The organism is Sporolactobacillus mangiferae (assembly GCF_023336505.1).
Classification (GTDB): domain Bacteria; phylum Bacillota; class Bacilli; order Bacillales; family Sporolactobacillaceae; genus Sporolactobacillus; species Sporolactobacillus mangiferae.
In genome coordinates this window covers 1-57,671 of sequence record NZ_JAMAST010000009.1, presented here as the reverse complement: position 1 = coordinate 57,671, position 57,671 = coordinate 1, and the positions used below count along the sequence as shown (strand labels likewise).

Here is a 57,671-nt window from a genome sequence, read left to right as displayed (position 1 = left end):
GAAGGAGCGAAGAGGTGCTCGGCGCCAGAATCGACCATATTCTGCCTGAACTGGGGCGTCCGTTCTTCCACAGTGCGATCAGAGGACTTTCTGCCGGCGGCAATCCGGTCTTCTTTTCGGCTGCGATGCATCGAAATATGGTCAGTCCGGAACACCGGGTCAATCTGAAGATTAATCGCATTGCGACTAATGGACAAAACATTTTACTCCTCGAATTCATGGATGTCACGAATCAGTTTCAACGAATCAAGCAGCTTCAGACCTATGTCGGACAGCTGTCTCATCTGAATACTCAGTTGAAGCAGAAAGAAAAAGTGATCGAAAAACTTGCTTATTATGACAAACTGACCGGTGTGGCTAATCGTGCACTGTTTGATAAATTTGCCGATAAATACCTGAATGAGGCAAAGAAAACGGGTACGATGCTTGGACTGATGTTTATCGATGTCAACGAATTTAAACAGATTAATGATACATATGGCCATAATACAGGAGACAAAGTGATGACGCGTGTCGCCAGTCTGCTTACAGAATCAACACGCAAAAACGATATCGTCTGCAGATATGGTGGCGATGAATTTCTTGTCCTGCTTCCCGGAATTCATTCTCTTGATGATTATCAGCATATTGCTGAGCGCATTGAGGACAACAAGAAAAGGCATATTGTTCAGGATGGCTATGATCTTTGGCTGTCGCTGAGTATCGGTATCAGTTTTTACCCGGATGACGGTAATACGATCAGTGAGCTGATCGAAAAGGCTGATGAATATATGTATTATAATAAGCAGCAGTCACGCGAACAGCAAAATCAATTATAATACGAACGGGCGCTGGGGCGAATGCTTTCTATTCCGCCCTTTTTGTGTGGATGATGCCCGATCTCGCTGAACATCAGTGAGAGAGAACCGTGCATTCCGACGAACCGGTGAATGCCCCTGTAATCCTGGTTTTGCTGTGATTTAAATTGCTGTTAATTATGAAGGTTGACATACCCGCCCGGCAATGGCATAAATAATAAGGCAGGAATTTGGCGATAAAGCCGAGAGGGAATGGTTAGCACTATGGATAAAAAAGCAGTGTGCTCTGATTTGCTGGACATTGTTGCGAAAGAAGACCAGATCAAAATAGATGAGCCGTTGAGTGCCTACACGTTCACACATACGGGCGGGAAAGCGGATTTCTTTGTCACTCCTCGAACCTATGAGGAGGTGGGAGCAATTGTTGCTTATTCTCGGCAAAATGAGCTGCCTCTGACGATTCTCGGCCGAGGGTCAAATCTGATTGTCAGAGACGGGGGAATCCGCGGTATTGTGATTCACTGCGGCTGTTTGGATCAGATCAGATGCGAAGGAAACCGGATCATTGCGCAAAGCGGCGCGTCCATTATTGATGTTTCATATTTTGCATTAAAGCACGGCCTGACTGGTCTGGAATTTGCGTGTGGCATTCCAGGTTCTGTCGGCGGCGCTTTATATATGAACGCCGGTGCTTACGGAGGAGAGACCGCCGATGTGCTGTGCAGCGCAGTCGTTGTTAATACGGAAGGCACTATTATCAAATTGAGCGAAGATGATTTGAATATGGGTTATCGCCGCAGCGCGATTTCTCAAAAAGGCTATCTGGCATTGGAAGGGACATTTGCTCTTAAGAAGGGCGATTGCAGGGAAATAAAAAGTGAAATGGAACGGTTGACGAAACTGCGTGAATTAAAACAGCCCCTTGAGTATCCATCGTGCGGAAGTGTGTTTAAACGTCCGCCTGGTTATTTTGCCGGCAAGCTGATTCAGGACAGTGGACTCCAGGGGACGAGAGTCGGCGGCGTTGAAGTATCTACCAAGCACGCCGGTTTTATGGTCAACGTTGATCATGGTACTGCCTCGGATTATCTGAAACTGATCAGGCGGGTACAGGAAACAGTTAAGAAAAAGTTCAATGTTGATTTGGAGACCGAAGTGAAAATTATCGGTGAGGAACCAAAATAAGAAACAGCAGCAGGCGGTGGATCCTGCTGCTGTTTTTCTGATTGAAAACGGTTGCTGGAAAAATATTTTCTGAATGGTCATGACCGTCCCGTGATATGCTTGCCCATAATGACAAGATCACATGCGACGCCGTCAAGTTCGGCAACTTTCGGACAAATGCCCCATCTTTGGAATCCAAAGTGCTTGAACAGTCGCAGACTTGGCTGATTTTGCCCGAAAATAAATGCCATAATTGTTTTGATTCCCAAATCCGGGCAGCGGCTCAAGGCATATTGGATGAGAAAAGAACCGATTCCTTTTCTTTGATAGCGGGCATCGAGGTAAATACTGACCTCGACCGTTGTCTGGTAAGCAGGGCGGCCGTAAAAACTGCTTATACTCAGCCATCCGCAAACTTCTCCGTTGTATTCGGCAACCCAAAGCGGCCGACTTGGATCTGCCTGATGTGCGTGAAACCACGGCAGGCGGTCCTGAATGCTGACCGGCTCAGTGTCTGCTGTTACCATGCGTCCCGGTATTGTTGCATTGTAAATAGCGATGATTGTCTCAAGGTCTGCCGGATCAGCTTCCCGGACATGTATTGAATGATCCATAAACAACGCCTCCTTTTATATCTCATTGAGCATAATTATCAATTATTAATCGGATAGCAGATTCACCATGGCATGTGCATCTGCAGACAGGCTGCTGCGCACTTTCTCCGGAGCGATCGCTTTATAAATAAATGAATTAATGAGCTGAACATAGGATTGCATGTAATATATGGAAGTCGAGAGGTTTCCATCCATATAGGCAGTCTGCGCCTGCGTCAGCGCATGAGACAGCGATGCAGTCTCAGATTCGGTCAGATTCTTCAGTTCAAACTGATGAATGATTTCGCTACGGATCGCATTAAATCCAGATTCAATGCCCGAATACCCGAGCAGCTGCATTTCGCCGAGGGCAAGCGGATGGTCGCTGCTCGACTTCGTTACTTCCAGCTTGTAATAAGCATAAGCTTTTGGATTCTTAATGGAAAAGCCCCGCGTCATGCCTCGCCATTTAAAACTCTGATTGACTCGCGTATCAAGCAAGTCCCAGTTTGTGCCATCATTAGATCCCCAGACTGACCAGTTTTTCGGATCGCTTGTGTCTCTTCCTTCAGATGAAGTCAATGTATACAATTTGATCCGCCTTTTTTCCGCTTTGAAATGATAAATGATCGATGGGCGCTTTTGGTCAAATACGGTAGCGGTCTGTGCCTGATCATCAATCAGACGCTTTTGTGCCTGATCGCTGCTCGATTTCCTGATGGCTGCGTGCGTTGTCTGGTCATCCAGCGGTTTCGGGAACAGAGACGAACCGCTTGTCGACTGAGCGGTCATTGAATCGGGAAGCCCGGCGGATGATGTGCCCCAGCTGGAGGGTGCAGTGCCCATGTCAAAGACGAGCGTTCCTCCATTCTTCAGCATATCTGCCGAAAGTGTTACAGATCGAAGCGGTTGTCCGTTTAAAATCACGCCCTGAACGTATTTGTTCTGATCGCTGGCCTCAGGTGCACTGATCACGAGCTCTTTTCCGTTATCCAGTCGGATAATCATTCTTTTGAAATAAGGGGCGCTGATGACATAATCTGAACTGCCTTTCTGCAGCGGATAGATCCCGGCAGCGCCAAATAAATAATAACCGGAAAGCATAGATCCGGTATCGCTTCCTAAATAGCCCTGCCCGATCGCTCCTCCGGTGTAGAAACGATTAAGTAGCGTGCGTGTGATGCTTTGCGTCATCCAGGGAGCGGCCGCTGTCAGATACATGTATGGAAGCGACGGCGACGCCGGGCGGTCAAGTGCGAACTGTCCCAGCTTCCCGCTTAAGGCAAGCCGTGTATCAGCATCATCATCCGGTTTTGAATCCGGCTGCGCGTTCAAGTATGTATCAAGCTGGCGAATCAGCTGATCTTTGCCGCCAAACAGATTGATCAAGGCTTGTCCGTCTTGCGGTACATAGAAAGCGTAGGCCGAATCATCGGTCTGGTTAGTGCCTGATTTGCTGCCCGCCCATTTTCCGCTCGCCTGCCGCGCAGCGAAACGTCCCAGCGAGCGATTGAACAAGTGCAGATAATTCTGTGCGCGGCTTAAATAATAGCTGCTGTCATCGGCATATGTGGTATTTTCCGGATGCTTGTGTGCGAGATAGCCAGCGAATTTTCCAAGGGCGTAATCATTTGCCGCTTGCGTCAATGTCTGCCGGACGCTGTTTTTTACAGATGACGGTACATAGCTGTTCAAAGAATGGTCCTGCCCGTCTTCAGACGTTGAAGCGGCATGAAGCATTGCCTGATAAAGCGATGTTTCATGGACGCCGGGTACGCCTTTGATCACCGCATCCGCGAAGGCCGTACCGGCATCGCGGTCAAAGCCGCCGCCATTTTTGAAAGCAGTCAGAAATCCGTTAATCAGCTGTCCGGTTAAATGCGGCTCAAGCAGCGCATAAGCCGGCCAGACAGTCTGCATGCTGTATGCGAAGCGGCTGTTGACATAGACTTGTCCTTTTTTCACAGGTGCCCCCGTTTTTGTTGTCGTATTTGAGGTGGCGCCTGGCACACTTAAATCGGCATAACGATAGTCCGGATGTTTCCTGCTGCCGGTATTTTCCGAACCATCATTTGGCGATAAATACAGACGATAGAGATTTGAGTAAAGCGTTATCTGCTGACTGGCCTGTGCGCCCTCAATTGAAATTCGTTTCAGGCGCTGATTCCATGCCTTTTTTGCCTGTTTTTCAACATCTTTGATCGATGTTTTGTCGTCAATTTCCTGATCGAGGTTTTTCTCTGCCTGCTTGGTTCCGATCAGTGAAATACCCATACGTAATGTCACACTGCGGTGTTTCGAAGTGTCAAATCGAAAAAACGAAGTGACATGGTCACGGTCCTCTCCGGACAGTTGTTCAGCATCTGATACTGGTCGATCCACCTTTGCATAAAAGAACAGACGATTTACGGCACCGGTTGTTGTGTTTTTTATGTCAGAATAGCCTTCGAGTGACCGGTTTTCTGGATGGAGCGTCACATTGCCACGGTCATCCAGGTTGTCAAAAAGGATACTGCCCTGATTACCAGTAAAAGTAAAATGCATGATCGACGCATGACTGGTTGCCGAGAGCTCGGCGCGCATGCCATCGGTAAACTTCACTGCATAACGGTAAGGACTTGCGGACTCATCCGCACGTTTGAAAGCCTTGCTGCGCCCGACACGGCTTGCGCTCGGCGTTCCGCTGAATCCTGAGGGCATGATCTGAAGCGACTGTCTGCTGCCGTTCTGATCGTTTGCCGATTGGCTGAGTGAAAAGGATTGAATCTCAGGCAAATTATTCGGATCGTTGTTCTTACTGTATGGATAAATCTGTTCCTTCGCGCTGCTGTTCAGCGCCGGTGCCCAGTAACTGAATCCATTGGGTACACCAATTGCGGGTGTTGTATTCCCGCGGGCGAACGCTGTTCCCGATTGAGTGCCTCTGAGTATATTTACCTGATCGACCGCGGATTCTTTTGAAAGGTCTCCAGTGCTGGAAGCACCGATACGGATGTCATCAATGGCACCTTTAAAGGTAACGCCCGTTTTCGGCGCATGGTAGGCCAGGAGTATACGAACAATGGTTTTTCCTTTTGCCGCATTGCCAAGTTCAACTTTTTTTTGATTCCACTGATTCATCAGCAATGTCCCGGATTTCCCCTGTGCCTTCGGGTTTACCGTAATCCCATCCTGGTCTTTGGCATTCATCTGGCTGAGGTAGGTCCCGTCTGAGAAAGCCAGGTCAATGGATACATAGCTCGCGGCCTGGGCTTCAGAATCTTTCTTTGTCGGTTGCGGGGCAATCATATACGAAAGTTCAGTATTTTCGGCAACCGGAATATGTACGCGGAAGAGTTTGTTATAGGCATAGCCTTTTTTAGACCGGGCACTCGCTCCTGAGTATGTAAGCACGCGAGTACCGGACCATCCGGCATTTTTGGCAGCGTTGTACAGGCCATCCGGGCCATTAGACGTTAATGTTGTCATTGTGTGCCCGTTGCCGTTCAATGCTGTGATGCCGCTTGTCAGTGTTTTTTCGTTCTTTGTGCGTTCCGGAGTGCTTGTCCATGTCGGCTGCTGCTCACCTTTTTCAAAAGATGTAGTAAACAGGCTGCTGCTCTCTGCGGCCTTCACCGTGCCGGAAGCCTGACCGGGAAGATTGAAAATGATCATGCTCAGACAGACACAGAAAATAATGAGTTTAGTGGAAAATCTTGAAGCCATTGTGCTGCCCCTTTTCGTTGTACGCGTAAGAAAATATAAAGATTCAGCGGAATTCAGTGTCAGAAAAACGATCGACTGTCTCCCATCCAAGAGCCCCGGTTTCGCCAGAGGCTTGGCAAAGCCAAGTTTTCTAACAAGATAAGAAAGTATATCATGTTGACCCATATAAAAACCAATAAACCAGTGTCTTACCGATAATCAAAGCAAAGGTGCGCTGGCGCCTGCGGGATCAGCGAGCCAGGGAAAACCCCGCAGGAATTGGCCTGCCTGAGGAGGCTTCCGGATCGCCTGCGGCAAGCGAGCAGCTGAAGCGCCGATGCCAACAAAACAAACAGATCAAAGACTCCGGTAGAAAACTGTGAAAACACGCGATGACCGGTAAATGATGATTAGTGACCGGTAAATCATGCTGAATGGTCGGTAAATCGCAGTCAAACGGCATCCCGTGAAAGTACGTCCTGTGCACAACGTGGAAGCCACCGCATCCTGCGGAAGTAAGGAATGGACGCAGTCAGGTTTTTCCAAAATGTGAGGCGTTCCTGATCATTGTTTTCGCAGCTTATTCATTCGTCATGCCGGTCTCTTTGTTATTCTTAAATTTGGAAGATTCTCCAAAGGGAGCGGTCATTCTGTTTTCGATGACTCAGTTAATTATATCGGAACATGCATTAACGATAAAGGATGTCTTAATTTATACAATAAATATAAAATTTTTTTGCCAATCACGTCCGCAAAAGTGCGTCTGCATGCAACAGCGAAAGTTATCGTGTCCTGCGGAAGTAAAGGCCAGACTGTTAATATGTCCGTTTTTTCTGAAGAAAGTATAAGATTTTTTCCATATCAAATCAACAAAACAATGTCTAAGCGTCAAAGCGGAGACGCGCTGTCGCTTGCGGAGCGTTCCTGTTGATCGCGTGTCAGCGAGACCCAGCAGTTCCCAATGGCATGCAAAAAAATATGCGACGGAATGCCGGTCAGCATCTCATCGCACAACGAGTAAATGATGGTTTCCTAAATCAAGATCAACATCTTAACTTAAGGTTAACTGCAACAGAAGGTGTGTTAAAACTTACTCCATTATCATAGCACCGTTCGGCTGACGTTCAATAATTCTTGTCATATAATCTTACATAGTTTTTGTCTTTGGTGTACTCCATGTTGCAAACCATCACATATCAGTTTTTGAAAGGTGCGCTCATTTCCCTGGCCCGAACGATTGCATGATGCACACAATCAATTGCGGCCTGTCGCACAGAGCGTTGATCAAGTACATCGATGCCTGCCTGAGTGGTTCCCCCCGGCGTCGCGACCGCCTTGAGTAAATCGGCAGCCGCTTTTTCAGATTGATTTAAAAGAGAGGCGGCGCCAAGTATGGTCTGTTTGACAAGCTGTGCTGAATCCTCTGCTGAAATGCCTTCACGAATGCCGGCCTCCTGCATGGCCTCCGCCAGATAATAAAGATAAGCAGGTCCGCTTCCCGCAAGCCCGGCAATGATGTCGATGTCGCTTTCTTTTGCGACATTGACGGTTCCGACGGTTTGAAATAATTGTTCCGCCAGACGAAGCTGTGCCTCGGAAACAAATGAGCCGGCAGCAATTCCTGTCGCTGACATCCCTATTGATGCGGAAGTATTCGGCATGGCACGTACAACAGGAAGTGCTATGCCGGAAGCAGATTGGATAAATGCGGTTGGAACACCAACCATCAATGAAATAACCAGTTGATGTGAATTCAGATAGGGTTTCATTTCCTCTATCGCGGTCAGCGTGTCTGCCGGGCGAAAAGCGAGAATAATCAGATCCGCATGCTTCAGCGCGAGGCTTTTATTTTGTGTCGTATGCACATGAAATTTTTTCTCGAGTTCTGAAAGCCGCTCTTTATTTGAGTGATTGTTCATCCAAATATGATCAGACTGAATAAATTGTTTGTCAAGGAAGCCCTGTACTAACGATTCTGCAAGTTCGCCTGAACCGATGAACGCTAATTTTTCAACCAATATATGTCGCATCCTTTCAAATAAAAGGCTCCTTTTTCAAGGCGCCTTTTTGAAGATCATCGTTATCTTATCACTTTTTTCATACAATAAGAAAGAAAAAACCGCATGAGAATTTGTGTGGATAACACAAACCTGCCTGTCCTGAAAGATGTGACATGGCGAATTTTTCTTTACCTGCCGGGGAAATTCTTGGATTGCTGCAGAATGACAGGCTCATTCCGCTGTTTCTGATGAAATCGTGACTTCTGTTCAAGGAGCTGCCGCATTGACCGATGCAAATGGGTGAAATGATTCATACGCACCGTATAGCGGGTCCAATATGAAAGCAGCACGAGCACCATGATCATCACTTGCGGTGAGGATAACGTAAAATCCATAATTCCGTAAAGAATGATCGTCGGCAATGAAAAAAGGAAGAGGTTCGACAGGTAATTTGTCCGTGCACTGATTCGCTGCGCTTTAAAAAGATGAACCGTGCTGACAGCAATGACTGCGATGAAGAACCCCCCGCAAAAAATGCCTGATGATGAAAGGATCGAAAGAAACAGGTCATGAGCATGCGGGATCGCTTCACCGTTCATTGCCAGATAATCTCTGCCAAAGCCGAACGTTGTCGTTCCGAAGAAAGGATTTTCCTGAAAGATCTTTAAGCTGTTTCCCCAGATCTCAAGGCGTTTTGCCATTGATGCTTCCGTATCGCTTGAGCGCGGCATCCATTGATACAGAATCGGTGCGCTGGCCATGGTAAACAGGGCAACCGGAATAAACAGCTTGATACTCAATTTGTAAAAGAACAGAAGATGAATCAGAATCAAAATCGCAAATCCCGCTCTGGATCCGGTTTGATAAATACCAAAGTCAAGAACAGGGAAAATAAGCAGTGACAGCACAATCAGCTGCTTATTTTTCTTTTGTATTGCCTGAAGCAGTTCCACAGACAGGAAAGCTGCTGCAAGAATAAGCAGGTAGCATGCATAATTTGGATTAAATGCTGATCCGAACAGGCGCGGCATACCGCGATAACCAAAAAGAAAATGACCGGTCATAAAAGAAACCGCTTTTCCAAAAAGATTGTCATACGGAATAAAATTCAATACTCTTTCTGAAAGGACAATGTAGACACCGCCGAAAATTGAAATCCATGCAAATTGTCTGATCTGAAGATACTCAGGATGTCGCAGCCAAAAAAGATAAATTCCCAGATAGCCCGCCAGAATCAGTGTGGAGAACAAGTCTGTTATTTGCCAGGTAACCAGAACAGATCCGATTGAAGCCATAGCCATTAAAGCAAGCAGAATACTGATCAGATCAGTAGGCAGGCTATTTCTTTTCGCATACTGATTGCGTAATTCCTGGGCGGCAAAATAAACAAACCATGCCATTCCGACGGGAGGAAGCACATAGAGCAAAACAAATCCCGCAAGAAATGGATTTTGTTTAACTTTATTAAGTGCGTACATCATAAATTTCGTCCTCCGAAATGTGTTTTCGTTTTCTCTGCAACATTACTTATACTTTATTACGGACTGCTGCATTAAGTTTGTGGGGAAATTTATATACTTGTGGGATTGGAAATGTAAGGGCTATCAATTAATGGATGAATTGATATAATTAAGTTAAAAAACTGGAGGCATACGATGAAACTTGCAACCATCGGTACAAGCAGCATTACTCAGCAGTTTGTAAAGGCGATTAAGAAAACAGGGCGCTTTGATTATATCGGCGCTTATTCACGTTCAGAAGAGAAGGCAAAACAATTTTCGCAGCAGTACGGCGGTTCACTATGGTTTTCTTCGCTGGACGAGCTGGCAACGAGCAAAGAGGTTGACGTTGTTTACTGTGCATCGCCGAACAGCCTGCATTTTCAGCAGGTGGTCCGCTTACTCCGCGGCGGCAAGCATGTGATCTGTGAAAAACCGATTTTCGCTAATCTGAAAGAATTTGATGAAGCAGTATCGATCGCGGATGAGTATCATGTCTATTTATTTGAAGCGATCCGAAATATTCAGACACCGGTTTTTAAAAAACTGCAGCAGGCGCTCCCAAAAGCGGGGCAGATTCGTTCGGCTGTTCTGCAGCTCATCCAATACTCGTCACGTTATGATAAGTTTCTAAGCGGTGAGTTCACGAATATTTTTTCGCTCCAGTTTGCAGCAGGCGCATTGCAGGATATTGGCGTTTACCCCGCGTATGTCGCCGTTGCTTTATTCGGAGAACCGGAGCAGGCGGTTTATTATCCGGTTAAATTAGCGAATGGTATTGACGGAAGTGGCACACTCGTCTTAACTTATCCCGCGTTTGTCTGCACGGTGCTCTGCTCAAAAATTGCACATTCCGACGCGCCGTCTGAGATTCACGGAGAAAAAGGAACGTTCCGAATCAATAATGCATCGGATATAAAGCGTCTTGAATGGATTGACGCTCATGAAAAAGAAGTGCATCTGCTAGCCGAACAGGAAGTAGCAGACGACAAAGTTTATGAAATCGCTCATTTTGCTGATATTATTGAGCAGGAGAACCAAAAAGAATACCTGCGTCTTCGCGCGCTGAGCCGCAGTGTCGTGAAAACCATGAGTTCAGCAAGAGTAGAGAGTGGTATCCTTTTTCCAAATGATAAATTCTGAATGTCTGATGCCGGACTCAAGATCAGCACAGTTCAGGATTAAATGATCCAGTAACAGAAAATGTGAAAACAGGTCCGTCTTGCTTATGCCAGGCTCGGATCTTTTTTTCATATTATATAGCTTTTTAAGTGCGCTTGCGGCAAACGGGCAAAGAACAAAGCGAATAAGCGACATCCAGAATTGACTGCTGCTGAAGGCATCCGTATCCTGTGGAGGCATGAAACAGGGCTGTTCCATGAAGCATAATTATCTGTTGTACCGGGCACACTGTATTTTAATGAAAGAGGATCACGTTCATCAATGCGAAGGGAAAGAGCACCTCATGAGTCAACAGAAGCATGTCACTTCTGAAAATACGACCTCGTTATGGCGAAATACGCTTCATCTGCCAACATTCAGCCCGCTGAATGAAAATCAGACAACCGATACACTCGTGGTTGGCGCGGGCATAACCGGAATTACGGCGGCCTATCTGCTGGCAAAGAACGGTGTACCCGTAACACTGATCGATGCGGCTTCAATTGCAAGCGGGACCACCGGTGATACAACAGCAAAAATAACCGCTCAGCACGGACTGATCTATGATCATTTAATCCACACGGTTGGCGTGGAAAGGGCGGCTCTCTATTATCAGGCCAATAAAGAGGCTGTTCACTGGATCGGCGATCATGTGAAGAAACACGATCTGCACTGTGATTATGAGATTCGTCCCGCGATTGTCTATGCAACGACGGACCAAGAGGCAAAAGAGATCGAAAAGGAGAAAGCAGCCTACGACCGGTTAGGCATACTTGGCACGCTCTCCGATGATCCGGGTATGCCGTTTGCGGTTAAAAGTGCACTTGTTATGCCCGGTCAGGCACAATTTCATCCTTTGATGTATCTTCATGAGCTCATTGCTGATCTGGTGAAAATGAATGTGCCAATCTATGAACAGACGCTGGCGGAAACCATTCGGGATCCAGCGTCCGCGCCGCTCGTCATGACCAGACAAGGGTTCAGCATTCGTTGCCGGCATGTGCTGATCTGCTCTCATTTTCCGTTTCACGACAATCGTTTTTACTTCTCAAGAATGTTTCCGGAACGTTCTTATTTAATCGCCTATGCATTTAACGGAACTGCTCCGGAGGGCATGTATATCAGCGCGGGCGATCCGAAACGTTCTGTTCGCAGCCTGAAACTCAATCATGAACAGTATTTACTGATCGGCGGAGAAAATCATAAAACCGGCCGTGGTGAATCGATGGAGCGGCATTACCAGCGGCTGGCGGAATTTGCGCGTGAACAGTTCGGAACAAGTAAAATCATTGCGCGCTGGTCGGCGCAGGACTATACAACACTTGATAAGATTCCCTATATCGGAAGACTGGCGAAGAACAACTCGAACATTCTCGTTGCAGTGGGATTTCGCAAGTGGGGCATGAGCACTGGAACACTTGCTGCTCACTTACTTGCTGATACAGTGCTTGAGCATGAAAATCCGTATACCGATCTTTTCAGCCCGTCCCGTTTTGAACCGTCCCCCATGCTGGCAAGCTTTCTGATGGAAAATATGAAAACAGCAGGGCATCTGGTCCAAGGCAAATTAAGCAAACCACAGCCGCTTGAAGACCAAATGCTGTCCAATGGATGCGGGATGATCGCTTCTTTGCACGGGCGCAAAGTTGGCGCATATCGAGACGAGACCGGCAAACTGACTGTCGTTGATGCGACTTGCCCGCATATGGGCTGTGAAGTAAACTGGAATCAAGGTGAACGTACATGGGATTGCCCTTGCCACGGCTCACGCTTTCATGCCGATGGGAAGGTGATCGACGGTCCGGCAAAAGATCCGCTGTCCCTCATTTTTTCAGAATCTGACCATTCGAATGACAAAACATAACCATTTAAACAAGAGGTGGCCTTCATGGGCATTATCGAAATCATGGCAGAAGAAAAAATTAAGGAAGGGCTGAAATCTGGCGCTTTTGATCATCTTCCAGGAAAGGGGAAGCCCCTCGTTCTCGAAGATCTGTCTTCGGTGCCGAAAGAGCTCCGAGCTGGCTATAAAATGCTGAAAAATGCGGGAATGCTCCCTGAAGAACTTCAGCTGAGAAAAGACATGGTCACTTTGAGTGATTTGATCAAATGCTGCAATGATGATCAGGAACGCACGGCGCTGAACAGGCAGCTGCGCTATAAACGGCTGAAGATCAATCAGCTGGTCGAGAAACGGTCGATTACGCGCACAGCCGCATTCCAGAGTTATCGCTCACGTATTTTCAGCCGCTTACGTTTTTTTTAACACATAGACTTTAGAGATGTACAGGTGGATCAGGCCTTTGTCAGAAGCCTCGCGCTATATCAAGGCAAGCGAGCAACCGCATCGATGACGCACCCTGAAAGGTACAGATCGTTAAATCGTGGTTGGAGATTAAGAACAGGCCTGGTTTCCTGAAATTTTATGATTCGCCAAGCTGCCAAAGGGGCTCTGTCTTCATGGATGGAGGTTCTTTTTTCATTTTGTTGATACTGCGCTTCATTCGCCCCATTGTCACGGGTTTTCAAATGTGTGAGAATCAGGCCTAAGATAAGAGTATTGGCTCATCTTAAGAATACGTCGAAGCGCACCGATATGAACAGTAGAACGAAATTTCAAAGAGCTCGGAGGGAGCTGTCATGAAAACGGGCTGGATCGATGCTTATTGTCTCGCCAAAAAAGGTGCCGAGCAGGATTACAAGGAAGAATGGCAGGCTACACGGTACATGATTCGCGGCAAAATGTTTGCGATGCGTGGTGGCGACAAAAATAACCTTCCCATCATTACGGTCAAGCTTCCGCCGGAACTGGGTGCGCGGCTGCGAGAAGAATATCCTGCGATTGTTCCGGGTTACTACATGAACAAAACGCATTGGAATTCTCTGTACCTGGACAGTGATGTTCCTGAATCGGTTTTAAAGGGAATGCTGGATCGAAGTTATCAGCTTGTCCTGAAGGCATTCAGCAGGCACGTTCAGCAGGAAATTTCATGCGAGAACGACTGATTTTCATTGAGTCCGGATTTTTAAAGACGGACAGGCCAGCTGCCCCCGTTAAATAAATCCAATAGCTTAGAAACAAATCTTTTTTCAAAATGGCAAAACTGCTGAAAAGCAGTGACGCAAAGCCACAGGTCTAAGGCGACTATTCGCTACGACAGCTGGGCCGCCGTGTTTGATGATCAAACGTAAATGAAGGGAGATTTTTTTATGATGCGCCTTGTTCCGTGTGCTTTGGCAGGACTGCTCGTAATGCTGCTGTCTCTGTCGGCTGCGACAGCTTCTGATGCGGATCGGCTCAAAGCAGCTGCCCCGAAAACGAGTGAATCTCAGAAAATCGTTCAGCAAGATTCAAAGATGACGAGCCGGAAGAAAGAGAAGAACAAGCAGGATGCTACGGAAACAATCAAAAAGAAAAATACGGATAGCAACACAGTAAAGGCCCCGCAAAGAAGCGCTGTAAACGTGAAAAAATCAGTTGAAACGAAAAACACGTCAAACGGGCCTGACAAATCGAATGGATCTGCTGAATCCAAAGAAGCAGTGAAACAAACAGCCGCAAAAGAAACGGAAACCAAGAACACGAAAGCAGCCATAAAAAAACCATCCGAGAAGAAATCTGTTACCACTAAAAAAAGCATCCCTTCAAAGTCACCAGCTCCGCAGCCGGATGCTGCCGGACAATATAATGCATCTGTTGAACAGCAGATTGTCGGTCTGGTAAATAATGTCCGCACAGAGAACGGACTTCAGCCGCTGCGGGTGAAATCAGAGCTCCAGAATTTCGCGCGCCAGTGGAGCAGGCAACAGTTCAAAAACGGTGCGATGAGCCATGGTATGGTGAACTTCTCCAGAAATACGGTCGCGGGACAAAATGTTGCGTATGCAAAAGGTGATGTCGATTACTACGGATGGAATCAGATCTGGAGCGCGCAGGCGACAATGGATGGCTGGATGCGTTCACCGGCACACCGGGCAAATATTCTAAAACCGCAATACACATATATTGGTGTCGGAGTTGTCTACGGAGAGAAGAACGGCGGATCAGACGGCTGGGTATTTTTTACTCAGGATTTCTCTGATTAATCTTTGCTTAAGAAAAGTTGGCTTCGTCAAATCTCCGGTGAAGGCACACAATTTCTATACTTGCTTGTTTGAGCAAAAAGGGATTGACTGTGCGTGACAGCCAATCCCTTTTGGATACATATTCATTTTGACGTATAAATGCGCACCGCATCACGGAGCATCTTTGCCGCGCCTTCAGCGACGTGATCTTCATAGTAATGCGTGAACCGTGAGTCGTCCACATACATTTGCGCGAGACCTGCATGCGCTTCTTTTGTATACGTCCCCTCAGGCCAAAAATAAAAGAGCCATTGACGGTGTAAATCGGCCGCTTTCTGCGCCGGCTCGCTTGCAGGATCATTTAATTTAAGCGCCTGTTTCAGATTCTGAATCAGTTCGTTTTGTATGGCAACCGTCGCTTCATAGTCTTCTTTGCTCATCTGTGCAAATTGATCATTCGACTGATTGACGATATGATCGCCGTACTTCTCGTGAATTTCCTTTCCATATTGCTTTTCATTTTGGTCAAGCATTTGTTTTTTAAATCCTTCAAACTTCTCCTGGTCGCTCATAATCAGCTCTCCTTTTTGAGCAGCGAGCGCTTTTTCCACTGTCGCGATCAGCAGATCCAAACGCTTTTGTTCTGCAATTAATTTTTGGTGCTGTTCAGTCAGGGCGCCGATCAGGCTGAATGAGGGCACGTGAAGCATTTTGCTGATCTCTTTTAAACTGAATCTCAGCTCACGGTAAAAGAGAATCTGCTGAAGCAGGTCCACCTGTTTTGGCCCATACATTCGATAACCTGATTCGTTTATAAATTCCGGCTTCAGCAATCCGATTTTGTCATAATAGCGCAGGGTGCGCGCGCTGACCCCGGCAAGTCGACTCATCTGCGTGACGGTATAATTCATGGAACCCCTCCTGACTTTTTCAGCATACACCTTAACGTTACGTCATGCTCAAGCTCTTTTTAGCAGAAATATTCCTGATAAAACGTATAAATTAAAACATATTTTTGTCACCAGGCAAAAGCGGTGGTAGACTAAAAGACGTTTTTATTGTACTGGTTCAGATAGGGCATCTAAGTTTTCGCCAGCCGGGCGAAGGATGTTTTGATCGGAGTGATAAGATTGTTCAGCCATTCATTTCTGCAATTAAATACAATTTTTATCAGTATTATTATTGAAGCGGTTCCATTTATCATTATCGGTGTTTTTATTTCCGCATTGATTCAGATGTTTGTCACAGATGCGATGCTGGCACGCGTGATTCCGAAAAACCGCTTTGGTTCGGTTGTTTTTGGGACATGCATGGGTTCCCTTTTTCCCGCCTGTGAATGCGGCATTGTGCCGATTACTGAGCGCCTGGTAAAGAAAAAAGTGCCGCTTCATGCTGCCATTGCCTTTATGCTGGCAGGACCGATTATTAATCCGGTCGTGCTCTTTGCAACTTATATTGCCTTTGGGAGCAGCTGGCAGATGGTCTTTTATCGTGCCGGGCTCGCCTTCGGAGTATCCATTGCGGTTGGTTTGCTTGTCTCTTTCCTTTTTCCGGAAAATCAGCTGCGGGAATATGCCGAAAAGAAGGTGGCGCATATACATCACCATCACGACGATGGCGACAGCATAGAATCGCTGACCTTTAAGGACAAATTTAAAGGAACCATGGACCATGCGATCGACGAATTTTTTTCCGTCGGCAAATACCTTGTGTTCGGCGCATTTATCGCGGCGGCGATGCAGACATTTATTAAACAAAGTGTGCTGCTCTCACTTGCCAATACGCCGGTCACCGCCATTCTTGTGATGATGGGGCTTGCCTTTATCATGTCGCTTTGTTCTGAAGCGGACGCCTTTGTCGCCTCTTCGTTCCGAAGCACATTTCCGCCGGGCCCGCTGAGCGCATTTCTTGTGTTCGGCGCGATGGTCGATATCAAAAATCTGATCATGATGCTGTCAACCTTTAGAAAAAAATTTGTGGCCGGACTGATTACTTTAATCTTTGTCTGCGTTTTTGCCGGCGCACTGCTCATTTAAGGAGTGACACAAATGCTTCGTTTTCTTATTTTATTTGGATTCGCCTATCTGTTTCTTCATTTGCATCTGACCGGTGATATCAGTAAATATATCAACATGCGCTATGGCTATCTGTCTTTCTCAATGATTTTCATCATTGGAATCATGGCTGTCTATCAGCTGGTGAAATGGAACATGGAAGGCATCAGGAAGGACAGTCATGCGCATGCGGATCAGGAGAAAAGGCTCTTTGGCCATGATCACAGTCATGAGAACGATACGTGGTGGAAAAGAACGGTTACTTATGGTCTCGTGATTTTTCCGCTCGTTACCGGACTTTTTCTCCCGATCGCGACACTGGACTCAACCATTGTCCGGGCAAAAGGTTTTCACTTTGCGGAAATTGACAACGATAAGGATCAATATGCGAACCACCAGATTCTGAAACCGGATACGAGCCAGTATTACGAAAGCAGCACGTATAAACGAATGCTGAAATCCGATATGGAAAAATACAGTAAACCGGGTCAGCTTTATCTGAACGACGATAATTATCTCCGCGCACTTGAAGCGATTTACAATTATCCCGGCAATTTCACAAACAAGCACGTATCAATGATGGGTTTTGTTTATCATGGCGATGCACTGGAGAAAAATCAGCTTTTCCTGTTTCGTTTCGGCATCATTCACTGTATTGCCGACGCGGGTGTCTTCGGTATGATGGTCCAGTTTCCTGAATCAATTGATTACAAAGATGACACATGGCTTCGTGTCGAAGGGAAGCTGACGGAAACGTACTATCAGCCTTTTAAACAGACAATCCCGGTACTTAAGGTAACAAAATGGCACTCCGTTGCCAAGCCAAAATCTCCGTACGCCTACCGGAAGTACTGATGCATAAGCAAATCATTTGAATAGGCACTGAAGAGTTATCTATAATAACAGTTGTGGACTTAACTTGTCTGGCCAGATTTCAAAGAACCGGACAGGCAACAGTCATAATAATAGCGAGGAGGATTTATATGGCTAAGAAAATTGCCGCTGTACTTGCTAATGATTTTGAAGATGTTGAATTTACCGAACCTGCGAAAGCGTATAAAGAAGCAGGTCACACAGTTACCGTTATCGGAAAAACAAAAGGTGCGGTCATTAAAGGAAAACACGGTACTGAAGTGACAGCCGACGCGTCTATTGATGAAGTAAAACCGGGCGATTTCGATGCATTGCTGATTGCCGGTGGCTATTCACCGGATAATCTGCGTGACGATGATCGCTTTGTTGCGTTTACAAAGGCATTCATGGATGATGATAAAGGCGTGTTTGCCATTTGCCATGGTCCTCAGCTGCTGATTACGGCAGAAGCCATCAAAGATCGCAATATTACCGGCTACAAATCCATAGCTGTAGATCTTAAAAATGCTGGAGCAAAGTACAAAGATGAAGAGGTCGTTGTCTGCCACAATCTTGTAACAAGCCGGACTCCCGATGATATTCCTGCGTTTAACCGGGAGAGCCTGAAAGTCCTGGCTTAAGTTTCATTCGTGAACGGTGCCACGTTAAAAAAGCTGCTGTCCCTCTTATTTCAGGGAGTGTACAGCAGCTTTTTATAATTTAATGTTCAAAAATACGGATCGATGGCCTGGGTTCTGACTCATAGGTTTTAAATAGCGTTTCGCGATTGGATGGAAGGCATCGCCACCTGTTTTTTGGCCTTCAGGAACGTTCGGGTAATGGCTAGATTGCTTTGTTCATTTCTCTGAATCCAAACACGTGTCTGAGCATCAAAATGCTCGTACGGACGTATTGGCCACTCTCCGCATACGTCAAGACCTTCCACCCGTCTGTCGCGAATCAGAGCTCGAATGAAAGTCAGCAATTTCTTTATAGGCATGGTGCCCTGATGCCAATTGGTTTTTGCGTCATGTGACGATAAGAGATCCTTGTCGATGCTTATATATATTGTGTCTGTCGGGATACTGGCAAGCAATTGCTGCGGCGTTGTAAGTCCGTGTTCGGAAAGAACGGTCACGCGCTGACGCTCCGTATATGCATCCATTTGCCAGGCAGGCGGTTCAGGACCGATAATCATTGTTTTCCTCAGATGTTTCAGTTCTTTGAGAGCATGACGGACCCACGAGCCGCAAGACAGCATATGACCAATGCTTCCCTTTTGAAGATCAGTATGGTGATCGAAAAGAATCAGAGAAAAGGGGCGGCGAATGTTCAGCAACAGAGCAAGCGTGGCATAATGATAGTTTCCGCTGCCCAGAAAAGTAAGCCCGCTCTCCGGCAGAGTGTTTAATTGATTGCGGATGTGCGCAAATGCTTCAGGCGAGCAATATAAATTGGTGCCGCAAACGCTGCTGAAATCGAGCCAGTGATGGGGCGATGCCGCAAGCAGACGCGGTTGCATGGTGTATGTTCCATCAAAATTACAGAATGTGATTTCATGATGCAACAAAGTCATGTAGGAACACTCCTTTCCTGAATCGTTAAATCACAGAAAATAAACCGTTTTCAAACTTATTTTATACCAATCCATAAAAAAATGAAACGTGACACTAAGCACAGATTCATAGAAACGCAGAATAAGCAGTGAATTCTGTGATGCAACTGCGGAAAAGTTCCACCGAACACCGCAGAACTTCCACCTAAAGGAATGACCGGTAAATCATGCTGAAATGGTCGGTAAATCGCGCTCAAACGACGACAGTGTTGCGGTCAATGATCCATTGCATCACCCGGTTTTTCTTAATTGATTTTGGGCAATTGAAGGTCTATTCTGATAAAAAAGGGGAGAAATTGATGCGTGCTTTGCTCGTTATTGATGTACAGCAGGGATTCGTCGATTCTGGCGATTACCGTGCGATGGTTGGCCGAATCAAACAGTTAATTAATGAATATCAGAAAAAACAGGAGCCGATTTTTTTTATCCAGCATAAAACGGACAATCCGAAGAGCCGGATTCGGACAGGAACGCCAGGCGCGGGCATTTGCAGACAGCTGGCTCCATATGTTTCAGAATTGATAGAGAAATCGCTGCCAAGCGCTTTTTATCAGACAAAGTTAAATGATAAATTGAAAACAGCCGGTGTTCATGAGGTCGTGCTTTGCGGATTTAATGCTGAGTACTGTATCTTGTTTAATTCGGTTGCCGCTTTTGAACATGGCTATAAGGTGCAGGTGATTGAGGATGCCTGCGGCAGTGTCAATACAGGTGCAACCTATGGCATGAACGATCTCGATATTCCTGATTTCATTTGTACCGTGCTCGATAATTCCGGTGAGATTTCAGTGAATGATCTTGAAACTTACCTGAAAAGAGGATGACATCCATATTTACTTTTCAATGAGTGCGACTGAATCCCTCGCAGAGCCAGCAGGGAGGATACTTCGCTTTAACCTCCATGACCCGCTTGAGGGGCGCCGGACACCTGCGGAGGTTTCTGTTGATGCGGGACCCCGCGAAAATTTGCCTGCCCGCGGAGGCTTCCGGATCGCCCGCGGCAAGCGAGCAGCTTGGGGCTCCGATGCCAACAAAATAAATCAAAGACGCTGGCAGGAAACAGTGAAAGCACGCGATGACCGGTAAATCGCGCTCAAACGACGACAGTGTTGCGATCAATGATCCAATGCATCACTCGGTTTTTCTAATAAGACTGAAACCAAAAAAACTTTGACAAATAGAGGGAATGTCTTTTCTTTTTTTTACATTTGTTTTATGATGACAAATACAGGTCTTAAGACCTGTATGAAAAAATGCTTTTTCCTGTATTCAGGAATAAGCGGCTCTTTTTATTTTCTCACAGCCGTTTACCTCGCATGGGCAAACGGCTGCTTTTTGGATGCATGAAATGATATATGTTAAAATATAATTGCGTTGTTTTTTGCGCAAATCGCACGTTTGTGGAAAATGAGCAAAAAATCAACCGCATCGCTTCGAGTGCCTGCTTCTGATCAGAAAAAAAATCCTTATTCAAGCTTTCAAAAGACAGAAAATTCATTTCTTTCAAAATGCCCATATTTAAATCGACCAAACCAGGAGGTGACGCAAGTGAAGTTTTTCCTGACAGGACTCATTATAGCGCTTGTTCTTCTGTTGCTTGGCATCCTGACACCTTTTCATAAACTCCTTTTGACAATCACATTTGCACTTGCTGTAGTCTGCCTGCTGCTTGCGGGTGTTCTTTCCAATGTATTCGTCAGCGGAGATCGAATGCGTGCTAATCTTGCCTCCGAAAGCCGGGAGGATACGAAAAAAAGAATGGGTCTGGGCGGCCGCCTGTTTCTTTTTGGCATCTCACAGCTTGGGGCAAGCGTTTTACTGTTTGTGATTTATCCGTAAACAGGCTGCCTGCAGTTTACCAAAGTTTTTTTGCTCCGTCACATGCCAAGTGTTAGAGGGTGCCCAATCGCAAGACAACGGGCGTCTTCGCCATGGCCGAGCTGTTCTGTTTTGGCAACCGGCAGCGCATGGCGTTCGGTAATCTCAAGTACCAGGTCCTCAATGATGGGTCGATCGTTATTCGCCTGCATCTCAGTAAACGTGCCAAGCAGTACGCCGGCACACTTATCAAACACAGACAGCTGCTCCAGCTGTGCAAGCAGTGAAGCCATACGGGCTGCCTTTCCACCCAATGCTTCAAGAAACAGGATTTTATCCTTTGGATCGGGGAAGTAACGTGTGCCTGCAAGTTTTAAAAAACAGCGAATATTACCACCGATTACGGTACCGGCCATTTTCCTGCCACGCAGCCAGTGAAGTGTGAATGGCTCAGTCTGACGACTGTCCATGAAAAATGAGTTAAATAACTCGGCTTGCTCTTCTGAAAATGAACCGGCAAGATTTTTAATTCGATAATGATAAGCGGGCAGACTCGTACGCGCGTAGATCGCATTATTGATCACTGAAAGATCACTGATTCCAATGAAGGGCACTGCGCGGTCGCGAATCATGTCAAAATCAAGATAAGGCAGAATCTGGTTGGCGCTGTCCCCGCCGGATACATCAAAAATCGCTTTTACTTTCGGGTGACTGACGAGACGCATGAATTCGGACGCACGTTCCTGGGGCGTTCCGCTGAACGGTGATTGCGCATTTCGAAAAATGTTTTTTGCTTCAACGGTTGTCAGTCCCAGCGTACTGAGTTTTTCTTTAAGTTTTTTTAATGTAGGTGTTTCTTTTTGGCGAAGTCCGTCGGAGCATGAGATCAGACCGACCGTATCACCTTTTTTTAAGATCGGCATCGGAATCTTCCTCCCTTTATCATTAATTCAGGCCACGCCGGCGCAGACCCTTTGGATAGAAATTTTTCAGAATGCCGCCTGCGGCTTTGCCCCATCCAAGCGGAAATCCATCGATTGTGACTACGGTCCATCCCTTCGGCATATTCTCCGCGGTCAGTGTTTCACCGTGGAGGTAACGTTTCCATTCGTTGTCGGAAGAGCGCAGCGGATAAACATTCTGAAATGCTTCGGCAGGGAGCGCAAGCGCCAGTGCGTGATTCGGTTCAAAACGCTTCTTCTTCATCTCGCCTAAATGAAGACCCGAACGGGCAACCTTTAATCCGTTTAAGTCGGGACATGCATTCGGATACATAAAGAGCTGACTGCCGATAAGCCGGAAGATGCCTGTCAGCCTTTTTTTTAACGCCTGGCCTTCGAAGGTGCGGTAATCTTTTAAATCGTTCTCTTTGATTGAGCGGGCTGCTGTTTGTTTTCGCTGCGGTGCTTGGCCATGTTTGCACAGTTTTGCAGTAAAATGTCCCTCTCCGTGCAGCTGATGCGGCCAGAGGCGGGCTGTTTCTGCCAGCGCCGGGTTTTCGGTGTTCGTCCATTCAGGCCGGCCGCTGGAAGCTCCCGAAGATTTGTCAATAGGAAGCAGCTCAAGATCGTGATGCTTTTCAAGGAAGGCTTCGATGATCTGCTCATTTTCTTCAGGAGAGAACGTACAGGTCGAATAGACGAGCGTGCCCCCACTGCGCAGCATATGATAGGCGTGTTCCAGAATCTGTGCCTGCAAATGTGCACATTCGGCGACGTGTCCCGGGCTCCAGTAATGCATCGCTTCCGGGTCTTTTCGGAACATTCCTTCCCCCGAACAGGGGGCATCAACGAGAATTCTGTCAAAATAGCCCGGGAAATAATTGGCAAGCCGTTCCGGACGTTCATTGGTAACCACTGTATTGGTAATGCCCATGCGCTCAATATTTTCAGAAAGTATTTTTGCCCGTGCCGGATAAGGCTCATTGGCAACCAGTAACCCGGTGTTGTTCATCTTGGCGGCAAGCTGTGTTGACTTTCCGCCCGGTGCCGCACACAGATCAAGCACGCGCTCGCCGGGTTTTGGTGCCAGCACTTCCGCGACAAACATCGCGGTCGGTTCCTGTATGTAGTAAAGCCCGGCCTGGTGGAAGGGATGTTTGCCGGGCATGTCATTTTTCTGATAGTAAAAACCTGCGGGGCAGAATGGAACCTGCTCCATGTGAAAAGGTGCCAGAGCCTTTAGTTTCTCTGCATCCGTTTTTAACGAATTGATGCGTAGCCCAAGTGCACGCTGATCATTGTACGTTTCAAAAAAATCATGTGCCTCTTCGCCCATGAGCGCGATCATTTTTTCTGTAAATGCTTCAGGCAGATCGATCAAGAAAAAAATCCTCCTTAACAAAGCTGTATCACGTTCAATCGACAGATACGTGGATATGACGGAATGTACGTACATCAAACAAACCGGTATCCGTCAGCTTTAAGTCCGGAATGACGGGGAGACTTAAAAAGGACAGAGTGAGAAACGGATTGAATGCATTGGAAATGCCCAGCAGAGAAGCGGCTGCACGTAATTTTTTCAATGCCTCAGCTACTTCATTTGCGGGCATGTCAGTCATTAATCCGGCAACCGGGAGCGCAAGTTCGGCCATTATTTTCCCTTTATTGGCCACAACCATGCCGCCGCCGATTTCTTTTAAATAGTGAGCTGCCGTGATGATGTCGGTATCACAGCTGCCGGCGGCGACCAGATTATGTGAATCGTGGGCGATGGTCGTAGCGATTGCGCCCGAAGTCATGCCAAATCCCTTGACGATTCCAAGGCCGATCATGCCAAGTCCCCGATGGCGCTCGATAACTGCGAGCTTTAGATAATCATGACCTTCAGTATAGACAAAAGCATTGTTCTTTGCAGGCACTTTCTCGATTCGGTCGTGCGTAACCAGACTGTTAGGAATGATCTCGATGACGTGTGCCAGATGGGAAGCCTTTAAAGGAATGCTCAACTGCGCAGGGTCAAGAGTCGGCAGGATCAGCGGATGTTCTGCTGCTTTGACTGATGAGCCGGTATGTTTTTTTAATGTGCAGCCGTTTTCAGCAATCAGCTTTCCGTGCGCGTATACCTGAGCAATGGAAAAATGTTCGAGATCGCTTAGAAGGAGCAGGTTTGCTTCATATCCGGGAGCAACGGCACCTTTTTCATGAAAACCGTAGCATTCTGCAGCGTTGAGCGATGCAATCCGAATACAGTCAATCGGATCCAGTCCGGCGGCTATAGCCATTCGTACATTATGATCAACGCTGCCTTCCTGAATCAGATCGTCGGGATACTTGTCATCCGTACAGAAGAGGAAGCGGCGGCTGTTCCTCGTGTTAACGAGCGGGATCAGCTGCGGCAAATCTTTGGCGACTGTCCCCTGGCGAATCATGACATAGAGTCCGCGTGAGAGCCGGTCCTGAGCCTCTTTAATCGTGACGCATTCATGATCGGTTCGTATTCCGGCCGCTTTATAAACATTCACGCCGCGCGCGTCGAGACCGGCCGCATGTCCGTCAATGCGCCAGCTGTGCTTTTGCGTCATGACGAGCTTATCAGTCATTTTGGATTCCGCGTTCAGTACGGCAGGAAAATCCATAACTTCCGCAAGTCCGATGACATTGGGTTCCTGAAACAGCGGTTCCAGATCCGCAGCATCCAGCACGGCACCGTTATGTTCGAATGAGGTTGCCGGAACCGAAGAGGGAAGCATGACATATAAGTCAATGCTGCTCTCTTTTGCACGGTCCAGCATAAACTTTATGCCGCTCGTGCCGAGTACATTTGCGATTTCATGTGGATCGGTAATGGCGGCAGTCACTCCGTGAGCGGCAAGCACATCGGAAAAAGCGCCCGGGGTCAGCAGTGAAGATTCGATGTGCACATGCGCATCAATCAATGCGGGACTGATGTATTTCCCCCGCGCGTCGATCACTTCTTTGCCGTCGTAGCTGCCGATACCAACGATCATGCCGTCCGTAACGGCGACATCGCCAGATAAACATTCACCGCTGAATACATCAATAATTTTTCCATTTTTGAATACCAGATCTGCCGGTTCCTTTTTTGCGGCACTGTTGATCCGCCTGATCAGATGGTTTTTATTTATTGCCAATGCTTTTAACTTCCCTTCATCTCTTGTACGCCTCGGCTTATATATAGACCATTATAACTAAAAAAGTGCTGCTGTTAATCTTAACTGTCGATTTATCGGTTCCTTTTTCAGCATTTTTCGGCAGTACGATGAGAACACACGGTTTCAGCACATCGATGGATGGCAAGCTTTATGAAGCACAACAGATTCCTTAATATTAAAACGGATTACATGAACCGGCCCACAGTAAAGGTTATAGCCATTGTCAAGGCACCAACGAATATATTTCTGCAAATGGCAGGCCATTTTGGCGCGCCGCCTAAACAGGCACTGATGAATCCAGTCATGCCGAGTGCAATCAGAACCGCAATGGCTGTAAAGGGGACACGAATGGGCATAGGTGCGAGCAAAATAGACAGCAGGGGCAGTATCGCACCAAGTGCAAACGAACCCATTGAGGAAAAGGCCGCATGCCATGGATTGACATATTTATCGGGCCTGACCCCAAGTTCTGCACTGGTATGGGCACCAAGTGCATCTTTATTCATTAACGCGACAGCGACTTTTTGCGACAAGTCTTCTGAAAGTCCATTTTTCATATAAATATGAGCCAATTCATGGATCTCGCCTTCGTAATCCTCTTTGAGTCTGATCTTTTCTGCTTCAACAACCGCTTTTTCTGTATCTTTCTGTGTACTGACCGACACATATTCTCCGCCACCCATTGACAGGGCACCAGCGACAAGTCCGGCTAATCCGGAAATGAGCAAGGTTGCGGTGTGTGATGTTGCTCCGGCAACGCCGATAACAATGCCAGCAATTGAGACAATGCCGTCATTTGCACCGAGAACACCGGCGCGCAGTACATTTAGCTTCTGGCCTAAATCATTATCTTCATGTTTCATATTAATGCACGCTCCAAAATGAAAATTTAAAATGTTAAATGAGAATAAAAATCATCTTCATAACCCCTGAAACGAGTCATGCTGCCATCCGAATGGATGACAGCATCATTAAAAAATTAAAATAATTATTATTCTCTGCCCTCATTGTACACGTAATTAAATCGTCTGTCTATGCTTCGGGCGATGCAGCTTTATTGCTTAAGATAACGCATCGTTTTTGTTGTTTTCGAATATTCTTGTTATGATAAAGAGAGAAACACTTCAAGGGAGCGATCATGATGCGTGTGCTGTTTGTCTGTCTCGGTAATATCTGCCGTTCACCGATGGCTGAAGCTGTCTTGCGGCATAAAATCGAAAGAGCGGATCTGACGAGTCAGATCGAAGTCGATTCGGCCGGTACAGGCAACTGGCATGTCGGTGATGCGCCGCATCGAGGCACGCGGCAGGTACTGGCCGCTGCGGGCATTTCATTTCAGGGGATTAAGGCAAGGCAAATCGCCCCTGATGATTTTGACACTTTCGATCGGATCTATGCGATGGATCATCAGAATGAGCGCGAGCTGCTTCGTCTTGCCGGGATGAATAAAGCGAAGATTGAGCGCTTTATGACACTGCTTCACGATAAGCCGCAGCGCGATGTTCCCGATCCTTATTATACCGGTCGATTTGACGAAGTTTATGAAATGATTGATCAAGGCACGGACCAGCTTATAAGAGAGCTTTCCGCCGTTATCCGGAAAATGTAAATAAGCCACAATTTAGCAGATGACTCCTCAGCAAAGCGCCTCATATTCCAAAGTAATCCTGCGCACACTACATGTGTAATCCGTAAAGGGTTACAGCACTGCGAGGGGGGCAGAATCTGATGAGTGTTTATGGCAAAAGCCAGATGGGCAAATTTATGCTGATCGGCGGAGTGGTTGGCTGCGGTTTGTCTCTGATGAGCCGGGAGACACGATCGGTCTGGGGCCACCGTCTGTCGACTTCAGCAAATAATTGTGCTCAGGCGGTTCGTACGGTTTATCAGCATCCAAATCAAGTCGGTAATTATTTGAAAGTGACGGGGACACGTGTAAAAGGGCTTGCACGCGAAATTTCAAGCGACTTTCAGGAAATGGTTGACCGTGTCGAGAAAGCCGGATCGAGTACGAACGACACCTATCAGTATGTGATGGAAATTGGAAATGAGATTGCCGAGATGGCTGGTAAAATCAAGCGATCCGGACAGAACATGGCCAATTTTCAGGAACCCATGCTGATTGATACAGAACAGGACGCGCTGCAGCGGCTTGAAAATGAGACATCGGTCCCGAATCCGGGAACAATGCCAAATCTGAATGATAAAAAACCGGTTCAGCATCATGAGCCGAAGCATAAGAACGGAACGAACAAACATTCAACGCAGCACGCTTAAAAAGGTTCCAATACGGACAGAGAGACCGGAGATGGAGAAACGTGGGGAAAATAAGGTTTAAGGACATTCTTCTCTTCGCCAGGCTTCTGATCAAACGTTTTATTAATGACCATACGGCGGATTTAGCGGCAACATTGGCCTATTATTTCCTGTTGTCGCTTTTTCCGCTGTTTATTTTTTTATTTGCGGTGATTCCGTATCTCGGTATTAATCCTTCACAACTCGTTTCATTTATAGGCGTCTACTTACCTAAAGAAGTGATGGCCCTTATCCAGCAAAATCTGGACAATGTATTTACTAAACGAAGCAGTCTGCTGTCTGTCGGTGTAGTCGCAACACTCTGGTCGGCGTCGAATGCGATCAATGCGCTGATGCGTACGTTAAATCTCGCCTATCGGGTTAGAGAGACAAGATCTTTTTTTGTCACGCGCCTTTTGGCAATGTGCTTCACAGTTGCGATGGTTTTTGCTATTGCCATGACACTGGCAGTCAATGTATTTTCTGCCGTGCTGGCACGCAGATTGTTTGCCTATTTAGGAATATCTCATACATTCGCCGACATGTGGTCTGTGCTAAGCACTTTGGTCACTTTCTGCGTTGTTATTGTTATTTTTGCATTTCTATATTGGCTCGGGCCAAACAAGCGGTTGAAAATGGAGGAAGTTCTGGTCGGTTCAGTCATCGCCGGCACAGGCTGGCAATTCATTTCCTATGGTTTTTCATTCTATGTTCGTTATCTTGGCAATTACGCGTCAACGTATGGAACACTCGGAGGAATCATCGTGCTTATGCTATGGTTTTATCTGACCGCGCTGACCATCATTATTGGTGGACAGATTAATGGGATCCTTCATGAATGGAGCGACGTAAAAAAGAAAGATTCTTTTGATCAATAATTGATCTCTCTCTGCCGTGTGCTAATCTCGCAGCATTCTTAATCCGTTCAGAATCACAAGGATCGTACTTCCTTCATGGCCGACAACACCCAGAGACATCGTCAGCAATTGCAGAACATTTGTCGCAATCAAAAAAGCAATCATTGCCATTGCAAACGCTATGTTTGTTTTGACGATTCGGCTCATTTTTTTAGAAAGACGAACGGCATCGGCAATTTTCGTCAGATCGTTCTTCATGAGCACAACGTCCGCGGTTTCGAGTGCAGCGTCGTTGCCAGCACCCATGGCGATGCCGACGGAGGCTTGGGCGAGGGCCGGTGTGTCGTTGATTCCGTCTCCAACCATTGCGACATGGCCGTATTGCTTATTCAGCTGCCTGATTTTCATTGCTTTATGCTCCGGAAGGCAGTCGGCTATATAAGTGTCGACACCGGTTTCCCTTTGCACAATGGCTGCGGTTCGTTCGTGATCGCCGGTCATCATAATGGTTTTTATTCCGTTTTTCCTGAGTGTCTGAATCGTAGCTTTTGCGGAGCTTCTGACCTGATCTTTGAGCATGAACAATCCGATAATTTTTCCTTCTGAAGCAATGTAAACCATGGTTTCATCGTTTTTGGAAGCTTCGAGAGAGTAAATCTGGTGAAAGTTATTCAGCGCATCAGCATCCATCATCTCTCCTTTTCCGATCATGTATTCGTGACTCGTGACATAGCCGATGACACCGAAGCCGGGTTTCACTTTAATATGATTGGCCAGCGGCAGCTGCGCATGGCCGGTGACTTTGGCGGCATAAGCGACAATTGCTCTGCCAAGCGGATGCGATGATTGATTTTCAATTGCTGCAATTTGATCCAGAATCGTTTTCTGGTCAAGGGAACTGTGGTTGATAAAGTGAGTAACCTCCGGATTGCCACCCGTGATCGTGCCGGTTTTATCAAATGCGATGGCTTTGATCGCTGAGAGCTCCTCCAAATGCACACCACCTTTTATCAGTATGCCGCAGCGCGCCCCGCAGGCGACAGCAGAAAGAACGGCAGGCGTTGTCGATGCGACCAGTGCACAGGGCGAGGCGACGACGAGCAGCACCATGGCGCGATAGATGGTTTCGCTCCACGACCATTCAAAAAGAAAATGTGGTGCAAAAAGCATGAGTGCAGTAACAATCAGAACGCCTTTTACATAAGTTCGCTCAAATCGTTCGATGAATAATTGAGTGGGTGCTTTTTCTTTTTGAGCAGACTGAACGAGGTCAAGAATTCTGCTGAATCGAGAGTCGCGGCTTCTCCTGGTGACACGGGCCGTTACACTGCCGTCAAGATTCACGGTGCCGGCCATTACTTCGGAAGCGGCTTTTTTGTAGACGGGTACGGATTCTCCGGTCATGGCCGCTTCATTAACTGACGTTTCGCCTTGAATGATAACCGCATCAGTCGGGATATGTTCCCCCGGCTTAATGTGAATGATATCCCCCGGAACCAGCTGTTTTACAGAAACGTTCGTCTCATGGTCGTCCTCTATAAGATGTGCGATTTCCGGCTGAAGATCCATCAGTGCGGAAAGCGCATGTGTGCTTTTAGACGTGGAATAAGTCTCCAAGGCCCCACTGAGCGCAAAGATAAAAATTAAAATGGAGCCTTCTAACCAGTGATTGATGCAGGCAGCGCCGATAGCGGCCATAACCATCAGCAGTTCAACATTCAGCCGGCGCGTCTGCAATGTCTCTGAGAGCCCTTCCCTTGCCTTGAAATAACCGCCGGCCATGTATGCGGCGGGGTAGAGCAGCCACGTATACGGAACAGAACATGTATTCAGAATGTAGGCGGACAAAGTCAGAAAACCACCGGATAACGCTGCAATAAGTTCGCCATGCCTTTTCCACAGTGCATTTAGCTGAAAAGGGATAGTGGTTCTGTTATTTGGCAGCTGAGTGAGCTTCGCTTCTTGCATCATTTTAGAAACGACCCTTCATTTTAAATAATAGTTATCAAATGATATTAATTATAATATTTTTTCACATATGAAAAACAATAGGCAAATGAAATCAATTTATTATAATTGATAATGGTAATCATCATCGTTTTTGCTGATAACATGCATTTTGATCGTTTAAGAAAGTATCAAATATTAGAATTAATATAGATTATTGCGTTTTCTGCTGTTCAGTGCTCTTTCAGGCGACATGAATGTTTTTTGCGTGGCATAAGTTAATAAGGGGGGCAAGCAGCCATGGCAAAGAAATTGCGTGTGAAGGAATATTTTGTTTTACTTTTTTTTCTTGTATATATGGCCGTTCTTGTTTTCGCGACGCTTTTTACGCATAATTACTACACGTATGGACAATCCAGCAATTTCATTTTGTTCAGCAGCATTCGACTGATGCTGCGAAGCGGGAACAGCTTTTTGATTATGAAGAACATTGTCGGCAATCTGCTTCTCTTTATGCCGCTTGGTCTGTTCCTTTCATGGCTGCTTCCGTTTCAGCGCATGTTAATCGGACAAGTATTGATTGGTTTTGGCGTCAGCTTATTAATTGAATCCTGTCAGTTTTTCTTTGCAGAACGTATTTTTGATATTGACGACATTTTTTTAAATACAATCGGTGCTTTAATGGGTTTCTTTCTTTTCAGACTGCTTCATTTTCTGAAAAGACGATGTGTTATCTTTTATTCAAAATGAGCTGGCGGATTTTAATGATTTTGAAAAAAAAGGCGATTGACTGCTTTTTCAATACGAAGTGCCCCGCGTTCTCCCATATGATACTCAAGCAGATGTCCATATGGATCAAACAGAAAATAGGCCGGAACAAACCGGGTTCCAAATGAATCAGCAAGGCGATGTGTATTGTCGATCAGGATCGGTTCGGTAATCGCGTAATATTCAGCGGCACGGGCAACTTTCTGAACGTTCAGATCGTCATTTGACAATGGCATATGAATGGCAACGACATGCAATTGATCGCTGTATTGATCGCGAATGGATTGAATGACCGGAAGTGCCTGTTTGCACTTGGGACAGCTGACTGACCAGAAATGGATCAGTGTCGGCGCGCCAATCAGGGATTCACGCGCTACTTTCCGGTTCATCCAATGTGTTGCTGTATACAGCTCAGGCATGATTAACTTTTTCTTCAACTGAGATTCCCCCTGAAAAGTCCCCCTGGTACAGGTGCGGGCTCATTTTTCACGGATGCAAATAGCAGGATGCTTTAACTGAGCCTCCGGCATCACCAAGGTTCCTGCTGCTTTGTATGGTATGCAATCACGCAGTGAATTGTTCGCAGCATTTAAAGAAGTGAGCTGGATCATTTAGGATTTTCAGATAAGTGAAAAACGTGGAGACAGAGCGAAAAGAGGAGCAGACAGGGTCAGTGCTCCCCGCGATATAGTAAATCCGGGGTGAAGGTTTCACAGATTAGGCATTTTCCCTGAAATATGGGAATGATCGAGTGCGGCACGCCGTGCAATGTAAAATTGATGAATAAAGCAGCCGAGCGATGCAAGCAGAATAAAAACGGCGATTCCGTAAAAAAGGCCGCCGCCAGGTATCCAGCCAATCAGCACGCTTCCTGAGACAGGACCAATCATACACCCGATGCTGTAGCATACGGTCATCAGAATATTGCCCAGCGGAATCTGTTTCGAATCAAGCAAATCGCTTACATAGCCCATGCTCATGGAATAGAGCGATCCGACCAGCGTCCCCGCACCAAGCAGGCAGAGGTAAATGCCGTAAAAATGTTCAGAAAGCAGTCCCGCTCCCGTCATCAGAAGTGCGCCAAAGAGACAGATGACCGGAAGAAGATACCTTCGCCCGAAGCGGTCACCAAGCATGCCAAGCGGCACCTGGGTGAGCAGACCTCCGGTAACGAATGCCGGAAGAAGAATGGAGATTGAGTCGAGCGAGTAGCCCTGTCTTAATGCAAAAACAGGGAAGCTGTTATTTAATGAAGTTTCCAGATAACCGAATGCAAAGGTGACAGCGAAACCTGACCAGGCAGCGGCAATGACTTTTTTATATCTGGAAAAGAACTGTCTGGCCGAAGGCTCGGCGGCCGTGCTCAATTCGGGATACTCATTTTTAAGCAGGAACAGGAGCAGGAGCACAACTGTGCAAAAGAGGCCGCTTGTTATGAATGGAACGGCTGTCCCAAAAAAAAGCAGACGAACGAGCATCGGACCTGCCGCAAAGCCGATACCGAAGGAAAGCCCATAGATGGCAATGTTTCGGCCACGCCGATTGACGGGACTGTCCACTGTAATCCAGGTCTGTGCGGCAAAATGGAGCATACTGTCCCCGAAACCGACACATAGCCTGAGTACGAACCAGAAATACAGGTTCATCCAGATTGGAAAAAGGAACAGAGGCAGAGTAATAAGCGCGAGACCAGCAATCAAAAAACATTTGTAGCCAAACTTCTGCATCGGTTTTTCCATTAATGGCACTGAGACGAGCATGCCGATATATAACGATGTTGAACCGAGGCCGTTCATGATGGCAGAGACACCGTTCTTCTCGAGCAGCGAGGCAATGAGCGGCAGCAGCATGCCTTCTGCGGCACCGCATATAAAAACCGAACTAATCAGCAGTAAAAACTGGAAACGTTGATATGACCTGTTCATTCCGAATCCCTCACCGTTGCGTGCCACAGATTTAAGCCGCTCTAAAGAAGCTCAGCAAGAACAAGTATACTTGATTTTACGGGTTCCGTCTCTCCCAAATTTCAAAGAAGCACAAAAATGATCATGGTTTTTTGAAAAATAGTGTTTTGTCCCCGGCAGGAATCCTTTACAAATGGCCACGAATCGATGACAATAAAAGTACTGTTTGATCAGATTAATCAAAAAATAACTAATAAAGAGTTGGAAGTGGACATGAATGGTTTATTTTGCTAAGTCCGATGCACTCAATCGGCTGCCAAAGCAATTTTTTGCTGATTTAGTTGTAAAAACGAATGCGGCGATTGCCAAGGGTTATGACGTTATTAACCTGGGACAGGGAAATCCGGATCAGCCGACACCGGCGCATATTGTCAAAGCGCTGCAGGACGCAGCTGTCAATCCGCTTTATCATAAGTATTCACCGTTCAGGGGTTATGATTTTCTGAAAGAAGCGATTGCGACCTTCTATAAACGTGAATACGATGTTGATCTCGATCCGAAAACAGAGGTTGCCATTCTCTTCGGTTCAAAGACCGGTCTGGTCGAAATTGGAGAATGCCTCTTAAACGGCGGGGACACCGTGCTTATGCCAGATCCTGGCTATCCGGATTACTTATCGGGATTCGCCTTGGCCAATCTGCATATGGAAAAAATGCCGCTGCGCGCTTCGAATGCATTTCTTCCGGATTATGGTGCAATGCCTGAGCATACTTTGGACAAGGCCAAACTGATGTTCCTGAATTATCCAAACAATCCGACCTCGGCTGTCGCGCCTGCTGGTTTTTTTGAAGAGACCGTCAAAACAGCTGAGAAACACAAAATTTGTGTTCTGCATGATTTTGCCTACGGCGCACTTGGATTCGATGGCAAAAAGGCTCGCAGTTTCCTGCAGACGCCTGGCGCCAAAGAGGTCGGCATCGAGACCTATACATTATCAAAAACATACAACATGGCTGGCTGGCGCGTTGGCTTTGCGCTTGGCAACAAAAGTGTCATCGAGGCGATCGAGCTGTTTCAGGATCATTATTTTGTCAGTCTGTTTGGCGGTATTCAGGAAGCGAGTGCCAAAGCGCTGCTCGGACCGCAGGACTGCGTACGTGAACTGGTCCAGCGTTATGAAACACGCCGCAATGCATTTTTTGATGCAGCTAAAAAAATCGGGTGGGAAGCTGAACCGTCCAAGGGATCATTTTTTGGCTGGCTCCCGGTACCAAAGGGATTTACTTCCGAATCGTTTTTTGAGTATGCGCTTGATAAAGCGCATGTTGTTCTGGCACCAGGCATTGGCTTTGGTACCGGTGGAGAAAATTATGTACGTATCGGCCTGCTGACCGAACCAGACCGATTAACAGAAGCTGCTGAGCGTATTGGCAGACTACATCTTTTTGATTGATTCTCGATATCGGGGATGGGCGGGGCATCAGGTGCGCCCGTCTTTTTTTGATAATTTTGCGGTAACCGGCAGAAAATAAGCAAAAAAGGAGTTTTCTGCCTTGAGGAAAATTTTTATTATGATTGCCTTTGCTGCTCTTTTATTCATGGATGTGCCGTTTGCTCATGCAAAGAGCACAGTGCCCCACCATTTACCGGAATCGGTTGTGGATATTTCGAAAGAAAATACGTACCCGAACCCAACGCATGATTCTTCGGAACTTGTGCCGAGCGCGCAGACCAAGACGCTGCTCAAATCGGCTAATGTCCCGATTGAAAATCCAATGTTGATTAAACTTTTTAATGAGTCCGCCGTACATCCGTCAAGGTGGTCAATTGGCTACTCAGCGCGTATCTATTTGGGAGAATGGCCGCTGAATTATCAGTCATCGGAAACATCAGTGAACTGGGAATTTAAGAGAATCAATGACAACGTGATTGACGCGCGCGGCAGCAAAACCGGTCAGCAGATCGGATATCTGCAGAAAGTACAGGCAAAAGTCAACGGGGGATTGACTTCCGAAGTACCGAAAAAGGAGGAAGCCAGCCAGTTGATTCTTGCGAAAACCATGAAGAAGACCCACCTGCCCATCGCTTTTTCAACGATTGTCGGTGCGGGAACCAAGGTCGACCGCCCGTTTCGTGTTTCATCCAAAAAGATTGGCCATCTGTACGGTTACGTCCCAGCGGTTAACGAACGAGGGAAAATCACCTACGGAGAAGTCTTTCTGTTCATGAAGGGCGGGAGTGCGCATATTGAAGTGACGAATGTTATGCAGCAAGGCATTGGCGCGTGGATGCCGATTACCGATCACCTGATGCTGCGTTATTCAGATCAGTAACCTTGCAGCAGAGTTTGGCCCAGCGCTTCATAAACCCACTTAAGCTGTCCTTGTGCTAAAGTGAAAGGAGCGGCAGGGACGGAGGTGCTTGGAATGGGAAGAGCGACAGATTCAAAAACAGATCAGGTAATGTACTTGAAAAAAAGATTTCAGCTGCTTATGCAAGTCGTGAACGCGTTTGATGCGGAAACATGCAGACACGAAGATCTGGAAAATATACTCAGGATGCTGGACAGTCTTGAGGTTAAACTTCGCCGGTTTCGTGATGACTGGATTGAAGAAGTGACAGAAAAATAAGGAAACATAATTAGTGCGCAAACGGTCAATGTTATATTTGGAGGGTGATTGTGTGAAGAAAATAGCGCTTTTGCTCATGGTTGCCGTTTGCGGACTGTTCGTTCAGCCATTTTCTGTATACGGAAAGGACTGGTATTTCAAACCTGCGAAACATAACCAGCCGGCGACTACAGAGCCAGAATACGAAGCATTATTAAAGAAATACGACGGCGTTTATATTGGTGACACATCTAAAAAAGAACTGTTTCTGACCTTTGACAATGGTTATGAGGCAGGCTACACAGCGAAAATGCTTGACACTTTAAAGAAAGAAAAAGTACCTGCCGCGTTTTTTATCACCGGTCATTATATTTCGGATCAGCCGGAACTGGTCAAGCGCATGGTCCGGGAAGGGCATATTGTCGGCAACCATTCATGGAGCCATCCGGATCTTTCCAAGATCAGTGATGAGAAGTACAGGCGGGAACTTGAGAAATTAAAGAACAGATATATGAAATTAACCGGTGAACGGCAAATGAATTATCTTCGTCCGCCGAGAGGAACATTCAGCGAACGGTCATTGAAGCTTGGCCATGAAGAGGGTTATGTGGATGTTTTCTGGTCTGCTGCTTATCGTGATTGGGTTCGTGACGATCAGCACGGCGCTGATTATGCCTATGATCATATTATGAAGCGGGTACATCCGGGAGCAGTGATTCTGCTGCATACAGTTTCGAAAGATAATGCGGAGGCATTGCCGCGTGTGATTCGAGACCTGAAGAAGCAGGGCTATCGTTTCCGCAGTCTGGATGATTTGATGGCCGAGCGAAAGTTGCCTTCAAAATTTCGTTGATTATAAACCTCAATTCCATTTGGCATTGAGGCATTTTTTGTGTGATAAGAAATATTATGCCTTATATTAAAGCGGAAGCGCGCAGCCGCAGCGATGTAAGGAACATAATATAAGTGCAACCAGGATTTTGCCTTCGTCAGAAGCTTGGCGAAGCCAAGTTTTCTAATCGATTTTCTGCCCACTACTGACTTATTATCTCTGTGGCGCATTAAATTTTCCAAAAAAAGTCGAAATAAGTTAGGAACAGTATCCACATGTTTATCCACAGACTTGACAAATGAAAAAGTGGATAACGGGGTATTTTTGCTCATTTATTAACACAATTCACATATTAAAACCAAAATAGTAACAAAATCATGCACATTTTTACATCGCGTTAATAAAGGATTTATTGAAGTTATCCACTTATCCACAAAGTTATTGACATTTTCACATCTCTTGTTCTCATAATTTCAGAAAAGTAAATTTAAACAAGCTACTAAATTCGACATAAAATGAGCCTAAGTCACACATCTGAATGCGCCCGGAGTGGTGATTTCGCAACAAAAAGCAAATGTTTATGCTATTATATTGATAAAAGTGCTGGGGGACGGATTGATGGCAAGGATCACCAGAATACAAACGGACGAAACAGAGCGTGATTTTTTCTCCATAGAGATTAGAGACCCGGAAGGTCGAACGTCACGTGTCAGTGTCCATGAGGATATTCTTGTTCGTGAAGCACTGCATAAAGGACTTGAACTCTCAGCGGAGCAAGTGGAACGGATTCGCCGGGAGGCTTCCGGCACACGTGCTTACAACGCTGGGCTGCGTTACCTTGCACACCGAATGCACAGTGTTTTTGAGATGAAAGAATATTTGAAGAAGAGATCTTTTGATGTGCGGCAGATCGATTATGCGATTCAGCGAATGCTTGATGAGAAGCTGCTTGATGATGAGACGTTTGCGAATTCTTTCGCACGGACGCGGATTCAAACCTCAACGAAGGGACCGCAGCTTATTTATCGGGAATTGCTGCAGACAGGCGTTGCACAAGAAATTGCGGCGCGTACTGAGAAGCTTTTTTCAATTGATGAGCAAATTGCGCATGCGCGAAAGTATCTGGCAAAGCACACCTCATCGGTGAAAAATAAGAAGTCGAGCGCAGAAGCACGGCTTGTTCTGGCGAGACTGCTCATGCAGCATGGGTATTCACGGGAGATCAGTAATCATGTGCTTAACGAGATCACTGATTTTCTTGAAGAAAATGAGAAGAACGCACTGGCCAATCAGGCGGAAAAGGCGATGCAGAAATATAAAAAGTTCACCGGCCGTGCCTTTGCTCTTAAAGTAAGAAATTTCCTTTATCACAAAGGGTTTCCACTTGATGCGATTGATTCGTTTCTGCACGACCGTATCGGTGGCATTAATGATTAGTTATTAGCTTCTTATTGCCAAGGCACGGGATTCGCCGATGAATGGTAAAGAAAGGCCCTGGGAGTCACACCACCCAGGGCCTTTTCTTGTAGTATAAGAAGGTATGTCGTTTTGACCCATATGAAAACCAATAAACCAGTGTCTTATCGAGAATCAAAGCGGGGTGCGAGACGCCTGCGGGATCAGCGAGCCAGGGAAGACCCCGCAGGAATTGGCCTGCCTGAGGAGGCTTCCGGATCGCCCGCGGCAAGCGGGCAACTGAAGCGTCGATTCAGTACTGTAAAAGACACGAACCCAGTTCGATTACAGCGTAAACGGAAATCATGAATGCAGCTGCGCAAGCACAAGCTTTTTGCGGAGTTTCTGTTCGCTGAATACCCAGCCTGTATAAGAGCTTTCAATAGACAAATCTTTGTCAAGCCAAACAGTTGCGGTAAATGGATAGGTCCCTTTAGAATAATAACGGAGATCTGTAAGTTGAATGACATAGCGGCCGCCCCGCTCAGCAATTGACCAGTGATAGATCGGCGAAAACGAGAGGAAGGCGCGCACATTTTTGTCCTGCATCGCTGCTTTGATCATTTTATTATTATAGTCTATCGGTGTCCGGTCAAACCGGTCTATTAACAGCAGGCTTGAGCAGTTCACTTTGCCTACGTAGAAATAACGGTCGCTTTCAGCTGCCACATGATAATGAGACCAGCGCCACGTTGGCGAAAGAAAGACTTTCTTCAGTCCGGGGAGCTGGCTTTTCACCTGGTTCAGGACATGCCTGTGATAAAGTCCGCGCAGGATATAATAGACGGTAATCACAGAGTAGACCAGAATAAACGTGATTCCGGGGTGACCAAGTGTCATCCAGATTCCGAAGCCGATCAGATGCATCATGAAAATAAAGGGATCAAAAATGTTGATCGTTCCAAAGGCAACCCATTTTCCTGTGAAGGGGCGGATTGCCTGAGTACCATATGCGTTGAAAAGATCGACAAAAACATGTCCGGAGACGGCTGCCAGCGTCCAGATGAGCAAATGTCCGATATTTGCGCCGGGATTAAGTGCTGTCAGAATGGCTGTCAGAAGAAACGGCCAAAGCAGTGTTGCGGGAAGTGAATGGGTCACTCCACGGTGATTGCGTATATAGGTTGCATTATCTTTTAATTTCAGTATGGTATCGATATCCGGGATTACCGAACCCGCCACAACACCGATCATGACGGTTTGAGACGTCAGCGGGTTCTGCGCAACAGCGGGATCCAGAGTTGCAAGTGCGGCAACACCCAATCCCATGACGATATGAGTCGCTGTATCCATGAAAAAGAATATCCTCCCTTTTGAACGAAGCGTCTTTCTTTCAATGGCACGACGTTGCTCGCTTGCTGCTTACATTGTCACATAAAATCAGGGATAATGGAAGGTATATTTGCAGCAAAACCTATGTAATTTTTTTGAAAAGAAAGGTTGAATGGACAATGAATGAGCAGCAGATCAGGAACTTCAATCATGATCTCCTTGATTGGTTTCACAGCAATGGCCGACATTTGCCTTGGCGTGAAACAGACAATCCTTATTACATTTGGGTGTCTGAGGTTATGCTTCAGCAAACACAGGTCAATACGGTCATCCCTTATTATATGCGGTTTATCAGAAAATTTCCGACGCCCGCCGCACTCGCCGATGCACCTGAACAGGACGTTCTGAAATGCTGGGAGGGGCTCGGTTACTATTCGCGCGCCCGCCATTTACAGCAGGGTGTGCGTGAGGTTGTGGAAAAGTATGACGGTCAGCTGCCGGACAGTAAGGAAACTTTACTGTCCATTTCCGGAATTGGTCCCTACACAGCCTCTGCACTGCTCAGCATGGCATACGATGAACCGGAACCGGCAATTGATGGCAATCTGATGCGCGTTCTCTCCAGAGTTTTTCTGATTGACGATGATATTGCCAAGCAAAAAACAAGAAGAAAATTTGAAGATCTGGCGAGCAGTCTCATCACTGAGACCGACCCCGGTGCGTTTAATCAGGCACTGATGGATATAGGTGCGATGATCTGCAAACCTAAGCATGCGGACTGTCCAAACTGCCCGCTCCGCAGGCATTGTCTCGCCAGTGAAGAAGGCGTTCAATTAGAATATCCGGTCAAAAGCGGAAATGCAAAACCGAGGCCTCTGCATTATGCCGTGCTGCTGATTCGAGACGATGATGGGCGTTATTTAATCGAGAAAAGGCCGGACAAAGGTCTCCTTGCCGGATTCTGGCAGTTCCCGATGATTTTGCTGGATGAGTACGAGAAGGCGGGTCAGCGGCATGATTACATTAGTGAACGCTACGGATGCGAAATGGCTCCGGTGCATACAACGTTTACGTATACACATCGTTTCTCGCATTTAATTTGGCATTTGACGTTGCTGGATGGGCGTACTCATCAGAAGCCAATCAGTGAAAAACAGCGCCTGGTGGCAGTGGCCGACTTTGATGCCTATCCGTTTCCGGTACCGCATCAAAAAGTTATTGAGTGGATCAAAAATAATCGACAAAATCACACATAATTTTATTGCCTTTTGGCTAAGTTATGATGGTGGAGGTGATACTCAATGGCTAAGAAGTCTAATGCGGGCACTGATGTAGAACAAGTAAAAAAACAGAATGCCCAAGCAAAAAACGGTCAGTTCAGTGGTGAATTCGGTAGCGAAACGAACGCTCAGGAAGTTCGTCAGCAGAACCAGAAGTCGCAGCAAAATAAGAAGTAATCACCTTTAGAACGGAAAAACGCCTTGTCTGATAATCGGACAAGGCGTTTTATATTGTCATGCTCTTTGGTTTGCCAGCGTCTCAAAAGCATTTTGAGACGCTTGTTTGCGTATGAGCCCCACCCGGAATCATCTTGTTTGATTATGAATGAACAAAATCGTTCTGAACTTAAAAAGAATGCAGTAACTGTCAAAATGATGAGTCGAATCAGTTACTTGATCATTTCGGCGAATCGGTGCATGCGCGCAATTTATGATGAAGAAGATCATGCTTTTCGAACGCAGCTTTTGTAAAAAAGTTTACAGCGAACAAAGAAAAAACGACATTGTTTTTGTTCGGGTGGTATAATAGCCAAGTCGAGGGAGGTGAATTATACGATGAACGACACGCTTTTAAAAGTGAGTGGACTCAGAACCTCTTTTTTTACGGATGACGGTGAGATTCCAGCTGTAAACGGCATTGATTTCACTGTTCACGAAGGCGAAATTCTTGGCCTTGTCGGTGAATCCGGATGCGGTAAGAGTGTTACGTCGCTTTCCATCATGGGCCTGCTCCCATCCCCCCCGGGAAAAATTGTCGGCGGACATATTTTCTACAAAGATGAAGACATCAGTCATGCGAAAGAATCACGAATGAGGCAGCTTCGCGGAAATGATATTGCCATGATCTTTCAGGAGCCGATGACTTCCCTGAATCCTGTATTTACCATCGGCGATCAGCTGAAAGAAGCCATCCGGCTGCATAGCCATCTTTCGAAAAAGGAATTGGAAGAACGTTCTATAGAACTTCTGAAACAGGTCGGCCTTCCAAGAGCCAAGGAACTGCTGAAGGAATATCCTCATGAGTTGTCCGGAGGGATGCGCCAGCGTGTGATGATTGCGATGGCCATGTCCTGCAACCCGAAAGTGCTGATTGCGGACGAACCGACTACGGCACTTGATGTGACGATTCAGGCTCAGATTCTTGATTTGATGGTCAAGCTGAATAAGGAAACCCACACAGCAATTATCATGATTACACATGATCTCGGCGTTGTTGCGCAGATGTGCCATCGTGTCGCCGTTATGTATTCCGGAAAAATCGTTGAGGAAGGTACGGTTAAAGAAATCTTTAATCGGCCGCAGCATCCGTATACGAAAGGCTTGATTGAGTCCATACCGGATCTTCATGACAAAAAAGACAGCCTTTATACAATTAAGGGAAGCGTTCCAAAACCCGGATCGATAACCAGAGGCTGTCTGTTTGCCCCGCGCTGTGAGTTTGTTATGGATAAATGTCTCGAACAAACTCCGGAATTACTGGGCGAAGAGCACAAATCACGCTGCTTTCTTCATCAAGGATGAGCGCAGAAAGGAGGTCTGCAAATGAACGAAGCGCTTTTGCAAGTTGAAAACTTAAAAAAATATTATCCAATCAAAGGCGGAAAATTCGGTAAAGTTTCTGAAACTGTTCGTGCTGTCGATGGTGTCAGTTTTTCGGTACGTGAAGGCGAAACACTGGGGATTGTTGGTGAATCCGGCTGCGGCAAATCGACAACCGGGCGCATGATCATGCGCCTGATTGAACCAACCGAAGGAAAAATCATTTTCCAGAACCGGAATATCATGGAACTCTCAAAGCGTGAGATGCGCAAAGCACGTAAAGATATTCAAATGATTTTCCAGGATCCGTTTGCTTCACTCAACCCGCGTCATACTGTCGGCCATATCATTGAAGAACCTATGATTGTTCACAGGATGGGCGACAAAAAAGAGCGTCAGAAGCGCGTGGAAGAGCTTCTTGAGTTGGTCGGATTAAATGCCTACCATGCCAGGCGTTATCCGCATCAATTCAGCGGCGGGCAGCGCCAGAGAATTGGCATAGCACGTGCACTTGCCGTACGTCCAAAAGTGATTATTGCCGATGAGCCGGTCTCCGCGCTGGACGTCTCCGTTCAGTCACAGGTGCTGAATCTGCTCAAGGATCTGCAGAAGCAGTTTCATCTGACTTATATTTTTATTGCACATGATCTGAGCGTGGTCCGTCATATCAGCGACAGAGTCGGTGTTATGTATCTTGGCAAAATTGTTGAACTTTCGGAATGTGAAGCGCTGTATAATCATCCGCAGCATCCATATACGAAAGCCCTTCTGTCCGCAGTTCCCGTCCCTGACCCCGATGTCAAAACGGATCGCATTATTCTTCAGGGTGACGTACCGAGCCCCGCACATCCGCCGGCAGGCTGCGCATTTCATGACCGCTGTCCGGCCGCTATGGATATCTGCTCGAAAGAAATGCCAATGTTAAAGACTTTAGAAGACGGGCGAAAGATCTCCTGTCATCTCTATTAATTTTTTTAATGGATTTTAATGGCTTACAACCTGATTTATTTCAATATTGCAGCAAAAAGAGGTGAATCTTGTGTTTTATTATTCTATAAAACGATTGCTGATGCTTATTCCTGTTCTCCTTGGCATGACTTTAATCGTTTTTGCAATCATTCACGCGATTCCGGGCAATCCGGCGCTGACCATTCTCGGTACGAAGGCAACGCCCGAAGCGATACACAGCTTGAATCGCTCACTTGGATTGGACAATCCGTGGTATATTCAATACTTTTCCTACTTAAAGGATATATTGAGCGGTGATCTGGGGACATCTATTCAGACGCATACACCGATTGCAAGTGAAATCTGGCCACATCTGGCCGCAACCATTGAACTTTCATTCATCGCGATGATTATTGCGGTTTTCGTAGGCATTAATGCCGGAATTATCAGTGCCTGGAAGCAAAACACGGTACTTGATTACACTGCAATGATTCTGGCACTGATCGGCGTATCCATGCCTGTATTCTGGCTCGGCCTGCTCGAACAATGGGGCTTTTCAATTAAACTGCAATGGCTTCCGTCAATCGGACGGGATGACATTCGAAACAGTGTGGATCCGATTACTAATCTTTATCTGCTTGATACGTTGCTGCAAGGTCGATTCGATCAATTCTGGATGGTCCTGCGCCACTTAATTCTGCCTTCGATCGCGCTTGCGACCATTCCTACAGCGATTATTGCGCGTATGACCCGTTCAAGCATGCTTGAAGTATTAAAATCAGATTATATTCGCACGGCGAAGGCAAAGGGTCAGAAGATGGTCTGGATTGTCTACAAATATGCATTGAAAAATGCGTTTATCCCGATTCTGACCGTCATCGGCCTGCAAACCGGTTTGTTGCTCGGAGGCGCCATTCTGACAGAAACGATATTCGGATGGCCGGGCGTGGGGCTCTATATTTACAATGCAATTCAATATCGCGATTATCCGGTGATTCAGTCAGGAATTCTTGTCATTGCTTTTATCTTTGTTATGGTCAACTTTGTTGTTGACTTGCTTTACGGGCTGTTTGATCCGCGAATTAAATACCGCTGACCGGCATTTACAAATTATGAATAGCTGTCATGAGTAACAAAAAAGAAAGAAGGGTTGAAGGATGCCACAAGCTTCCCAAGCGCAGCTTGATCCGTCCGGAGCTCCGGCTAAGAGTCCGATGACCTTCGCACTTGGCGAATTCTGGAAATCGTTTAGAAAGAACAAGCCGGCAATTGCCGGGACAATCATTGTTCTTTTATTCATCTTCTTTGCGATTTTTGCCGGTTTTCTGGCGCCGCAGGGAATCAATGATCAGAATATTCGGCTCAAGCTTCAACCGCCGTCTGCCGCTCATTGGTTCGGTACGGATGATTTTGGCCGCGATATTTTGAGCCGAATTCTGTTTGGCGCCAGACTGTCACTGCGTGTAGGCTTTTTATCAGTGATCGGTTCCATTGTCGTCGGAACGCTTCTGGGTATTATTGCCGGATATTTTGGCAAAGCGCTGGACGTGATCATTTCGCGTTTCTTCGATATTTTGCTTGCTTTTCCGAGTATTCTTTTGTCTATTGCAATTGTCGCGATCCTCGGTCCATCACTGAACAATGCGCTGGTTGCCATCGCAATCGTCAATGTTCCCGTCTTTGGACGGCTGGTTCGCTCTCGCGTGCTTACCGTCAAGGAGGAAGAATACGTAATGGCTGCTCGTTCGATCGGGATGGGGGACGCGCGCATCATTTTCCAGCACATCCTCCCAAACAGCATCGCACCGATTATTGTGCAGGGGACTTTGAATATTGCGACTGCCATTCTTGACGCGGCAGGACTCGGCTTTCTTGGCATGGGCGCACAGGCTCCGCTTCCGGAATGGGGAAAGATGCTGTCGGATTCAAGAGAATATATACAGACTGCACCCTGGACCGTTCTCTTCCCAGGCCTTGCCATTGTGCTGGTCGTTGTCGGATTTAATTTAATCGGCGACGGACTGCGTGATGCACTTGATCCACGCATGAAAAACTAAGTACAGTTTTCTAAACTTTTTAAATAGTGCATTGTATCTATGTAAAAATAGAGTTAAAATATTTAAGATTTGATTTTAACAGAGATAAGTAAATATTAAGGGGGATAACGATGAACAAGAAGTATTTCAGTCTGGCGCTTGCCTTTGTTATGGCGCTTGCCATGATTCTTACGGGTTGCGGCAACGGGTCGTCAGGCAAATCAGGTGACAGCGGCAAAACACTCGTATTTGGCCGCGGTGCCGACACAACTTCACTGGACCCGGCCGTTGTTACGGACGGCGAATCATTCCGTGTCACGCAAAATATTTACGATACTTTGGTTGCTTACGATTACAAAAATCAATCAACCGAAGTCAAACCAAGCCTCGCATCGAGCTGGAAAATCAGCAGCGATGGCAAAACGTATACGTTCACCCTCCGTAAAGGAGTAAAATTTCAGGACGGTACGGCATTTAATGCGGACGCAGTTGTCTATAACTTCGAACGTTGGATGAACGGAAAGAAATCCGGAAAGTTTGCTTACTTCCCGTCCATGTTCGGCGGTTATAAAGGCGATGAAGGACTCGTCATCAAGAGCGTTACTGCTTCCGATGAAAACACGGTCGTCTTTACACTGAAGCGTCCTTCCGCTCCATTTCTGAAAAACCTGGCTATGTCACCATTCGCCATCGCCAGCCCGGCTGCCATTAAGAAATCCGGGGACAAGTTCGGTACATCTACGGCGGTTGGTACAGGTCCATATGTTTTCAAAAGCTGGAAAAAGAACAATACGATCACATTGGTTAAGAATAAACACTATTGGAAAAAGGGACTTCCAAAACTGGATTCAATCGTATTCAAGGTCATTCCGGACAACAGTTCACGTCTGAACGCATTGAAAAACGGTGAAATCGACCTCATGGATGGCCTGAACCCGAGTGATGTTGACGGTATTCAGGATAATAAAGATTTCCATGTGTACTATCGTCCACCGATGAATGTGGCTTATCTCGGCTTCAATGTGACAATCAAGCCGTTTGACAATAAGAAAGTTCGTCAGGCGCTGAACATGGCCGTAGATAAAGAAGCTTTGAATAAAGCCTTCTATAACGGACAGGCGCAGCCGGCGACAAACCCGATGCCTCCGGTTCTGCTCGGCTTTGATAAGAGTATCAAGGACTATCCGTTCGACCTGAAAAAGGCCAAGAAGCTTCTTGCGGAAGCAGGCTATCCGAACGGATTCACGACAACGCTTTATACAATGTCAAATCCGCGTGACTATATGCCACAGCCGGCAAAGACTGCTGAAGCCATTCAGGCAACCTTTGGTAAAATCGGCGTGAAAGTCAAGATTGAGAACGTTGAATGGTCTTCATACATTGAGAAGCTGCAGAAAGGCGGCGCTCCGATGTATCTGATGGGATGGATCGGCGACAACGGCGACCCGGACAACTTCCTTTATACGCTGCTGGACAAAGACAGTGCCGGGTCCAACAACCTGTCATTCTATAAGAGTGAACCGCTGCACAAGGTGCTGATTGACGCGCAGACGGAAACCGATGAAGCAAAGCGCGCCGCACTTTATGAAAAGGCACAGCAAATTATCCATGAAGACGCACCGTGGGTTCCGCTCGAATATGCGAAAGCACCACTCGTTGGCAAGAGCACGGTTTCCGGTTATGCACCAAGCCCGACCGGAAGCGAGCCGCTCGAAAACGTAACGCTTAAATAAATTAAAGCCAGTTAAAGAAATCCTTCGCTCAGAAATGAGTGAGGGATTTTTTGTATTATACTATAAGAAAGTTATATAAATTTTAAGGAAAATAGTATAAGTGGTCCGAAAAAACGCCGCGTCCTGCGGCTTATCGGACACTAGGCAGTCCATGGCCGTCGCGACGGCGGCTTTGCTTGCGCCAGAGGCTTGGCAAAGCCAACAAGCAAAGAAAGTAATATAGGATTTTTCCCTGCAGGCAATCAACAAATCAATACACTGTTTTGGCATCCAGGCATCAAAGCGGAGATGCGAGACATCTGCGGGATTGTCCCGGTTGCTGCGTGCCAGCAAGATCCTGCAGATTCCAGCTTGCCCCAGGAGGTCGCGGTACGCTCGCAGCAAAAGAGCAGCCGCAGCGCTGATGCAAACAAAGGAACAGATTAAAGGCTCCGGTCGAAGACTGTGAACCTGCGCCATGACCGGTAAATCGCGCTGAAAGGAAACGACGGCAGTGTTGCGCTGAATGATCGGTTTTTAATAAAGGACCTTTCGCTACAATAATTCATGGAGTTGTGTAGTTTTTTAACGGGAATTATTCGCATAGTTTATGCTGAAACGCATAAATGACAGCCTGGGTACGATCCTGAACTTCCAGCTTACTTAGAATGTTGCTGACATGCACTTTGACTGTTTTCAATGCGATAAACAGTTCATTCGCGATTTCCTGATTGCTTTTTCCGCGTGCCATCAGCAGCAGTACCTCCATTTCCCGGTTCGTCAGATCATCATGAAGTGCTTTGTTCTGCCTGTTTTTCATTCGTGACATGACTTTTTCTGTGACTTCAGGCTCTAAAACGGAGTGACCGCTGTAGGTTGAACGGATTGCTTTTGCGATCTCGCCTGCTTTTGAAGTTTTCAGCAGATAGCTGGTTGCTCCTGCTTCAATAGCGGGGTATACCTTGTCATCATCAAGAAAGCTGGTCACGATGATAATTTTTGCTTCAGGCCATTGTTCAATGATCCGTCTGGTCGCTTCAATACCATCCATCTCCTCCATAACAAGATCCATAAGGACAATATCCGGTCTCAGCTTTAATACCAGATCAACAGCATCTTTCCCGTTATCTGCCTCGCCGATCACCTGGATATCCGGCTGTGCTGATAAATAGGCAGAAACTCCGATTCGTACCATTTCATGATCATCTACAAAAACAACACTAATCATTGTGTTCATCCCTTTCGAGTATCGGCACCTTGATTTCCAGGCTTGTTCCCTGATCCGGGACACTGATTAATTTCATTTGCGCGCCGATCTGTGCTGCGCGTTCTTTCATATTCTGGAGACCGTAGGATCCTGGTTTTGTTGTCTGGGTTTTAAAACCGATGCCGTCATCAGTGATTCGGAGAATAACCCATCCTTCCCGGTGGATCAGCAGAACGTCTAAGTTGTCGGCTTTTGCGTGGCGCAATGTGTTGGAGATCGACTCCTGCAAGATTCGGAACAGCTGGTCTTCAATGCCACGGGCCAGTTTAATTGGTTCAATCATCGCATTAATGTTAAGCGGGACTTTCTGTTTCAGTTCAAGCAGCAACTCTTCCATACCCTGTTTGAGCGCTTTTCCGTGCAGCTGGACCGGACGTAAGTGAAGAAAGAGCGCACGCATCTCAAGCTGAGATTGATGAATGGTCTGTTCGACGAGCTTTAACTGCCGCCCCTCCGCATCATCGGAGTTCGGACGCAGTTCATTGATCGTTGACATCAGCATCGATGCGGCAAACAGCTGCTGGCTTACTGAATCGTGAAGTTCCCGTGCGAGCCGGTTGCGTTCTTCGGAGACAATTTTCTGGATCGCCTGTTCCTCAATCTCTGATTTATCATTGGCGGCCTGTTGTGCCAGCTGTGTCAGCTGAGCAATCTTAGTGTCCGTCTTCTGTACATGCTCCATAATCGGCTGCACATCCGGGTTATAACGGTCCAGTATGTATCTGTCTCTGCTCTGGTCCATGTGTTCCAGTGCATCACTGATGACTTGCAATTGTCTGCGCCAGTAAACTCCAGACAGAAGACCCGCCAGTCCACCGATACACAGCGCCAGCACAGGGACGATAAAAGCAAAGGGAAGATGCCATACCTGCCGCTTCCAAAGCAACGACCAACTGGAGAGAGGAAAGGCAAAAAAGAACAGTAATGCAAAAAGAAGCAGGCAAAGAAGAGCAAGAGCGATTCCGAGGATCATCTGCCGTTTAAGTGCTGTCATACGCGCAGCACCTCCAGACTGCCGGTCAGAGCCGAGATCATGATCTTGACTTTTTGATCGGCTTGATCATAACCACCTGTCTGCAGCACTCTGGATTCATGAATCAGCTGACCTTCATGATGATCGAAAAAGTCAATCTGTCCGAGCACGACCGAATAATGAAGCGAAATTTCGACCCCGTATGGGACAAGAATACGTACCCTGCCAACAAGCTGCCGGATAAAAATGATCGATTCTTTTTTTGGCAGGATCGTCTGGCCAAGATCGATGATTGTGTCACCTGCACCGGTCTGTATGTTAATATCTTTCCATTCGTAACCGTCAACCGGGGTTTCCTGATGGCCGAACCATTTGTTCTTAAGCAGTCCGGACAGCAATGTCACATCCTCTTCATATGAAACAGGATGATCGAAATCAGGAACGATTCGCTTCGGATGCCTTTTTCTTTGGATGAAATCAATGACAAAGCAAATGAATAAGGCGATAATGATGAATTTAAAAACAAGCAGACTGAGGATTGTGAATCCAAGCCCGATCAGCCCGATCCAGAACAAAATCTTGCCCTTTCGCAGCGCGCGGTGCCTTCTTCCGAAATAGAGCAGGGCGCCAAACAGGATGGCAGGGAACAGGAAACCCCAGCCATCGAACAGGGTTTGGAGTACAAGCAAAAACAGGCAGATAATGACAAGCCAGCTGTATCTATCTTTCTGCAGTTGATCGAACATGGTGCATCATCTGCCTTTCTGCGAAATTATGTAACGAAGAAAAAGGGCGCATGCCGCACCTTTTTCCATTTTAACATCGTTATGTGAGACAAACCAGATACCTGATGATTATTCAGTCTTGCTGCTTTCCAGTCTGCGCTCGATTTCCCGAATGCGGGCGTCAATGGTGTTCTGGTGGTAATTTGTGTTCACCTTTTGCTCCAGCTGCTCCAAATACATTTCACTCTCTTCGAATTTCGAGAAAGACTGTCCGAATACCCGCTCTGGCTGGATGACACGGCTCATGCGATGATTTGCAGCAGCAATATTTTCACGACTCATCAGCTCCATACGTTTCAGATGCATATCTTTTAATTTGCGTTTCATCTCAGCGTATTTCTGTTCCAGCTGATCAAGCTGTTTCACCGTGTCTTTATACGCTTTGTCCAGATGCTCGGCCTTGGCCTGGTAATCTTCATACTCTTTTACTGCAAATGTGTAAAGTTCGTCTTCCGATGCGCGTTTTGCAACTTCAGCCTGATGCTGACGTTTTGCTGCCATCTCGGATGCTATATGGTATTCTTTGATGAAATGATCTTTGAGGAGATACTGGCGGTCGATCAGCTCACGCACATGCTTCACTTCATTTTCACAGCGCCGTAAATGATGGTTCAGCATGGCAATCGGGTTTTTCTGTTCTTTCTGATCAAGCAGGTCATTTAAATCAGCAGCGATGGAATCTTTGATTCGGGTAAATATATTGCTCATTTTCTGCAGCTCCTTTTCATTCTTGGTAAAAGTTATTTGTAACGAAATTCTTTCCATTCTTTCTCAAAATGATCAAAGGGGTCATTCGGTTCATAGGCAGTCCGCTTGTCGCTGTTCCATGTTTTGTACACGAAGTAAAGACCCGCCAGTGCGGCGATACCGATGATTGCCGGCACATTGCCGATTGAAAAACACAGAGCGATGATACCGATCGCGCCCCAAAGGATTTTTCCTCCGGCAGATTCAGCACGGCTGAATTTCTTAAAAGCGAAATACAGAACGGCGAGACTGATGACTAATCCGATCATCGGGCCTACATGGCTGAGCAGGACGATTAGGCTGAGGGCTCCAAGCAGAAATAATGCAAATTTTTTCATCGAGTTGATCCTCCTTTCTATGTCTCAATCTTATTAAAAAAGCGCGATGCAGATAATGCTCTGAAGCTGTATTTTGGCATAAGCCTTTGGACGTAGCAAAAAACCCGCATCCGGATGCATTGCGGGTTGAAGATTACGGCATTTGATTCGCTTTTTCAGTTTTAGTGTATCAGTGCCCTGACGAAGCCAGGTTTTCTAATGGAAGGACTGATAGCTGGTTACGAGCAGATCAAGATGATCGACATGCTGGCTGTAATCAATGATGATCGAGATAAGCGGCAGGACATCCAGCCAGCTCTCGGTCTTGTTTGAGGTGGCAAACGAAAAAAAGGATTCCGCAAATTTCGTGCGATGCAGTACATCTTTTCTTGCTTGCTCTTCATGGCGTCTGCGCCTGATTTTTCCGTCATACTTCAACAGCACGCGTTCATGGTAAGCCATAAGTCCGCTTAGCTGAACCCGAAGCGTTTCCCGGAACGCATCAGGAAGAAGGCGAAAGGCATTTTCATTGCGATCCAGCTCGTTCAGCGCCTGGTGAAGCAATCGAGTCGCGTTGATCATCTCCCGGAAAATAACGGTGCGTCTCAGTTTCACAGGTAATGATTTTTTTCTGAACACACGTTCTTCCTTGTACCAGTGATAATAGTTCTCGATTTTCAGCTTTCTGCGGTCAAATGCAGAAAGTTCTCGCTTGATTTTCGTATTATCTGAGGTTCCGCTGCTGAGCAGGCGCGTCCATTTAAACAGCAGCGTGGTCTGTTCGAGAATCTGTTCATAGAGAACCTTTTCATAATGCGGAGGAAAAATCAGCAAATTGACCAATGTTGCAGATACTACGCCGATACAGATCATGAAAAATCTGCGGGCACCTTCCAGAATGAATCCGGCATTGCCGCTGACACCGCTTGACATAATGAAAATGACCGTGACCATTGTCAATGTTAATGTTCGATTTAATCGGAATTTCAGATGAACAGCGATGACGAAAACAACGGTCAGGCCCACCACAATCGGTGTATCACCGAAAACGATCACGGCAATCACTGCGATCAGCGCACCAACCAGGTTTCCGTATATATTTTGCAGCATTGCGCGGAACGACAGTTGTACAGATGGTCGCGTCGTCATCGCTGCGGCGACCCCGGCCATGATAGGCGGTGACATGCCGAGTGCGGCCGCAATCATCAGGGCAATGGTAACTGCGACCCCGGTTTTCAAGCTGCGTGCGCCAAGATGCACTTTTCTCTCCTCCTATCATCAATATATTAGAAAACCTGGCTTTGCCAAGCCTCTGGCGAAGGCACAGACGCCCCTTTCTCCCCGAATATCATGAGTTTGCAAGTTGAGCGAATGCATAGTCAACGGCTTCCAACGTATCATTGATGTCTCTTTCTGAATGTTCAGTTGTGAGGAACCATGCCTCATACTTAGAAGGCGCCAGGTTAACTCCTTTTTCCAGCATGTATTTAAAGAATCGTCCAAACATTTTCGTGTCGGTTGCCTTTGCTTCCTCATAGTTTGTGATTTCATGATCGGAAAAATACAATGTCATCGCACCACCGATCCGATTAATGGCAATCGGCAGGTGGTACTTTTCATTAATCGAATGTATGCCGTCCTCCAGTTTTTTTCCGAGACGATCCATGTGTTCATAAATCCCTGGCGTTTGCAGCACTTCAAGACAGGCAATGCCGCCTGCCATCGACAGCGGGTTACCTGCCATTGTACCGGCCTGATAGGCGGGCCCAAGCGGTGCAACTTCGTCCATGATTTCTTTTTTGCCGCCGTATGCACCGATCGGAAGCCCGCCGCCGATGATTTTACCCATGGCGGTCAGATCTGGTGTTGCGCCAAGGTAATTTTGAGCGCCTCCATACATGAAGCGGAAGTTTGTGATGACTTCGTCAAAGATGACAAGTGCTCCTGCTTCATGTGCAATGGTGCTGATTGCTTCCAGAAAGCCGGGTTTTGGCATGACCATACCGAAATTGCCAACGATCGGTTCGACAAGCACCGCGGCGATTTCATTGCCCCACTTGTCGAACGCCTGCTGCAAAGTGTCTACGTTATTAAACGGTACAGTGATCACTTCCTGTGCCGTGCTTTCAGTCACACCGGCAGAATCCGGTGACCCAAGTGTGGACGGGCCTGAACCTGCAGCAACAAGGACAAGATCGAAGTGGCCGTGGTAGCTGCCGGCAAATTTTAAAATAATCTTTCTGCCTGTGAATGCGCGTGCAACGCGAACCGTTGTCATAACGGATTCGGTTCCGGAATTAGTGAACCGCACTTTATCTAATGAAGGAATCGCTTCTTTGATCATGACTGCAAGTTTCGTTTCCAGATGCGTCGGCGTTCCGTACAATACGCCGAGTTCCGCCTGCTTCTTAATCGCTGCCGTGATATGGGGGTGAGCGAAGCCAGTGATAATCGGACCATAAGCTGCCAAATAATCAATGTAACGATTCCCATCTTCATCCCAGAAGTAAGCGCCCTTTCCCCTTTTCATGAAAACCGGTGCCCCGCCACCAACCGCCGCATAGGCGCGGGAGGGGCTGTTGACACCGCCGACAATATGCTCAAGTGCTTGCGCATAAAGCTTTTCTGAAGTCTGTATATTCATAGTTTCATCTCTCCTTAGACCATTTAAGTGACATTTCTCACTCAAGTATCTAATAACAGGCAAAAAATGACAAGCCATGAACCCTGAGGCAGGAGGTTCAGTCGAACATTCGGTGATTCATCAGGAAGACGAAATGTTCGAGCATCCGAGCCGTTAATCCCCAGATCGTCTTTCCTTCATATTCATAAAAAGGTTCGGTTATTTCCAGACTGCGAAAAGCGTAATGATGACCTGCTACGATTCGTTCAAACGGAAAATCGGACTTTTTGTCCACGGAAAAACTTAACGTATGTTTTTCCGGTACCTGTTTCATCAGCCAGGGAAGCGGAATCGTAAACGTTTCCTGAACCTCGCTTTTGTTCGGATGCAGCGTCTCACTAGTGTCGAGCCTGCCGACAAAAGGATAGATGAACAAATCCGCGGTTGCAATACACGTGCCCATCTGGCCGATGACTGTGACGGCCTCTTTTCGAATGCCAAGTTCTTCGCATGTTTCACGAATGGCAGTGGCGCGCATTGATCCATCTATTTTTTCGCTTCTCCCGCCAGGAAAGCAAATATCTCCAGGCTGGCGCTTTAATTGCTCGGCGCGCACCTCAAGCAAGATCTGCCAGGTTTTGTCTTTGAAAATAAGCGGGAGCAGAACAGCAGATTTTTTAGCGGTTTCTTCGCCGATAATTGATTCGTCATTTTCAATTCTTCGCGCAATGCTTTCTATATCCATGTGATCACCTGTATAAAGACGATTTATCATTTCATTTTAACATTTTTAACGTTTCGCTGCCTGATTGGTACAATAGAATGCGCTTGAATTCACATACAGCCGGTTTCGAGGTATCATTAAAATGATGGGAGGCAAAAGTTCCCAGTATTTCTAACTCGTTTTTTGTGGTGATGATGACGATAGAAGCCTTAAATGACAACTTTTTTAATAATAATTGTTGAAAAAATGGAACAGGTGATTAGATGAAAGCTTTTGTTCACGAGGGGGTTGCCGGACTTTCCGGGGCGCATTATACAGTGGATTTTAAAAGTCCGCCAAGTCCCGGATCAGGTGAAGTGAAGGTTAATCTGAAGGCAGCAGGGCTGAATCATCGTGATCTTTTTGTCGTGACGCGTCATCAGCAAGATCAACCACCGCTGATTCTTGGTTCTGATGGTGCCGGTATCGTATCAGAAGTCGGTCCGCAAACGAAAACGTTTCGTGTCGGTGATGAGGTGCTGATTATACCCAGCCTGCGATGGGAAAGGAAGACCGCCGCCCCGCCGGATGATTTCGAGATTCTTGGGTTACCGGATAACGGCACGTTTGCTGAACAAATTGTGCTTCCTGAAGCGCAGCTTGCGCGGAAGCCGGACTACCTTTCCTGGACTGAAGCGGGGGTTTTGCCACTTTCGGCACTAACCGGCTATCGCGCCCTTTTTACAAAGGGAGAACTGAAAAGCGGACAAACTGTATTTATTCCTGGCATTGGAAGCGGTGTTGCGACCTATATGCTGCAAATGGCGAAGGCTGTCGGCGCATTGGTTGTCGTTTCGTCGCGGAGCACTGAGAAACTGGCAAGAGCCAAAGTGCTTGGCGCTGATCTTCTGCTTAAAAATGACGAGGACTGGGAGACGGCAATGGAGGGCAATAAAGTGGATCTGGTGATTGAAAGTGTCGGTGCGGCAACCTTTAACCGTTCCCTGAGCCTTCTTAAAAAAGGAGGAACCGTGATTGCCTTTGGGGCATCAGCCGGTGATGAAGTCGCGCTAAATCTTCGCACCTTTTTTTATAATCAATGGCAGCTTCGCGGCACGACAATGGGCAGCATTGACGAATTTCATGAGATGCTGAAGCTGTTTCAAAGTCATGAAATCAGGCCAGTTGTAGACCACACCTTTGAATTAGCCGAGACAGCGGATGCGCTTCATTATTTGCTGCGGTCTGGGCAATTCGGCAAAGTTGCGATTCATATTCAATAAAATCATCGTACGAAAGGAGCATTATTGATGTTAGAAGCAGGCGTAAAAGCACCGGATTTTACATTAAATGAAACAAACGGTAAAGAAGTTTCATTATCAGATTATAAGGGAAAGAATGTCGTACTTTATTTTTATCCGAAGGACATGACGCCCGGTTGCACAACGGAAGCATGTGATTTTCGCGATCAAAACAGCCGCTTTGAGGCACTGAATACAGTCGTTCTCGGAATCAGCCCCGATCCGGTCGAAAGGCACCAGAAATTTACGGAAAAACACGGACTGCCGTTCACACTTTTATCGGATGCAGACCATCAGACTGCTGAAGCCTATGGGAGCTGGCAGATGAAGACCATGTTTGGGAAAAAAGCTCCTGGCATCGTCCGCTCTACTTTTGTCATTGACAGAGAAGGAACGATCAAAAAAGTATGGCCCAAGGTCAAGGTAGCAGGCCATGTTGACGACGTTTATCAATACGTAAAAGAAAATCTTACTGATTAAGGACAACCATTCTCAAATCGACCCGTCAAGTGAAAATAAGGATGCCTGGCATCCTTATTTTTATTTGTACAATTATTTATTGCAGACGAATGAAAATGTATGTGCTTCAGCATATGTGGCAGACTATGGATGTCGCACTGCATCTGTTTAGAAAGATTCTCATTAAAAAGTTCTTAACATTGACAGGATAAGCATGAACCATGTACACTGAATATATAATTGTAACGATTGTAATCTGATAATTGATTTTGATAATCACTATTGCTGAAAGCGAGGTGCATGACGATGAGCGATAATAAGTTAAATGTTGATCATGCGATTGAAATGCTTAAGAGCTCCGGCGTACGCATTACGCCGCAGCGTCATGCGATTCTTGAATATCTGGTTATTTCCGACACCCATCCGACTGCGGATGAAATTTACAAAACACTGGAACACAAATTTCCGAATATGAGTGTAGCCACTGTTTATAATAATCTGCGTGTATTTAAAAAAACCGGTTTGGTTAAAGAACTGACCTATGGTGATGCGTCCAGCCGCTTCGATTTTTCAACCAAACGTCATTATCATGTCATCTGCAGCAAGTGTGGTAAGATCGTCGATTTCTTTTACCCTGCACTTGATGAAATAGAAGCACTTGCGGCGCAGGTGACTGGATTTAAGGTTGATCATCATCGCCTGGAAATTTACGGAATCTGTCCGGAATGCCAGGCCAAGGATGTACAGGATCAATCAGAATCGGTACAGAAGTCAACAGTCAGCTGATTTTAATATATGGCTCTGTTAAAGAACATTGTTGATATTTGAACCCAACCAAGTTCTTGCTATAATTACAATTAGAACAAAGGTTCGGGAGTGTTAATGATGGACAAAGCGTTCAGTAACCTATTAAAATACATCGACAAGTTACCCCATACTAAAAAGGAAAAAGTATATCAATGGGTAAAACGTTATGTTGACCCGACCTCTTCCGTTGGTGGTAGATTGATTAACGAAATGAGGGAAACTCGTTTTAAAGATGGCTTCGAGTGTCCCCATTGTACATCTGAACACGTTGTTCGATTCGGAAAAGTCAAGGGTCGTCAACGGTATCGTTGTAAAAGTTGCCTTAAAACCTTTACGGATACGACTAACACCGTTCTTTATCGCACCCGAAAAGGTGATGAATGGATTACATTTGTGGATTGTATGTTCAAAGGCTACTCCCTGCGTAAATCGGCTGAAATCGTAGGGGTTACTTGGGTTACACTTTTTTACTGGAGACATAAACTGCTATCCGCCTTAAAGCAAATGGATTTTGACCATTTTGAAGGTATCGTTGAAGTTGACGAGACCTATTTCTTGTACTCTCAAAAAGGGCAACGTGGCATTAAAGAACGGAAGCCTCGAAAACGTGGAGGAAAATCCAAACACAGAGGAATCAGCCACGAACAAGTATGTGTTCTTGTTGCAAGAGACCGTACAAAAGCAACCGTCTCCAAAGTATCTTGTATGGGGCGTATTGTAAAAACCAAAATTGAAACTATCATTGGTACTAAACTATCGTCTCATAATGTGCTTGTTACAGATGCTTGGAGAGCATACAAAACGTATGCAAAAGAAAAT

54 protein-coding genes and 1 riboswitch (1 of these 55 running past the window's edge) are annotated in these 57,671 nt (G+C 46.5%); of the genes, 32 read left to right on the top strand and 22 right to left on the bottom strand.

What is annotated here, in order from left to right:
• A protein-coding gene (locus tag M3N64_RS08945) for a GGDEF domain-containing protein (RefSeq protein ID WP_283163386.1) crosses the window boundary here: on the top strand, nt 1–818 show its 3' portion. It extends 130 nt beyond the left edge of the window; 818 of the gene's 948 nt are visible here — the last part of the coding sequence; the start codon falls outside the window, past its left edge; the stop codon is at nt 816–818.
• A gap of 243 nt (nt 819–1,061) precedes the next feature.
• Complete coding sequence (murB, locus tag M3N64_RS08940; RefSeq protein WP_249101329.1) at nt 1,062–1,982, top strand: UDP-N-acetylmuramate dehydrogenase; 921 nt, start codon at nt 1,062–1,064, stop codon at nt 1,980–1,982.
• Nucleotides 1,983–2,059: 77 nt separating this feature from the next.
• Here murB and M3N64_RS08935 read toward each other — a convergent pair whose 3' ends face one another.
• The 4 genes from M3N64_RS08935 to M3N64_RS08920 form a co-directional block, all read right to left on the bottom strand.
• Nucleotides 2,060–2,575 (bottom strand): GNAT family N-acetyltransferase, encoded by a 516-nt coding sequence (locus M3N64_RS08935; protein ID WP_249101326.1) that lies wholly within the window; start codon nt 2,573–2,575, stop codon nt 2,060–2,062.
• 45 nt (nt 2,576–2,620) lie between these two features.
• On the bottom strand, nt 2,621–6,259 hold the full coding sequence (locus M3N64_RS08930; RefSeq protein WP_249101323.1) for a GH92 family glycosyl hydrolase: 3,639 nt from the start codon (nt 6,257–6,259) through the stop codon (nt 2,621–2,623).
• Between the two features lie 1,175 nt (nt 6,260–7,434).
• Complete coding sequence (gene proC / locus M3N64_RS08925) at nt 7,435–8,256, bottom strand: pyrroline-5-carboxylate reductase (protein ID WP_249101320.1); 822 nt, start codon at nt 8,254–8,256, stop codon at nt 7,435–7,437.
• A gap of 170 nt (nt 8,257–8,426) precedes the next feature.
• A complete protein-coding gene (locus M3N64_RS08920; protein WP_249101318.1) occupies nt 8,427–9,719 on the bottom strand; it encodes an O-antigen ligase family protein in 1,293 nt (430 codons plus the stop codon).
• Nucleotides 9,720–9,893: 174 nt separating this feature from the next.
• Between M3N64_RS08920 and M3N64_RS08915 the strand changes: the two genes are divergently transcribed.
• The 5 genes from M3N64_RS08915 to M3N64_RS08895 all read left to right on the top strand — a co-directional run bounded on the left by M3N64_RS08915 (nt 9,894) and on the right by M3N64_RS08895 (nt 14,984).
• On the top strand, nt 9,894–10,880 hold the full coding sequence (locus M3N64_RS08915) for a Gfo/Idh/MocA family protein (RefSeq protein ID WP_249101315.1): 987 nt from the start codon (nt 9,894–9,896) through the stop codon (nt 10,878–10,880).
• A 322-nt stretch (nt 10,881–11,202) separates the two neighbouring features.
• Nucleotides 11,203–12,762 (top strand): FAD-dependent oxidoreductase, encoded by a 1,560-nt coding sequence (locus tag M3N64_RS08910; RefSeq protein ID WP_249101313.1) that lies wholly within the window; start codon nt 11,203–11,205, stop codon nt 12,760–12,762.
• Nucleotides 12,763–12,786: 24 nt separating this feature from the next.
• Nucleotides 12,787–13,164, top strand: coding sequence for a DnaJ family domain-containing protein (locus tag M3N64_RS08905; protein ID WP_249101310.1), 378 nt, complete (start codon nt 12,787–12,789; stop codon nt 13,162–13,164).
• A gap of 374 nt (nt 13,165–13,538) precedes the next feature.
• On the top strand, nt 13,539–13,904 hold the full coding sequence (locus M3N64_RS08900; RefSeq protein ID WP_249101307.1) for an MmcQ/YjbR family DNA-binding protein: 366 nt from the start codon (nt 13,539–13,541) through the stop codon (nt 13,902–13,904).
• Nucleotides 13,905–13,985: 81 nt separating this feature from the next.
• Nucleotides 13,986–14,072, top strand: a riboswitch (cyclic di-GMP riboswitch).
• Between the two features lie 36 nt (nt 14,073–14,108).
• The gene (locus tag M3N64_RS08895; protein ID WP_249101303.1) at nt 14,109–14,984 is read left to right on the top strand and encodes a CAP domain-containing protein; all 876 of its coding nucleotides are present in this window, start codon (nt 14,109–14,111) and stop codon (nt 14,982–14,984) included.
• 122 nt (nt 14,985–15,106) lie between these two features.
• Here the strand turns inward: M3N64_RS08895 and M3N64_RS08890 are convergent, their stop codons facing one another.
• Complete coding sequence (locus M3N64_RS08890; RefSeq protein ID WP_249101301.1) at nt 15,107–15,874, bottom strand: MerR family transcriptional regulator; 768 nt, start codon at nt 15,872–15,874, stop codon at nt 15,107–15,109.
• Nucleotides 15,875–16,093: 219 nt separating this feature from the next.
• Between M3N64_RS08890 and M3N64_RS08885 the strand changes: the two genes are divergently transcribed.
• The 3 genes from M3N64_RS08885 to M3N64_RS08875 all read left to right on the top strand — a co-directional run bounded on the left by M3N64_RS08885 (nt 16,094) and on the right by M3N64_RS08875 (nt 18,510).
• Entirely contained in the window at nt 16,094–16,999 is a 906-nt protein-coding gene (locus tag M3N64_RS08885; protein ID WP_249101299.1) for a permease, read from the top strand.
• Nucleotides 17,000–17,011: 12 nt separating this feature from the next.
• Entirely contained in the window at nt 17,012–17,872 is an 861-nt protein-coding gene (locus M3N64_RS08880; protein ID WP_249101296.1) for a TIGR03943 family putative permease subunit, read from the top strand.
• 128 nt (nt 17,873–18,000) lie between these two features.
• The gene (locus tag M3N64_RS08875) at nt 18,001–18,510 is read left to right on the top strand and encodes a type 1 glutamine amidotransferase domain-containing protein (RefSeq protein ID WP_249101293.1); all 510 of its coding nucleotides are present in this window, start codon (nt 18,001–18,003) and stop codon (nt 18,508–18,510) included.
• Between the two features lie 128 nt (nt 18,511–18,638).
• On the opposite strand, the gene M3N64_RS08870 is transcribed toward M3N64_RS08875, so the two are convergent.
• On the bottom strand, nt 18,639–19,445 hold the full coding sequence (locus tag M3N64_RS08870) for an arginase family protein (RefSeq protein WP_249101290.1): 807 nt from the start codon (nt 19,443–19,445) through the stop codon (nt 18,639–18,641).
• 338 nt (nt 19,446–19,783) lie between these two features.
• Between M3N64_RS08870 and M3N64_RS08865 the strand changes: the two genes are divergently transcribed.
• The gene (locus M3N64_RS08865) at nt 19,784–20,308 is read left to right on the top strand and encodes an isochorismatase family protein (protein ID WP_249101287.1); all 525 of its coding nucleotides are present in this window, start codon (nt 19,784–19,786) and stop codon (nt 20,306–20,308) included.
• Between the two features lie 724 nt (nt 20,309–21,032).
• The gene (locus tag M3N64_RS08860; RefSeq protein ID WP_249101285.1) at nt 21,033–21,323 is read left to right on the top strand and encodes a DUF5316 domain-containing protein; all 291 of its coding nucleotides are present in this window, start codon (nt 21,033–21,035) and stop codon (nt 21,321–21,323) included.
• 38 nt (nt 21,324–21,361) lie between these two features.
• Here M3N64_RS08860 and M3N64_RS08855 read toward each other — a convergent pair whose 3' ends face one another.
• From M3N64_RS08855 to M3N64_RS08840, 4 genes are all read right to left on the bottom strand, one after another.
• Complete coding sequence (locus M3N64_RS08855) at nt 21,362–22,225, bottom strand: S66 family peptidase (protein ID WP_249101282.1); 864 nt, start codon at nt 22,223–22,225, stop codon at nt 21,362–21,364.
• Nucleotides 22,226–22,247: 22 nt separating this feature from the next.
• On the bottom strand, nt 22,248–23,621 hold the full coding sequence (locus tag M3N64_RS08850) for an RsmB/NOP family class I SAM-dependent RNA methyltransferase (RefSeq protein WP_249101410.1): 1,374 nt from the start codon (nt 23,619–23,621) through the stop codon (nt 22,248–22,250).
• Between the two features lie 37 nt (nt 23,622–23,658).
• Nucleotides 23,659–25,395, bottom strand: a complete 1,737-nt coding sequence (gene ade, locus M3N64_RS08845; RefSeq protein WP_249101279.1) for an adenine deaminase — start codon at nt 25,393–25,395, stop codon at nt 23,659–23,661.
• A 206-nt stretch (nt 25,396–25,601) separates the two neighbouring features.
• Nucleotides 25,602–26,279 (bottom strand): VIT1/CCC1 transporter family protein, encoded by a 678-nt coding sequence (locus M3N64_RS08840; RefSeq protein ID WP_249101276.1) that lies wholly within the window; start codon nt 26,277–26,279, stop codon nt 25,602–25,604.
• 275 nt (nt 26,280–26,554) lie between these two features.
• On the opposite strand from M3N64_RS08840, the gene M3N64_RS08835 reads away from it, so the two are divergent.
• The 3 genes from M3N64_RS08835 to M3N64_RS08825 all read left to right on the top strand — a co-directional run bounded on the left by M3N64_RS08835 (nt 26,555) and on the right by M3N64_RS08825 (nt 28,589).
• Nucleotides 26,555–27,025 (top strand): low molecular weight protein-tyrosine-phosphatase, encoded by a 471-nt coding sequence (locus tag M3N64_RS08835; protein ID WP_249101272.1) that lies wholly within the window; start codon nt 26,555–26,557, stop codon nt 27,023–27,025.
• A 119-nt stretch (nt 27,026–27,144) separates the two neighbouring features.
• Nucleotides 27,145–27,693 carry a hypothetical protein gene (locus M3N64_RS08830; RefSeq protein WP_249101270.1) on the top strand — a complete coding sequence of 183 codons (549 nt, stop codon included), beginning with the start codon at nt 27,145–27,147 and terminating at the stop codon, nt 27,691–27,693.
• 41 nt (nt 27,694–27,734) lie between these two features.
• Nucleotides 27,735–28,589 carry a YihY/virulence factor BrkB family protein gene (locus M3N64_RS08825; RefSeq protein ID WP_249101267.1) on the top strand — a complete coding sequence of 285 codons (855 nt, stop codon included), beginning with the start codon at nt 27,735–27,737 and terminating at the stop codon, nt 28,587–28,589.
• 21 nt (nt 28,590–28,610) lie between these two features.
• Here the strand turns inward: M3N64_RS08825 and M3N64_RS08820 are convergent, their stop codons facing one another.
• Nucleotides 28,611–30,536, bottom strand: a complete 1,926-nt coding sequence (locus M3N64_RS08820; RefSeq protein ID WP_249101407.1) for a heavy metal translocating P-type ATPase — start codon at nt 30,534–30,536, stop codon at nt 28,611–28,613.
• A 279-nt stretch (nt 30,537–30,815) separates the two neighbouring features.
• Here M3N64_RS08820 and M3N64_RS08815 point away from each other — a divergent pair, with 279 nt between their 5' ends.
• Entirely contained in the window at nt 30,816–31,265 is a 450-nt protein-coding gene (locus M3N64_RS08815) for a VanZ family protein (protein ID WP_249101263.1), read from the top strand.
• A gap of 11 nt (nt 31,266–31,276) precedes the next feature.
• Here M3N64_RS08815 and M3N64_RS08810 read toward each other — a convergent pair whose 3' ends face one another.
• Together M3N64_RS08810 and M3N64_RS08805 are read right to left on the bottom strand one after the other, a co-directional pair.
• Nucleotides 31,277–31,720: a TlpA family protein disulfide reductase gene (locus tag M3N64_RS08810; protein ID WP_249101261.1), complete on the bottom strand. Its 444-nt coding sequence runs from the start codon at nt 31,718–31,720 to the stop codon at nt 31,277–31,279.
• A gap of 273 nt (nt 31,721–31,993) precedes the next feature.
• Nucleotides 31,994–33,208, bottom strand: a complete 1,215-nt coding sequence (locus M3N64_RS08805) for an MFS transporter (RefSeq protein ID WP_249101258.1) — start codon at nt 33,206–33,208, stop codon at nt 31,994–31,996.
• 256 nt (nt 33,209–33,464) lie between these two features.
• Between M3N64_RS08805 and M3N64_RS08800 the strand changes: the two genes are divergently transcribed.
• The 5 genes from M3N64_RS08800 (at nt 33,465) to M3N64_RS08780 (ending at nt 38,065) form a co-directional block, all read left to right on the top strand.
• Nucleotides 33,465–34,640 carry a pyridoxal phosphate-dependent aminotransferase gene (locus M3N64_RS08800; protein WP_249101255.1) on the top strand — a complete coding sequence of 392 codons (1,176 nt, stop codon included), beginning with the start codon at nt 33,465–33,467 and terminating at the stop codon, nt 34,638–34,640.
• A gap of 118 nt (nt 34,641–34,758) precedes the next feature.
• Complete coding sequence (locus tag M3N64_RS08795) at nt 34,759–35,520, top strand: YfkD family protein (RefSeq protein ID WP_438271013.1); 762 nt, start codon at nt 34,759–34,761, stop codon at nt 35,518–35,520.
• Nucleotides 35,521–35,613: 93 nt separating this feature from the next.
• Nucleotides 35,614–35,817: an SE1561 family protein gene (locus M3N64_RS08790; protein ID WP_249101250.1), complete on the top strand. Its 204-nt coding sequence runs from the start codon at nt 35,614–35,616 to the stop codon at nt 35,815–35,817.
• Nucleotides 35,818–35,893: 76 nt separating this feature from the next.
• A complete protein-coding gene (gene pdaA, locus M3N64_RS08785) occupies nt 35,894–36,649 on the top strand; it encodes a delta-lactam-biosynthetic de-N-acetylase (RefSeq protein WP_249101404.1) in 756 nt (251 codons plus the stop codon).
• 597 nt (nt 36,650–37,246) lie between these two features.
• A complete protein-coding gene (locus tag M3N64_RS08780; RefSeq protein ID WP_249101247.1) occupies nt 37,247–38,065 on the top strand; it encodes a RecX family transcriptional regulator in 819 nt (272 codons plus the stop codon).
• Nucleotides 38,066–38,386: 321 nt separating this feature from the next.
• Here M3N64_RS08780 and M3N64_RS08775 read toward each other — a convergent pair whose 3' ends face one another.
• Complete coding sequence (locus tag M3N64_RS08775; RefSeq protein ID WP_249101244.1) at nt 38,387–39,376, bottom strand: metal-dependent hydrolase; 990 nt, start codon at nt 39,374–39,376, stop codon at nt 38,387–38,389.
• Nucleotides 39,377–39,534: 158 nt separating this feature from the next.
• Here M3N64_RS08775 and mutY point away from each other — a divergent pair, with 158 nt between their 5' ends.
• The 7 genes from mutY (at nt 39,535) to M3N64_RS08740 (ending at nt 46,891) form a co-directional block, all read left to right on the top strand.
• On the top strand, nt 39,535–40,611 hold the full coding sequence (mutY, locus tag M3N64_RS08770; protein ID WP_249101242.1) for an A/G-specific adenine glycosylase: 1,077 nt from the start codon (nt 39,535–39,537) through the stop codon (nt 40,609–40,611).
• A gap of 45 nt (nt 40,612–40,656) precedes the next feature.
• On the top strand, nt 40,657–40,812 hold the full coding sequence (locus tag M3N64_RS08765; RefSeq protein ID WP_249101238.1) for a gamma-type small acid-soluble spore protein: 156 nt from the start codon (nt 40,657–40,659) through the stop codon (nt 40,810–40,812).
• 378 nt (nt 40,813–41,190) lie between these two features.
• A complete protein-coding gene (locus M3N64_RS08760; protein ID WP_249101232.1) occupies nt 41,191–42,156 on the top strand; it encodes an ABC transporter ATP-binding protein in 966 nt (321 codons plus the stop codon).
• Nucleotides 42,157–42,177: 21 nt separating this feature from the next.
• Nucleotides 42,178–43,143 carry an ABC transporter ATP-binding protein gene (locus tag M3N64_RS08755; protein WP_249101229.1) on the top strand — a complete coding sequence of 322 codons (966 nt, stop codon included), beginning with the start codon at nt 42,178–42,180 and terminating at the stop codon, nt 43,141–43,143.
• A gap of 70 nt (nt 43,144–43,213) precedes the next feature.
• On the top strand, nt 43,214–44,218 hold the full coding sequence (locus M3N64_RS08750; RefSeq protein WP_249101226.1) for an ABC transporter permease: 1,005 nt from the start codon (nt 43,214–43,216) through the stop codon (nt 44,216–44,218).
• 118 nt (nt 44,219–44,336) lie between these two features.
• Complete coding sequence (locus M3N64_RS08745; RefSeq protein ID WP_249101402.1) at nt 44,337–45,179, top strand: ABC transporter permease; 843 nt, start codon at nt 44,337–44,339, stop codon at nt 45,177–45,179.
• Nucleotides 45,180–45,289: 110 nt separating this feature from the next.
• A complete protein-coding gene (locus M3N64_RS08740; RefSeq protein ID WP_249101223.1) occupies nt 45,290–46,891 on the top strand; it encodes an ABC transporter substrate-binding protein in 1,602 nt (533 codons plus the stop codon).
• A 574-nt stretch (nt 46,892–47,465) separates the two neighbouring features.
• Here the strand turns inward: M3N64_RS08740 and M3N64_RS08735 are convergent.
• The 8 genes from M3N64_RS08735 to M3N64_RS08700 form a co-directional block, all read right to left on the bottom strand.
• Nucleotides 47,466–48,098, bottom strand: a complete 633-nt coding sequence (locus M3N64_RS08735; RefSeq protein WP_249101220.1) for a response regulator transcription factor — start codon at nt 48,096–48,098, stop codon at nt 47,466–47,468.
• Complete coding sequence (locus tag M3N64_RS08730) at nt 48,091–49,131, bottom strand: sensor histidine kinase (protein ID WP_249101218.1); 1,041 nt, start codon at nt 49,129–49,131, stop codon at nt 48,091–48,093. The genes M3N64_RS08735 and M3N64_RS08730 overlap by 8 nt, the downstream gene beginning before the upstream one ends.
• Entirely contained in the window at nt 49,128–49,856 is a 729-nt protein-coding gene (gene liaF, locus M3N64_RS08725; RefSeq protein ID WP_249101215.1) for a cell wall-active antibiotics response protein LiaF, read from the bottom strand. The genes M3N64_RS08730 and liaF overlap by 4 nt, the downstream gene beginning before the upstream one ends.
• A 108-nt stretch (nt 49,857–49,964) precedes the next feature.
• Nucleotides 49,965–50,603, bottom strand: coding sequence for a PspA/IM30 family protein (locus M3N64_RS08720; RefSeq protein WP_249101211.1), 639 nt, complete (start codon nt 50,601–50,603; stop codon nt 49,965–49,967).
• A 32-nt stretch (nt 50,604–50,635) separates the two neighbouring features.
• On the bottom strand, nt 50,636–50,980 hold the full coding sequence (locus M3N64_RS08715) for a lmo0954 family membrane protein (RefSeq protein WP_249101208.1): 345 nt from the start codon (nt 50,978–50,980) through the stop codon (nt 50,636–50,638).
• 195 nt (nt 50,981–51,175) lie between these two features.
• Complete coding sequence (locus tag M3N64_RS08710; protein WP_249101205.1) at nt 51,176–52,219, bottom strand: FUSC family protein; 1,044 nt, start codon at nt 52,217–52,219, stop codon at nt 51,176–51,178.
• Between the two features lie 88 nt (nt 52,220–52,307).
• Nucleotides 52,308–53,603: a glutamate-1-semialdehyde 2,1-aminomutase gene (locus tag M3N64_RS08705; RefSeq protein WP_249101201.1), complete on the bottom strand. Its 1,296-nt coding sequence runs from the start codon at nt 53,601–53,603 to the stop codon at nt 52,308–52,310.
• Between the two features lie 97 nt (nt 53,604–53,700).
• Nucleotides 53,701–54,327 carry an NUDIX hydrolase gene (locus M3N64_RS08700; protein WP_249101199.1) on the bottom strand — a complete coding sequence of 209 codons (627 nt, stop codon included), beginning with the start codon at nt 54,325–54,327 and terminating at the stop codon, nt 53,701–53,703.
• 242 nt (nt 54,328–54,569) lie between these two features.
• Here M3N64_RS08700 and M3N64_RS08695 point away from each other — a divergent pair, with 242 nt between their 5' ends.
• The 4 genes from M3N64_RS08695 to M3N64_RS08680 form a co-directional block, all read left to right on the top strand.
• Nucleotides 54,570–55,568 carry a zinc-binding dehydrogenase gene (locus M3N64_RS08695; RefSeq protein WP_249101197.1) on the top strand — a complete coding sequence of 333 codons (999 nt, stop codon included), beginning with the start codon at nt 54,570–54,572 and terminating at the stop codon, nt 55,566–55,568.
• 27 nt (nt 55,569–55,595) lie between these two features.
• Nucleotides 55,596–56,066 carry a thioredoxin-dependent thiol peroxidase gene (bcp, locus tag M3N64_RS08690; RefSeq protein ID WP_249101194.1) on the top strand — a complete coding sequence of 157 codons (471 nt, stop codon included), beginning with the start codon at nt 55,596–55,598 and terminating at the stop codon, nt 56,064–56,066.
• Nucleotides 56,067–56,345: 279 nt separating this feature from the next.
• The gene (perR, locus tag M3N64_RS08685) at nt 56,346–56,831 is read left to right on the top strand and encodes a peroxide-responsive transcriptional repressor PerR (RefSeq protein ID WP_438271012.1); all 486 of its coding nucleotides are present in this window, start codon (nt 56,346–56,348) and stop codon (nt 56,829–56,831) included.
• Nucleotides 56,832–56,930: 99 nt separating this feature from the next.
• Nucleotides 56,931–57,671: IS1595-like element ISBsu3 family transposase (locus tag M3N64_RS08680; protein ID WP_249101188.1), on the top strand; the 741-nt coding region annotated here is incomplete at its 3' end.

Bases quoted from the DNA above. Each gene is read 5' to 3' on its own strand.
- mutY (WP_249101242.1), top strand. From the start codon at position 39,535: ATGAATGAGCAGCAGATCAGGAACTTCAATCATGATCTCCTTGATTGG.
- M3N64_RS08820 (WP_249101407.1), bottom strand. From the start codon at position 30,536: ATGCAAGAAGCGAAGCTCACTCAGCTGCCAAATAACAGAACCACTATC.
- M3N64_RS08895 (WP_249101303.1), top strand. From the start codon at position 14,109: ATGATGCGCCTTGTTCCGTGTGCTTTGGCAGGACTGCTCGTAATGCTG.
- M3N64_RS08875 (WP_249101293.1), top strand. From the start codon at position 18,001: ATGGCTAAGAAAATTGCCGCTGTACTTGCTAATGATTTTGAAGATGTT.
- M3N64_RS08855 (WP_249101282.1), bottom strand. From the start codon at position 22,225: ATGCCGATCTTAAAAAAAGGTGATACGGTCGGTCTGATCTCATGCTCC.
- M3N64_RS08910 (WP_249101313.1), top strand. From the start codon at position 11,203: ATGAGTCAACAGAAGCATGTCACTTCTGAAAATACGACCTCGTTATGG.
- M3N64_RS08745 (WP_249101402.1), top strand. From the start codon at position 44,337: ATGACCTTCGCACTTGGCGAATTCTGGAAATCGTTTAGAAAGAACAAG.
- M3N64_RS08835 (WP_249101272.1), top strand. From the start codon at position 26,555: ATGATGCGTGTGCTGTTTGTCTGTCTCGGTAATATCTGCCGTTCACCG.
- M3N64_RS08840 (WP_249101276.1), bottom strand. From the start codon at position 26,279: ATGAAACATGAAGATAATGATTTAGGCCAGAAGCTAAATGTACTGCGC.
- M3N64_RS08920 (WP_249101318.1), bottom strand. From the start codon at position 9,719: ATGATGTACGCACTTAATAAAGTTAAACAAAATCCATTTCTTGCGGGA.
- M3N64_RS08780 (WP_249101247.1), top strand. From the start codon at position 37,247: ATGGCAAGGATCACCAGAATACAAACGGACGAAACAGAGCGTGATTTT.
- M3N64_RS08705 (WP_249101201.1), bottom strand. From the start codon at position 53,603: ATGAATATACAGACTTCAGAAAAGCTTTATGCGCAAGCACTTGAGCAT.
- pdaA (WP_249101404.1), top strand. From the start codon at position 35,894: ATGGTTGCCGTTTGCGGACTGTTCGTTCAGCCATTTTCTGTATACGGA.
- M3N64_RS08905 (WP_249101310.1), top strand. From the start codon at position 12,787: ATGGGCATTATCGAAATCATGGCAGAAGAAAAAATTAAGGAAGGGCTG.
- perR (WP_438271012.1), top strand. From the start codon at position 56,346: ATGACGATGAGCGATAATAAGTTAAATGTTGATCATGCGATTGAAATG.
- M3N64_RS08740 (WP_249101223.1), top strand. From the start codon at position 45,290: ATGAACAAGAAGTATTTCAGTCTGGCGCTTGCCTTTGTTATGGCGCTT.
- M3N64_RS08765 (WP_249101238.1), top strand. From the start codon at position 40,657: ATGGCTAAGAAGTCTAATGCGGGCACTGATGTAGAACAAGTAAAAAAA.
- M3N64_RS08800 (WP_249101255.1), top strand. From the start codon at position 33,465: ATGGTTTATTTTGCTAAGTCCGATGCACTCAATCGGCTGCCAAAGCAA.
- M3N64_RS08900 (WP_249101307.1), top strand. From the start codon at position 13,539: ATGAAAACGGGCTGGATCGATGCTTATTGTCTCGCCAAAAAAGGTGCC.
- M3N64_RS08720 (WP_249101211.1), bottom strand. From the start codon at position 50,603: ATGAGCAATATATTTACCCGAATCAAAGATTCCATCGCTGCTGATTTA.
- M3N64_RS08755 (WP_249101229.1), top strand. From the start codon at position 42,178: ATGAACGAAGCGCTTTTGCAAGTTGAAAACTTAAAAAAATATTATCCA.
- M3N64_RS08760 (WP_249101232.1), top strand. From the start codon at position 41,191: ATGAACGACACGCTTTTAAAAGTGAGTGGACTCAGAACCTCTTTTTTT.
- murB (WP_249101329.1), top strand. From the start codon at position 1,062: ATGGATAAAAAAGCAGTGTGCTCTGATTTGCTGGACATTGTTGCGAAA.
- M3N64_RS08735 (WP_249101220.1), bottom strand. From the start codon at position 48,098: ATGATTAGTGTTGTTTTTGTAGATGATCATGAAATGGTACGAATCGGA.
- M3N64_RS08930 (WP_249101323.1), bottom strand. From the start codon at position 6,259: ATGGCTTCAAGATTTTCCACTAAACTCATTATTTTCTGTGTCTGTCTG.
- M3N64_RS08935 (WP_249101326.1), bottom strand. From the start codon at position 2,575: ATGGATCATTCAATACATGTCCGGGAAGCTGATCCGGCAGACCTTGAG.
- M3N64_RS08880 (WP_249101296.1), top strand. From the start codon at position 17,012: ATGCTTCGTTTTCTTATTTTATTTGGATTCGCCTATCTGTTTCTTCAT.
- liaF (WP_249101215.1), bottom strand. From the start codon at position 49,856: ATGTTCGATCAACTGCAGAAAGATAGATACAGCTGGCTTGTCATTATC.
- M3N64_RS08775 (WP_249101244.1), bottom strand. From the start codon at position 39,376: ATGGATACAGCGACTCATATCGTCATGGGATTGGGTGTTGCCGCACTT.
- M3N64_RS08815 (WP_249101263.1), top strand. From the start codon at position 30,816: ATGGCAAAGAAATTGCGTGTGAAGGAATATTTTGTTTTACTTTTTTTT.
- bcp (WP_249101194.1), top strand. From the start codon at position 55,596: ATGTTAGAAGCAGGCGTAAAAGCACCGGATTTTACATTAAATGAAACA.
- M3N64_RS08830 (WP_249101270.1), top strand. From the start codon at position 27,145: ATGAGTGTTTATGGCAAAAGCCAGATGGGCAAATTTATGCTGATCGGC.
- M3N64_RS08790 (WP_249101250.1), top strand. From the start codon at position 35,614: ATGGGAAGAGCGACAGATTCAAAAACAGATCAGGTAATGTACTTGAAA.
- M3N64_RS08870 (WP_249101290.1), bottom strand. From the start codon at position 19,445: ATGACTTTGTTGCATCATGAAATCACATTCTGTAATTTTGATGGAACA.
- M3N64_RS08715 (WP_249101208.1), bottom strand. From the start codon at position 50,980: ATGAAAAAATTTGCATTATTTCTGCTTGGAGCCCTCAGCCTAATCGTC.
- M3N64_RS08805 (WP_249101258.1), bottom strand. From the start codon at position 33,208: ATGAACAGGTCATATCAACGTTTCCAGTTTTTACTGCTGATTAGTTCG.
- M3N64_RS08890 (WP_249101301.1), bottom strand. From the start codon at position 15,874: ATGAATTATACCGTCACGCAGATGAGTCGACTTGCCGGGGTCAGCGCG.
- M3N64_RS08795 (WP_438271013.1), top strand. From the start codon at position 34,759: ATGATTGCCTTTGCTGCTCTTTTATTCATGGATGTGCCGTTTGCTCAT.
- M3N64_RS08915 (WP_249101315.1), top strand. From the start codon at position 9,894: ATGAAACTTGCAACCATCGGTACAAGCAGCATTACTCAGCAGTTTGTA.
- M3N64_RS08730 (WP_249101218.1), bottom strand. From the start codon at position 49,131: ATGACAGCACTTAAACGGCAGATGATCCTCGGAATCGCTCTTGCTCTT.
- M3N64_RS08695 (WP_249101197.1), top strand. From the start codon at position 54,570: ATGAAAGCTTTTGTTCACGAGGGGGTTGCCGGACTTTCCGGGGCGCAT.
- M3N64_RS08700 (WP_249101199.1), bottom strand. From the start codon at position 54,327: ATGGATATAGAAAGCATTGCGCGAAGAATTGAAAATGACGAATCAATT.
- M3N64_RS08865 (WP_249101287.1), top strand. From the start codon at position 19,784: ATGCGTGCTTTGCTCGTTATTGATGTACAGCAGGGATTCGTCGATTCT.